Origin of the sequence: Streptomyces olivochromogenes (assembly GCF_001514115.1) — a bacterium.
GTDB classification, from domain to species: domain Bacteria; phylum Actinomycetota; class Actinomycetes; order Streptomycetales; family Streptomycetaceae; genus Streptomyces; species Streptomyces olivochromogenes.
In genome coordinates, this window is record NZ_KQ948454.1 from 477,096 (window position 1) to 533,249 (window position 56,154).

Annotated in this window: 52 protein-coding genes (2 of these 52 running past the window's edge); 20 read left to right on the plus strand and 32 right to left on the minus strand. The window is 70.0% G+C overall.

The genetic code is table 11. The features are described 5' to 3' along the window. The 3 genes in view from AQJ27_RS14615 to AQJ27_RS14625 are tightly spaced (at most 19 nt apart) and all read right to left on the minus strand, a layout consistent with a single transcriptional unit that may run on beyond the window. A protein-coding gene (locus AQJ27_RS14615; RefSeq protein WP_067367495.1) for an acyltransferase family protein crosses the window boundary here: on the minus strand, positions 1-1,069 show its 5' portion. It extends 344 nt beyond the left edge of the window; the window shows 1,069 of its 1,413 coding nt (coding positions 1-1,069); it begins with the start codon at positions 1,067-1,069; its stop codon lies off the left edge, out of view. A 1-nt stretch (position 1,070) separates the two neighbouring features. Continuing rightward, a complete protein-coding gene (locus AQJ27_RS14620) occupies positions 1,071-3,494 on the minus strand; it encodes a bifunctional polysaccharide deacetylase/glycosyltransferase family 2 protein (protein ID WP_067367498.1) in 2,424 nt (807 codons plus the stop codon). 19 nt (positions 3,495-3,513) lie between these two features. Continuing rightward, complete coding sequence (locus AQJ27_RS14625) at positions 3,514-3,834, minus strand: hypothetical protein (protein ID WP_341866075.1); 321 nt, start codon at positions 3,832-3,834, stop codon at positions 3,514-3,516. A gap of 391 nt (positions 3,835-4,225) precedes the next feature. Between AQJ27_RS14625 and AQJ27_RS14630 the strand changes: the two genes are divergently transcribed. Beyond that, a complete protein-coding gene (locus AQJ27_RS14630) occupies positions 4,226-5,278 on the plus strand; it encodes a chitinase (RefSeq protein WP_067367502.1) in 1,053 nt (350 codons plus the stop codon). 94 nt (positions 5,279-5,372) lie between these two features. Here the strand turns inward: AQJ27_RS14630 and AQJ27_RS14635 are convergent, their stop codons facing one another. The 5 genes from AQJ27_RS14635 to AQJ27_RS14655 all read right to left on the minus strand — a co-directional run bounded on the left by AQJ27_RS14635 (position 5,373) and on the right by AQJ27_RS14655 (position 10,772). Continuing rightward, complete coding sequence (locus tag AQJ27_RS14635) at positions 5,373-5,819, minus strand: imidazolonepropionase-like domain-containing protein (RefSeq protein WP_067367504.1); 447 nt, start codon at positions 5,817-5,819, stop codon at positions 5,373-5,375. A 7-nt stretch (positions 5,820-5,826) separates the two neighbouring features. Then, complete coding sequence (gene mqnC, locus AQJ27_RS14640; RefSeq protein ID WP_067367507.1) at positions 5,827-7,041, minus strand: cyclic dehypoxanthinyl futalosine synthase; 1,215 nt, start codon at positions 7,039-7,041, stop codon at positions 5,827-5,829. Between the two features lie 72 nt (positions 7,042-7,113). Then, the gene (locus tag AQJ27_RS14645; protein WP_235613592.1) at positions 7,114-8,013 is read right to left on the minus strand and encodes a prepilin peptidase; all 900 of its coding nucleotides are present in this window, start codon (positions 8,011-8,013) and stop codon (positions 7,114-7,116) included. A 2-nt stretch (positions 8,014-8,015) separates the two neighbouring features. Next, on the minus strand, positions 8,016-9,770 hold the full coding sequence (locus AQJ27_RS14650; RefSeq protein ID WP_067367510.1) for a serine/threonine-protein kinase: 1,755 nt from the start codon (positions 9,768-9,770) through the stop codon (positions 8,016-8,018). Between the two features lie 153 nt (positions 9,771-9,923). Beyond that, on the minus strand, positions 9,924-10,772 hold the full coding sequence (locus AQJ27_RS14655) for a menaquinone biosynthetic enzyme MqnA/MqnD family protein (protein ID WP_067367513.1): 849 nt from the start codon (positions 10,770-10,772) through the stop codon (positions 9,924-9,926). Between the two features lie 344 nt (positions 10,773-11,116). Between AQJ27_RS14655 and AQJ27_RS14660 the strand changes: the two genes are divergently transcribed. Continuing rightward, positions 11,117-11,320: a cold-shock protein gene (locus AQJ27_RS14660; RefSeq protein ID WP_028805073.1), complete on the plus strand. Its 204-nt coding sequence runs from the start codon at positions 11,117-11,119 to the stop codon at positions 11,318-11,320. A 115-nt stretch (positions 11,321-11,435) separates the two neighbouring features. Here AQJ27_RS14660 and AQJ27_RS14665 read toward each other — a convergent pair whose 3' ends face one another. Together AQJ27_RS14665 and AQJ27_RS14670 are read right to left on the minus strand one after the other, a co-directional pair. Then, complete coding sequence (locus AQJ27_RS14665; RefSeq protein WP_067367516.1) at positions 11,436-13,340, minus strand: AMP-dependent synthetase/ligase; 1,905 nt, start codon at positions 13,338-13,340, stop codon at positions 11,436-11,438. 192 nt (positions 13,341-13,532) lie between these two features. Beyond that, positions 13,533-13,955: an ATP-binding protein gene (locus tag AQJ27_RS14670; protein ID WP_067367519.1), complete on the minus strand. Its 423-nt coding sequence runs from the start codon at positions 13,953-13,955 to the stop codon at positions 13,533-13,535. A gap of 115 nt (positions 13,956-14,070) precedes the next feature. On the opposite strand from AQJ27_RS14670, the gene AQJ27_RS14675 reads away from it, so the two are divergent. From AQJ27_RS14675 to AQJ27_RS14685, 3 genes are all read left to right on the plus strand, one after another. Continuing rightward, positions 14,071-14,952, plus strand: a complete 882-nt coding sequence (locus AQJ27_RS14675; RefSeq protein ID WP_425275206.1) for a helix-turn-helix domain-containing protein — start codon at positions 14,071-14,073, stop codon at positions 14,950-14,952. Then, a complete protein-coding gene (locus AQJ27_RS14680) occupies positions 14,949-15,203 on the plus strand; it encodes a DUF397 domain-containing protein (protein WP_067367525.1) in 255 nt (84 codons plus the stop codon). Before AQJ27_RS14675 ends, AQJ27_RS14680 begins: the two co-directional genes overlap by 4 nt. Positions 15,204-15,340: 137 nt before the next feature. Then, complete coding sequence (locus AQJ27_RS14685; protein ID WP_067367528.1) at positions 15,341-16,195, plus strand: MaoC family dehydratase; 855 nt, start codon at positions 15,341-15,343, stop codon at positions 16,193-16,195. Positions 16,196-16,350: 155 nt separating this feature from the next. Here the strand turns inward: AQJ27_RS14685 and AQJ27_RS14690 are convergent, their stop codons facing one another. Beyond that, a complete protein-coding gene (locus AQJ27_RS14690) occupies positions 16,351-20,112 on the minus strand; it encodes a S8 family peptidase (protein WP_079064976.1) in 3,762 nt (1,253 codons plus the stop codon). A gap of 269 nt (positions 20,113-20,381) precedes the next feature. Here AQJ27_RS14690 and AQJ27_RS14695 point away from each other — a divergent pair, with 269 nt between their 5' ends. Next, a complete protein-coding gene (locus AQJ27_RS14695) occupies positions 20,382-21,350 on the plus strand; it encodes a winged helix-turn-helix transcriptional regulator (RefSeq protein ID WP_067367536.1) in 969 nt (322 codons plus the stop codon). 242 nt (positions 21,351-21,592) lie between these two features. Here the strand turns inward: AQJ27_RS14695 and AQJ27_RS14700 are convergent, their stop codons facing one another. From AQJ27_RS14700 to AQJ27_RS14735, 8 genes are all read right to left on the minus strand, one after another. After that, complete coding sequence (locus AQJ27_RS14700) at positions 21,593-22,237, minus strand: TetR/AcrR family transcriptional regulator (protein WP_067367539.1); 645 nt, start codon at positions 22,235-22,237, stop codon at positions 21,593-21,595. Between the two features lie 42 nt (positions 22,238-22,279). Continuing rightward, complete coding sequence (locus AQJ27_RS14705) at positions 22,280-22,585, minus strand: DUF4229 domain-containing protein (protein WP_054232132.1); 306 nt, start codon at positions 22,583-22,585, stop codon at positions 22,280-22,282. Between the two features lie 117 nt (positions 22,586-22,702). Further along, positions 22,703-23,242: a GNAT family N-acetyltransferase gene (locus AQJ27_RS14710; protein WP_067367917.1), complete on the minus strand. Its 540-nt coding sequence runs from the start codon at positions 23,240-23,242 to the stop codon at positions 22,703-22,705. A 181-nt stretch (positions 23,243-23,423) separates the two neighbouring features. Continuing rightward, positions 23,424-24,587, minus strand: a complete 1,164-nt coding sequence (gene mqnE / locus AQJ27_RS14715; RefSeq protein ID WP_067367542.1) for an aminofutalosine synthase MqnE — start codon at positions 24,585-24,587, stop codon at positions 23,424-23,426. Positions 24,588-24,673: 86 nt separating this feature from the next. Next, entirely contained in the window at positions 24,674-25,129 is a 456-nt protein-coding gene (locus AQJ27_RS14720) for an Lrp/AsnC family transcriptional regulator (RefSeq protein ID WP_067367546.1), read from the minus strand. Positions 25,130-25,259: 130 nt separating this feature from the next. Continuing rightward, positions 25,260-25,934 (minus strand): UbiX family flavin prenyltransferase, encoded by a 675-nt coding sequence (locus tag AQJ27_RS14725; RefSeq protein WP_067367548.1) that lies wholly within the window; start codon positions 25,932-25,934, stop codon positions 25,260-25,262. A gap of 31 nt (positions 25,935-25,965) precedes the next feature. Further along, entirely contained in the window at positions 25,966-26,871 is a 906-nt protein-coding gene (gene mqnP, locus AQJ27_RS14730) for a menaquinone biosynthesis prenyltransferase MqnP (protein WP_067367551.1), read from the minus strand. A 61-nt stretch (positions 26,872-26,932) separates the two neighbouring features. Next, entirely contained in the window at positions 26,933-28,390 is a 1,458-nt protein-coding gene (locus AQJ27_RS14735; protein ID WP_067367554.1) for a menaquinone biosynthesis decarboxylase, read from the minus strand. Between the two features lie 546 nt (positions 28,391-28,936). Here AQJ27_RS14735 and AQJ27_RS14740 point away from each other — a divergent pair. Together AQJ27_RS14740 and AQJ27_RS14745 are read left to right on the plus strand one after the other, a co-directional pair. Beyond that, positions 28,937-29,344 (plus strand): PLD nuclease N-terminal domain-containing protein, encoded by a 408-nt coding sequence (locus tag AQJ27_RS14740; protein WP_067367557.1) that lies wholly within the window; start codon positions 28,937-28,939, stop codon positions 29,342-29,344. 89 nt (positions 29,345-29,433) lie between these two features. After that, positions 29,434-30,825, plus strand: a complete 1,392-nt coding sequence (locus AQJ27_RS14745; protein WP_067367560.1) for a purine-cytosine permease family protein — start codon at positions 29,434-29,436, stop codon at positions 30,823-30,825. A 4-nt stretch (positions 30,826-30,829) separates the two neighbouring features. On the opposite strand, the gene AQJ27_RS14750 is transcribed toward AQJ27_RS14745, so the two are convergent. Both AQJ27_RS14750 and AQJ27_RS14755 read right to left on the minus strand, forming a co-directional pair. Beyond that, positions 30,830-31,402 carry a hypothetical protein gene (locus AQJ27_RS14750; RefSeq protein ID WP_235613593.1) on the minus strand — a complete coding sequence of 191 codons (573 nt, stop codon included), beginning with the start codon at positions 31,400-31,402 and terminating at the stop codon, positions 30,830-30,832. Positions 31,403-31,475: 73 nt separating this feature from the next. Then, on the minus strand, positions 31,476-31,811 hold the full coding sequence (locus tag AQJ27_RS14755; RefSeq protein ID WP_067367566.1) for an ArsR/SmtB family transcription factor: 336 nt from the start codon (positions 31,809-31,811) through the stop codon (positions 31,476-31,478). A 117-nt stretch (positions 31,812-31,928) separates the two neighbouring features. On the opposite strand from AQJ27_RS14755, the gene AQJ27_RS14760 reads away from it, so the two are divergent. The 5 genes from AQJ27_RS14760 to AQJ27_RS14780 all read left to right on the plus strand — a co-directional run bounded on the left by AQJ27_RS14760 (position 31,929) and on the right by AQJ27_RS14780 (position 36,073). Continuing rightward, the gene (locus AQJ27_RS14760; RefSeq protein WP_067367569.1) at positions 31,929-32,951 is read left to right on the plus strand and encodes a quinone oxidoreductase family protein; all 1,023 of its coding nucleotides are present in this window, start codon (positions 31,929-31,931) and stop codon (positions 32,949-32,951) included. A 47-nt stretch (positions 32,952-32,998) separates the two neighbouring features. Continuing rightward, a complete protein-coding gene (locus AQJ27_RS14765) occupies positions 32,999-33,679 on the plus strand; it encodes a class I SAM-dependent DNA methyltransferase (RefSeq protein WP_067367573.1) in 681 nt (226 codons plus the stop codon). Positions 33,680-33,853: 174 nt separating this feature from the next. Continuing rightward, positions 33,854-34,474: a DUF6232 family protein gene (locus AQJ27_RS14770; RefSeq protein ID WP_067367575.1), complete on the plus strand. Its 621-nt coding sequence runs from the start codon at positions 33,854-33,856 to the stop codon at positions 34,472-34,474. Next, on the plus strand, positions 34,471-34,830 hold the full coding sequence (locus tag AQJ27_RS14775; protein ID WP_067367578.1) for a hypothetical protein: 360 nt from the start codon (positions 34,471-34,473) through the stop codon (positions 34,828-34,830). Before AQJ27_RS14770 ends, AQJ27_RS14775 begins: the two co-directional genes overlap by 4 nt. Before the next feature lie 139 nt (positions 34,831-34,969). Then, a complete protein-coding gene (locus AQJ27_RS14780; protein ID WP_235613594.1) occupies positions 34,970-36,073 on the plus strand; it encodes an abortive phage infection protein in 1,104 nt (367 codons plus the stop codon). Positions 36,074-36,096: 23 nt separating this feature from the next. On the opposite strand, the gene AQJ27_RS14785 is transcribed toward AQJ27_RS14780, so the two are convergent. Continuing rightward, complete coding sequence (locus AQJ27_RS14785; RefSeq protein WP_067367584.1) at positions 36,097-37,377, minus strand: PucR family transcriptional regulator; 1,281 nt, start codon at positions 37,375-37,377, stop codon at positions 36,097-36,099. Positions 37,378-37,478: 101 nt separating this feature from the next. On the opposite strand from AQJ27_RS14785, the gene AQJ27_RS14790 reads away from it, so the two are divergent. The 4 genes from AQJ27_RS14790 (at position 37,479) to AQJ27_RS14805 (ending at position 42,720) form a co-directional block, all read left to right on the plus strand. Next, on the plus strand, positions 37,479-37,937 hold the full coding sequence (locus tag AQJ27_RS14790) for a nucleoside deaminase (RefSeq protein ID WP_067367592.1): 459 nt from the start codon (positions 37,479-37,481) through the stop codon (positions 37,935-37,937). Next, positions 37,930-38,925 (plus strand): isopenicillin N synthase family dioxygenase, encoded by a 996-nt coding sequence (locus AQJ27_RS14795; protein ID WP_079064978.1) that lies wholly within the window; start codon positions 37,930-37,932, stop codon positions 38,923-38,925. The genes AQJ27_RS14790 and AQJ27_RS14795 overlap by 8 nt, the downstream gene beginning before the upstream one ends. A gap of 142 nt (positions 38,926-39,067) precedes the next feature. After that, positions 39,068-41,176: a hypothetical protein gene (locus AQJ27_RS14800; RefSeq protein ID WP_067367594.1), complete on the plus strand. Its 2,109-nt coding sequence runs from the start codon at positions 39,068-39,070 to the stop codon at positions 41,174-41,176. Further along, a complete protein-coding gene (locus AQJ27_RS14805; RefSeq protein WP_067367602.1) occupies positions 41,176-42,720 on the plus strand; it encodes an ABC transporter substrate-binding protein in 1,545 nt (514 codons plus the stop codon). Before AQJ27_RS14800 ends, AQJ27_RS14805 begins: the two co-directional genes overlap by 1 nt. A 74-nt stretch (positions 42,721-42,794) precedes the next feature. On the opposite strand, the gene AQJ27_RS14810 is transcribed toward AQJ27_RS14805, so the two are convergent. The 8 genes from AQJ27_RS14810 to hemL all read right to left on the minus strand — a co-directional run bounded on the left by AQJ27_RS14810 (position 42,795) and on the right by hemL (position 51,170). Continuing rightward, positions 42,795-43,193, minus strand: coding sequence for an SRPBCC domain-containing protein (locus AQJ27_RS14810; RefSeq protein ID WP_096239974.1), 399 nt, complete (start codon positions 43,191-43,193; stop codon positions 42,795-42,797). 36 nt (positions 43,194-43,229) lie between these two features. Then, positions 43,230-44,342, minus strand: a complete 1,113-nt coding sequence (gene ccsB, locus AQJ27_RS14815; protein WP_201264339.1) for a c-type cytochrome biogenesis protein CcsB — start codon at positions 44,340-44,342, stop codon at positions 43,230-43,232. Further along, a complete protein-coding gene (resB, locus tag AQJ27_RS14820; RefSeq protein WP_079064979.1) occupies positions 44,339-46,156 on the minus strand; it encodes a cytochrome c biogenesis protein ResB in 1,818 nt (605 codons plus the stop codon). The genes ccsB and resB overlap by 4 nt, the downstream gene beginning before the upstream one ends. 3 nt (positions 46,157-46,159) lie before the next feature. Then, entirely contained in the window at positions 46,160-46,945 is a 786-nt protein-coding gene (locus AQJ27_RS14825; protein ID WP_067367607.1) for a cytochrome c biogenesis CcdA family protein, read from the minus strand. Beyond that, positions 46,942-47,565 (minus strand): TlpA family protein disulfide reductase, encoded by a 624-nt coding sequence (locus AQJ27_RS14830; protein ID WP_067367610.1) that lies wholly within the window; start codon positions 47,563-47,565, stop codon positions 46,942-46,944. Before AQJ27_RS14830 ends, AQJ27_RS14825 begins: the two co-directional genes overlap by 4 nt. A gap of 66 nt (positions 47,566-47,631) precedes the next feature. Beyond that, complete coding sequence (locus AQJ27_RS14835; RefSeq protein WP_067367623.1) at positions 47,632-48,969, minus strand: polysaccharide deacetylase family protein; 1,338 nt, start codon at positions 48,967-48,969, stop codon at positions 47,632-47,634. Between the two features lie 174 nt (positions 48,970-49,143). Then, the gene (locus AQJ27_RS14840; RefSeq protein ID WP_067367626.1) at positions 49,144-49,857 is read right to left on the minus strand and encodes a histidine phosphatase family protein; all 714 of its coding nucleotides are present in this window, start codon (positions 49,855-49,857) and stop codon (positions 49,144-49,146) included. Continuing rightward, the gene (gene hemL / locus AQJ27_RS14845; protein ID WP_067367629.1) at positions 49,854-51,170 is read right to left on the minus strand and encodes a glutamate-1-semialdehyde 2,1-aminomutase; all 1,317 of its coding nucleotides are present in this window, start codon (positions 51,168-51,170) and stop codon (positions 49,854-49,856) included. Before hemL ends, AQJ27_RS14840 begins: the two co-directional genes overlap by 4 nt. A 409-nt stretch (positions 51,171-51,579) precedes the next feature. Here hemL and AQJ27_RS14850 point away from each other — a divergent pair, with 409 nt between their 5' ends. Then, the gene (locus AQJ27_RS14850) at positions 51,580-52,017 is read left to right on the plus strand and encodes a hypothetical protein (RefSeq protein WP_003974483.1); all 438 of its coding nucleotides are present in this window, start codon (positions 51,580-51,582) and stop codon (positions 52,015-52,017) included. 119 nt (positions 52,018-52,136) lie between these two features. On the opposite strand, the gene AQJ27_RS14855 is transcribed toward AQJ27_RS14850, so the two are convergent. After that, positions 52,137-53,234 (minus strand): magnesium and cobalt transport protein CorA, encoded by a 1,098-nt coding sequence (locus tag AQJ27_RS14855; protein WP_067367632.1) that lies wholly within the window; start codon positions 53,232-53,234, stop codon positions 52,137-52,139. Between the two features lie 238 nt (positions 53,235-53,472). Between AQJ27_RS14855 and AQJ27_RS14860 the strand changes: the two genes are divergently transcribed. Further along, positions 53,473-54,012: a universal stress protein gene (locus AQJ27_RS14860; protein ID WP_067367635.1), complete on the plus strand. Its 540-nt coding sequence runs from the start codon at positions 53,473-53,475 to the stop codon at positions 54,010-54,012. Positions 54,013-54,170: 158 nt separating this feature from the next. Then, positions 54,171-54,587 (plus strand): SAV_915 family protein, encoded by a 417-nt coding sequence (locus AQJ27_RS14865; protein ID WP_067367638.1) that lies wholly within the window; start codon positions 54,171-54,173, stop codon positions 54,585-54,587. Positions 54,588-54,610: 23 nt separating this feature from the next. Here AQJ27_RS14865 and AQJ27_RS14870 read toward each other — a convergent pair whose 3' ends face one another. Continuing rightward, positions 54,611-56,154: the 3' portion of an APC family permease gene (locus AQJ27_RS14870; protein WP_067367640.1), read on the minus strand. It continues 271 nt past the right edge of the window; 1,544 of the gene's 1,815 nt are visible here — the last part of the coding sequence; its start codon lies beyond the right edge, outside the window; it ends in the stop codon at positions 54,611-54,613.

A 56,154-nucleotide genomic window follows, 5' to 3' on the forward strand; every position in this document is an offset into this window, starting at 1 on the left:
CGACGGGGACCTCGTCCAGGTCGTACGTACCGAACTCCGCCTGGTGCGCGAAGGCGTACCAGCCGCCGTACGCCAGGAGGGCGAGCGACGCCAGGATCACCAGGGCGGGCTTCAGCCGCTGGAGCACGCCCTCGCGGTGCGCGAAGCCGACCAGCCAGCAGAACAGGAAGGTGGCGAAGTCCGTCAGGCCGCTGCCGAAGCGGTTGTACGGAGGCTGCCAGGCGTACTGGAAGACCAGGATCGGGGCGAGGGAGAGGAGCAGGACGGGAAGGGGTGCCTTGCGGAAGACCTTGAGGAGCAGCGGGGACATCAGGACGAACCAGAGGTACGTCCGCAGGTACCAGAGGATCTCCCAGGCCTGGACGCCCCACTGGTTGCCCGGTGGGTCGCCGACCGGCACGATCCAGAAAACGATCTGCCAGCCCGGCATCCAGTCGTGGATCAGCATCGCCACGACGACGAAGAAGCCCCAGAACCAGAAGGGCGGCAGCAGCCGTCGCATCCGGCTCTTGACCACCTTGAGCGCGGGGCGTTCCAGGGACTTGGCCATGAGCGAGCCGGCGAGCGCGAACATCACGCCCATCGACGGGAAGACCAGGCCGGCCCAGGCCCAGCCGAAGGTGTGGTACGCCACGACACGGACCAGCGCGACGGCGCGCAGCGCGTCGAAGTAGCGGTCGCGTCCGGTGCCTTTGGCCTTCGGCTCCAGGTCGGCGGCGGGGCTTTCGGGCTCCCCGGCGTCAGGGCTGGGCTCGGTCCGGACGACGGCGTCCGCCGCGCGCTCCGGCTCGGGCTCCGGCTCGGTCACCGGCAGGGGTGCCGTCTCGGTGACGTACCCCTGACCGTGGTCGACGTACCCCTGGCCGTAGCCGTACTGCTGGGCGACCTGAGGCTGCGGGCCCTGGCCGTAGGGATCGGGCTGCTGCCCGTACCCATAGTCATATCCCTGCTGGCCCTGTTGGCCCTGCTGACCCTGCTGGACCTGCTGGACCTGCTGGCCTTGGTACTCCTGCTGGCCTTGGTACCCCTCATATCCCTGGTACCGCTGTTGTTCCGAGCCCCAGCTCATGTCAGCTCACTCCTGCCGGGGTCCCGACCTCACCCGTGCGCTTGAGCTTCTGCCAGCGGAGGCGGCCGCCGGTCAGGGCGGTCACGGAGGAGTGGATCAGGACGAGGTACATCATCTGGCGGTAGGCGAGCTGCTGCAGCGGCAGCATCGCGAGGTAGCGGTACTTCTCGCGGTCGAGGCGGAACGCGTAGGCCGCGCAGACGAGTTGGACGACCAGCACCGCCAGCCAGGCCAGCAGTGAGGCCCAGAAGTCCACGAAGATCATCGAGTAGATCGTGAACACGTCGATGAGCGGAGCGAGGACCGGCGTGATGATCTGGAAGATCACGACGAGCGGCATGCCGATGCGGCCGAAGCGGCCCGACGGGCCCTTGTCCGTCAGCGACTTGCGGTGTTTCCACAGCGCCTGCATGGTGCCGTACGACCAGCGGTAGCGCTGCGACCACAGCTGCTTCAGCGAACTCGGCGCCTCCGTCCAGGCCCTGGCGTGCTCCTGGTAGACGACCCGCCAGCCCGCGCGGTGCATCGCGATGGTGATGTCGGTGTCCTCGGCGAGCGTGTCCTCGCTCATGCCACCGACCTCGAGGACCGCGTCGCGGCGGAACGCGCCGATCGCGCCCGGGATGGTGGGCATGCAGCGCAGCAGGTCGTACATGCGGCGGTCGAGGTTGAAGCCCATCACGTACTCGATGTGCTGCCAGGCGCCGATGATGGTGTTGCGGTTGCCGACCTTGGCGTTGCCCGCGACCGCGCCGATGCCCGGGTCCGCGAAGGGCTGGACGAGCTGGTGCACGGCGTCCGGCTCGAAGACGGTGTCGCCGTCCATCATCACGACGATGTCGTAACTCGCGTTGCGGACGCCGTTGTTGAGGGCGGCCGGTTTGCCCGCGTTCTCCTGGCGGATGACCCGGACGTTGGGCAGGCCCAGCGCCTCGGCGATCTCCTTGGTGCCGTCGGTGGAGCCGTCGTCGACGACGATGATCTCGATCGGATGGGTGCTCTGCGCCAGCGAGTGAAGCGTGTTGGCGATGCACTCCTTCTCGTTGTACGCGGGCACGATCACCGTCACCGGCCTGGTGACCGTCGGCCCCCAGCTGAACTTGCCGCCCTTGCCGCGCTTCTTGTTGCGCTGTCTGTAGTGGCGGCGGGCGAGGATCAGCATCATCCCGAAGCGGCCCATGACGGAGATGCCGACGACCAGCAGCAGCCAGGAGAGCAGCGGCAGGACCCATTCGGCGACCGCGACCGCGTAGACGAGGGCCTTGCCCTCGTAGAGGGTCGAGCCGGTGGCCTTCTGCTGGCCGGACTGCTCGATGTTCACCTTGTTGGAGGAGTTGTTGGCGGAGTTGTCGGCGGAGCTCGAACCGGGCGCGGACTGCGCGCCGCCCGGCTGCTCGCCCAGCGCGCCGGCACCGGCCCCCGCACTCGCCCCGGCACCCGCACCCGCACCCGCACCCGCACCGGTGCCGGTCTGTCCGGCGCCGGCCTCGACGGCCTGTCCGGAACCGGTGGCGCCCGTGCGGCCTGCGCCGTTCGGCGCCCCGTTCAGCTTCGCCATCGCACCGCTGACGGTGGTGAAGGAGTACCCCTTCGCCTTCATCTTCTTGATGTACGTGTCGAGCGCCTTGACCGTCTCCGAGCGGTCGCCGCCCGCGTCGTGCATGAGGACGACGGCGCCCTTGTTGTTCTTCGGCGTGGCCCACTGGACGATCTTCGAGACGCCCGGCTTCTTCCAGTCGTCGCTGTCGGTGTCGACGAAGACGCTGGTGTAGCCGAGGTTGCCGATCTCCTTGTAGACGGGCCAGCTGTAGTTGTCGACCGCGTTGATCTCCGAGGAGTACGGGGCGCGGAACAGCGTCGTCGTGATCCCCGCCGCACCCGCGAGCGCGAGCTGGGTCTGCTTCAGCTCGCGCTGGAGCCGGCCCGTGCCCTGGTAGGAGAGGTCGACGTGGGTGAAGGTGTGGATGCCGACCTCGTTGCCCTGGTCCACGAGGTCCTTCACGACGCCCGGATAGCGGGAGACCATCGAGCCGACCATGAAGAAGGTGCCCTCGACGTTGTTGTCGTCGAGCACCTTGAGGATCTGGGGGGTCCAGGTCGGGGTCGGACCGTCGTCGAAGGTGAGCACGATGGTCTTCTTCGGAACGGACTGGGTCTTGGCCGTGCCGCCCGTGAACGTCAGGAGCGGACCGCCGTCGAGGATCTTCTGCGGCACCTTGTCGTAGGCCGCGCCGTCGCGCACCCGCGCGTCGTTGCCGATCTCGGAACGCAGATAGCCGTCGAGCAGCATCACGCTGGTGAGCCCCAGCAGGAGCAGCAGGGCGAGGATCACACGCGGTTTCTGCAGCGCCGCGGCCTTGCCGGCCGCCCGCTCCATCTTGGTGGGGGCGCGCCGGCGGCCGCGTGAAGGCGTCGTCGAAGTCATGGAGGTGGGTCCGTTCCGGTCAGTTGGCGCCGGTGGAAGCGGACGCGGATGCGGCCGGGGAAGCGGCCGAGGAGGGGGCCGTGCCCGTGCGCAGGCCCGACGGCGGGGTGCCGGTCGGCCTGCCGGTGGGGGCCACGCCGCCCTGCGGCCGAAGGTTGCCCCCGGGTGCGGAGCCGGCCTGGTCGCCGCTGAACGGGAAGAGCGAGGACGGGGTCAGCGAGGTGCCCCAGCCCATGAAGGCCATCCCGAGGACTACCGCGTAACCGAAGCAGACGGCGCCGAAGAGCATGCCGCACCTGCGCAGCAGACGTGCTCTGCGCCCGGAGTTGTCAACGAACACGGGACCGTCTTCGGACGCGTTGCCGCGTTTGCGGCGGCGGCCGCGCCCTTGACTGTGGTTTTCGATGGCTGACTCGGATTGCATTCCCCGGATATTAGGGCTCCTTTATGTGGCCAATTCTCTGGTTCTCATGTGAGGCGCCCATGAAACTTGGCCCAAGCTGTCCATTCCCTGAGAGAATCCTTGAACATCCGCGCAGCTCAGGGTCGATACATATTTACCTTGTGTACCGATTCGCGGCCCGGGTTGCCCGATTCGCGTACCGCTACTCATGGGTTACCCATGCGCTTCCTGTATTCGGGAATCGCCGTCGGATGTGCCACCTTGGAACTCCCGAATCCCACTTTGTTTCGGTCCTGAGACAGAAATCACGAGAGCGGGTGCATACGCAATGAGGGGTTATCTGAGGCCGGCTGCCGGGCTCACCTGCCTGTTTGCTCTGGCGGCGGCGGGGTGCTCTTCCGGTGGCACGGGCACCACGGACGCGGCGCCCCCGCGGACCGCCCAGGCCCCGCGGACGAGTGCGGCGCCCTCCGAGAGCGCGTCCTCCTCCGACACCTCGTCCAGCACCTCGTACGCGCCCTACGTGAGCGCCACGGAGGCTTCCGCGACGGACTCGACGGGGTCTCCGACCACGTACAACCTGGCCTTCGTGATCTCCGACGGCAGCAACTGCACGGCCAAGTGGAACGGCACGGACGCCATCGACAAGGCCGCCGTGAAGTCCCGGATCTCGGCGCTGAAGAAGTCAGGCGCGAGTGTGCGCGTCTCGTTCGGCGGGGCGTCCGGCAAGGAGCTGGCGGAGGTCTGCGGCAGCGCGAGCGCGCTCGCGGCGGCGTACGGGGCGGCGCTCGACGCCGCCGGGTCCACCCAGGCCGACTTCGACATCGAGGGGGACGCGCTGACCGACTCCGCGTCGGTGGCGCTGCGGTCCAAGGCGATCGCGCTGCTCCAGGAGGAGCGCGATGACCTGAAGATGTCCTTCACGCTGCCGGTCATGCCGTCCGGGCTGGATTCGGACAGTCTGGCGCTGCTGGAGTCCGCCAACGACAACTCCGTGACGGTCTCCACGGTCAACATCATGACGATGAATTACGGGAGTTCGTACTCGGGGGACATGGGCGACTACGCCGAGACGTCCGCCAAGGCGACCCACGATCAGCTGCAGGATGTGTTCGGGCTGTCGAGTGCGGGGGCCTGGCAGGGGCTCGCGTTGACGTCGATGATCGGGGACAACGACGTGGCCAACGAAACGTTCAGCCTCTCGGACGCGGCGCAGGTCCGTGCGTTTGCCGAGTCGAAGAAGATCGCTTGGGTGTCGATGTGGTCGACGTTCCGGGATCAGCAGTGTTCGAGTGATGACGCTTCTTCGGACAATGCGGCCACCAATTGCAGTGGAGTTTCGCAGAGTTCGGGGGCGTTTGCTCAGGCGTTCGCTGGGTGACGGCGCATATCTGATCTGCGGGCCGGTGGGGGCTGGTCGCGCAGTTCCCCGCGCCCCTGAAAACGGGGCGCTTCCCCGCCCGGGGGCAAGAAGTTCAGCGGCGTCTGTGTACCAGGCGACCCGCGCACACGGTCGCGACGCATGCCCCATCCACGTCGAACACCGCCAGGTCGGCCCGGCCGGGGGCCACGATCGCCGTAGGCCGGGTGCGGGCCAGGACCACGACGTCGTTTCGCTGGGCCGCGGCCCGGAGTTCCGGTGTGTCGACGTGCTCCTGAAGAACCGCCACCGCACCCGACTTCAGAATGGCGTGAACGCGTTCCCGTGGGGACGGCGCCTGCGGCAGTGGGCCCTCATGGACGAGTGCCGGGCCGAGGACCCCGGGCCAGCTGCGGACCCGTGCCCCCGGAAAGCGCTCCAGCAGCACGTCCAGCGGACCGGTGCCCGCGACCCGGTCGCCCTCCACGGCGACCGCGCCGTCCTTCAGCGGGTCCGCGTCCCAGCTGATGCGCAGCTCGTCGGCGGTGTGGATCGTCAGCACGGCGGCGCTAGTTGGAGGCGAGCAGCTTCAGCTCGGGGTGCGCCGTGCCGCCCTCGATCGCGGTGGACGAGATGTGGGACATGACGCGCTCGTCGACCGGGTCGTTCGCCGGGTCGTCGTGGACGACGATGTGCTCGTACGTCGTGGTCCGCTGGGCGGGCACGCGGCCGGCCTTGCGGATCAGGTCGATGATCTCCATGCGGTTGGAGCGGTGCTTGGCGCCGGCGGAGGAGACGACGTTCTCCTCCAGCATGATCGAGCCGAGGTCGTCCGCGCCGTAGTGCAGGGAGAGCTGGCCGACCTCCTTGCCGGTGGTGAGCCAGGAGCCCTGGATGTGGGCGATGTTGTCCATGAACAGCCGGGCGATCGCGATCATCCGCAGGTACTCGAAGAGCGTCGCCTGCGTGCGGCCCTTCAGGTGGTTGTTCTCGGGCTGGTAGGTGTACGGGATGAAGGCGCGGAAGCCGCCCGTGCGGTCCTGTACGTCACGGATCATCCGCAGGTGCTCGATGCGCTCGGCGTTGGTCTCGCCGGTGCCCATGAGCATGGTGGACGTCGACTCGACGCCCAGCCCGTGCGCGGTCTCCATGATCTCCAGCCAGCGCTCGCCGGACTCCTTGAGGGGGGCGATCGCCTTGCGGGGGCGGGCCGGGAGGAGTTCGGCGCCGGCGCCCGCGAAGGAGTCGAGGCCGGCGGTGTGGATCCGCTGGATGGCCTCCTCCACACTCACCTTGGAGATACGGGCCATGTGCTCGACCTCGGACGCGCCGAGGGAGTGGATGACCAGCTGCGGGTAGGCGGCCTTGATCGCGGCGAAGTGCTTCTCGTAGTACTCGACGCCGTAGTCCGGGTGGTGTCCGCCCTGGAACATGATCTGCGTACCACCGAGTTCGACGGTCTCCGCGCAGCGGCGCAGGATGTCGTCGAGGTCGCGCGTCCAGCCCTTGGCGGTGTCCTTGGGAGCCGCGTAGAAGGCGCAGAACTTGCACGCCGTGACGCACACGTTCGTGTAGTTGATGTTGCGCTCGATGATGTACGTGGCGATGTGCTCGGTCCCCGCGTACCGGCGGCGGCGTACCGCGTCCGCGGCGGCGCCCAGGGCGTGCAGCGGGGCGTCGCGGTAGAGGACGAGCGCCTCTTCGGGGGTGATCCGCCCACCCGCGGCAGCACGGTCGAGGACGGCTGTGACATCAAAAGACGTGAGGTCGGCCTTCTCGGTCACCGGGAGCGTCCCTTTCGTAAGGGTTCTGGACGGACCCGGCCAGCCTACGCCAGCCCCACGCGCGGCCCGACGTCAGGCCGCGTACGCCCCGATCAGCAGCCCGACGTACGCCCCCGCGATCAGGAACGGCCCGAAGGGGATGGACGTCTTGCGCCCCGCGCGTCGCATCAGCACCAGCCCCAACCCGTACAGGCCGCCGAACAGGAACCCGGCGAAGGTACCGAGCACCACGGTCCCCCATCCGTACCAGCCGAGCACGGCCCCGATTCCCAGCGCGAGCTTCACATCCCCGAAGCCCATGCCGTTCGGGTTGACGAGGAAGAGGAGGAAGTACGCGCCGCCCAGCACGAGCGACCCGAACAGCGCGGTCGGCCACTCCCCCGCGTGCTCCGGTACGAGGGCCATCACGCCCAGCAGTACGAGCGCCAGGCCCGCGAGCGGAAGGGTCAGGACGTCCGGCAGGCGCTGCACCCGGAAGTCCACGACCGCGAGCAGCACGCCGAGCGGCGCGAGCAGCAGCCAGACGGCCAGTTCGGGGCGGGCGCCGGTGGCGAGGGCGAGACCGGCGCAGGCCCCCGCGGTGGTGAGGGTGACGAGCGGGGTGCCGGGGCCGTAGCGGTACGCCGCCGGGGCGTCGCCCGGCACCCACCCCGCACCGCCCGTCACCCGCCCGGCATCACCGGGCACGCGGCCCTCGTCTCCAGGCACACGCCCCGCATCTCCGGGCGCCGACCTCGACGTACGGCGGTCAGGAAGGTCCTGGGCGCAGTCGGGGCAGCGGGCGAGGCCGAGCCAGCCGCCCGCGGCGCCGGTGAGGACGTGTCCGTCGGGGCACCGGGTCCGCCACGCCTCGTCCGGCTCCACCGCGAACCGGTAGGCGGCCCGCGGCACCAGCAGTCCCGCCGCCGCGCCCCAGAGGGCGGCGAGGACGGTCAGCCACAGCGGCCGGACGGACCAGAGTTCGAGGTCCACGGCTACTCGGCCTTCGACATGCGCGCCACCGGATCGCCCGCGTCCGCGTTGTCCGTCTCGTACTTGAGGTCGCCACCGGCGGGAATCAGCCGCACCTCGTGGCTGCCCGTCGTGCAGGTCCCGGAGTTGGACGCCTTGGCGATGCTCGTCGCGGTGAGCTGTTTGTCCGTGACCTTCTTCAGGACGAGTACGTCGTCACAGATGCCGCCGATCAGATCGGTCGACCGGAACGTGCCCAACTCCTTTCCCACGGCGGCCTGGTGGAGGGTGACCCGGAACGTGCCCGCGGGCAGCTTCCCGCTCAGCGCGTAGGCGTCGCCCGACCAGGTGCCGAGGTAGTGCGCGGGCACGGAGGCGAGCGTCGCGTCGGCCGAGCCGGCGGCGCTCGGTGTCGCCGCCGGAGGGGTGGCCGCGGAATCGGGGCCTCTGGAGGCCGTGTTGTCGTCACCGCCGCCCGGGAGCAGATGGAACATGAACACCGAGCCCACGGTCACCGCGGCCAGCGCTCCCGCCACGGCCAGCGCGAGCGTGCAACTCACCCTGCGGCCACGACCGTTCGCACCGGGGGCCGAGGTCGCGGCCATGCTGACGGAGAGCTTGCCCGGGTGGTCCTCCCGGTGCTCTCGCCGGTCCTCGCGGCCCTGGTGGCCGGGGCCGGCCGCGGGCGTGCTCGGGTGGACCGTCGGCGCGGCGACCGCGTCCTGGACATCGCGCTGCCCCGGAACGTACGTCGGCATGGCGTACGGCGGCATGGTCGGCGGCGGACCGAACACCCCGTCGGGCGGCGGCGCCCCGGCCCCGGAGTCCGTGCCCACCGAAGGGCTGCTGAACCCCACCGGCCCGGACGGCGTCACCTCCGCCGCCTCCAGGTTCAGCAGCTGCACCGCGCTGCGGCTGACCTGCTCCACCAGGGGCCCCGGCAGCCAGCCGGCGGTCACCAGCCGGGCCGCTCCCTCGGGGGCCAGCCGTCCGGCCACCTCGCCCGGGGTCGGCCTGCCGGCCGGGTCCTTGGCGAGGCAGGCGGCCACGAGTTCCCGTAGCTCCCCCTCCAGGGAGCCGAGCCGGGGTTCCTCGTGCACCACCTTGTAGAGGAGGGCGGCCGAGGAGTCACCGGGGAACGGGGACTCGCCCGTCGCCGCGTACACCAGCACCGCGCCCAGGGAGAAGACGTCCGCCGCGCCCGTGACCCCCTTGCCGAGGATCTGCTCGGGGGACATGTAGCCGGGGGAGCCGACGGAGACGCCCGTCGAGGTGAGCGAGGCGGTGCCGTCGGTGGCCCGGGCGATGCCGAAGTCGATGAGGAGGGGGCCGTCGAGGGTGAGCAGGACGTTGGAGGGCTTGACGTCACGGTGGACGAGGCCCAGTGCGTGGACCGCCGTGAGCGCCTCGGCCAGGCCCGCGCCCAGCACCCGTACCGAATGCGCCGGGAGCGGACCGCCCGCGTCCGCGACCGCCGCGGCGAGCGAGGGACCGGCCGCGTAGCCGGTCGCGACCCACGGCACGGACGCCTCCGGATCCGCGTCGAGGACCGGGGCCGTCCACGCGCCGCCCACCCGCCGCGCGGCCTCGACCTCGCGGCGGAAGCGGGCGCGGAACTCCTCGTCGAGCGCGAAGTGCGGGTGCACGATCTTGACCGCGACCGTCCGCCCGCCCGCGCTGCGGCCCAGGTACACCCGTCCCATGCCGCCGGACCCCAGCCGGCCGAGCAACCGGTAGGGCCCCACGACCGTGGGTTCATCCACTCCGAGCGGCTGCATGGCGCTCCCACCTCCCCCGTACGCACGGACGCACTGCCCAGCAGGGTAGTTCCGTACGCCCCCGCGGGGTCCCCAACGCCCCCGCGGGTTCAGAACATCCCCCGCGATCCCGGGGAGACGTCCGCGCGATCCCAGCGAGATGTCCGCGCGATCTCAGGGAGTCAGCAGTTCGACCTTCACGTCCGTCGGGAAGCCGGTGGTCGAGCCGACCCGCCGGGCGAACTCCTGTACGGCCGCGAGCTGCGGGCCGCCGAAGCGGAAGTCGAGCGTGGTGAAGTACCGCTCCAGGACCTGCTCGTCGAAGGCCTCCCAGCGGGCCGCCTGCTCGGCGACCTTGGAGACCTCGTCCAGCGAGAGGTCCCGGGAGGCGAGGAAGGCCTCGTGCACCTTGCGGGTGACGACGGGCTCGCGCTCCAGGTAGTCGCGGCGGGCCGCCCACACGGCGAAGACGAACGGCAGGCCCGTCCACTCCTTCCACAGCGTGCCTAGGTCGTGCACCTCCAGACCGAACTTCGGCCCGTCGAGGAGGTTGGCCCGCAGCGCAGCGTCACCGATGAGGACGGCGGCGTCGGCCTCCTGCATCATCAGGCTGAGGTCGGGCGGGCATGTGTAGTAGGACGGCTGGACGCCCACGCTCTCGGCCAGCAGCAGCTGCGCGAGCCGAACGGACGTGCGGGAGGTGGAGCCGAGGGCGACCCGGGCGCCGTCCAGCTGGTCCAGCGGGACCTGCGAGACGATCACACAGGACATCACCGGACCGTCGCAGCCGACCGCGATGTCCGGGAAGGCGACCAGCTCGTCGGCGTGCTTGAGGAACTCGACGAGCGTGATGGGCCCGATGTCGAGGTCGCCCTGCACCAGCTTCTCGCTGAGCTTCTCCGGGGTGTCCTTGGTGAGCTCGAAGTCGAGGAGCGTGCCCGTTCTCGCGAGCCCCCAGTAGAGGGGCAGGCAGTTCAGGAACTGGATGTGGCCGACGCGCGGCCGGGTGCGGTAATTGTCCACATCGCGAGGCTAGACCCCATGGAGTACGGTGCAGTCTCCAGGGTCCCCGCGTGGTTTCCGAAACCCTTCCGCCCTCTCGTGTCAACCCTTGCGACAGCCAGTCGACACCACCTTCGTCAACCCATCCGCCATGCGGGTCAAACATCCGGGTGACGTGATCTTGCCCCCTATTGCTTTCGGCTGCCTGCGTGCTAGGCTCGCCGCAAGTTGCAGTTTGGTTTCCCTTGCAGTACAGAGCCTGCGGAGCATGTGACCGCGGGCTCTCGTCGTTTTCAGACGAATGCAGTTGTTTACACAATCGCAGGTTCTGGAGCAGGGCAACCCTTTGGGCCCAAGGAGGGCTTATGGCTACCGGAACCGTGAAGTGGTTCAACGCCGAAAAGGGCTTTGGTTTCATCGCCCAGGAAGGCGGCGGCCCGGACGTCTTCGTCCACTACTCCGCGATCAACGCGAGCGGATTCCGCTCTCTCGAAGAGAACCAGTCGGTTTCCTTCGACGTCACGCAGGGTCCGAAGGGCCCGCAGGCGGAGAACGTCACCCCGATCTAAGTCTGCGGGCTTCATGAGCCCAATGCTTTGATCCGGAACGGATCGCATTACCCAAGGAGCCCCGCGCCAGCCGGTCGCGGGGCTCCTGCCTTGTCCGGATCGCCCCTGAGCGGCCCTACCGCACGTACAGCTCCTCGATCTCCTTGCTGAAGTCACGTTCGATCGCCGCCCGCTTCAGCTTCATGGTGGGGGTCACGTGGCCCGCCAGTTCCGTGAAGTCTCCCGGGAGAACGGCGAAGCGGCGGATGGACTCGGGGCGGGAGACGAGTTTGTTGGCCTCGTCGATCGCGCGCTGGAGGATGACGTTCAGCTCCGGGTCGTCCATGAGGAGCTCCGGCGGGACGGGGTGCTTGCCGATCATCTGGCGCCAGTGGGTGACGCCGTCCTGGTCCAGGGTGATGAGCGCGGTGACGTAAGGGCGGCGGTCGCCGAGAACGATGCACTGGGCGATCAGCGGATGCGAGCGGAGCCAGTTCTCCAGAGGCGCGGGAGCCACGCTCTTGCCGCCCGCGGTGATCAGGATCTCCTTCTTGCGGCCCGTGATGGTGAGGTAGCCCCCGTCGTCCAGTTCGCCGATGTCACCGGTCGCGAACCAGCCGTCCGGCGCCGCGTCGACGACGCCGCCCGCGTTCGGGTCCCAGTAGCCGCGGAAGATCTGTTCGCCGCCCAGCAGGATCTCGCCGTCCCCGGCTATCCGTACCCGGGTGCCCGGCAGCGGCCAGCCCACCGTGCCCAGTCGGGGTTTGAGCGGGGGCGTGACGGTCGCGGCGGCGGTGGTCTCCGTCAGGCCGTACCCCTCGAAGATCTCGATGCCGGCACCGGCGTAGAACGCGGCGAGACGGCGGCCCAGCGGGGAGCCGCCGCAGATCGTGTAGCGGACCTTGCCGCCCAGCGCGTTGCGGATCCGGCGGTAGACCAGGGGGTCGTAGAGGGCACGGGCGGCGCGCAGGGAGCGCGAAGGGCCCGGCCCGGTGCCGTGCTGCTTGGCCTCGACCGCCTCGCCGTAGCTGCACGCGATGCGCGCGGCGCGGTCGAAGGAGGACCCGCGGCCCATCTTCTCGGCCGTGGCCCGGCCGGTGTTGAACACCTTCTCCATGACATAAGGGATGGCCAGCAGGAAGGTGGGCCGGAAGCTCGCCAGGTCCGCGAGCAGGTCCTCGGTACTCAGGCTCGGCGCATGGCCCAGGCGCACCCGGGCGCGCAGACAGGCGACCGCGACCATCCGCCCGAAGACATGGGAGAGGGGGAGGAAGAGGAGCATCGACGCGGCGTCCGAGGTCTTCGCCTTGAAGATCGGGTAGAGCAGTTCGATCGCGTTGTCGATCTCGGCGAAGAAGTTGCCGTGGGTGAGTACGCAGCCCTTGGGGCGGCCGGTGGTACCCGAGGTGTAGATGAGGGTGGCGAGCGTGTCGGGGCCGAGCACCCCACGGCGCACGGCGACCTCCTGGTCCGGGATGTCCCGGCCCAGTTCGGCCAGCCGCTCCAGGTGGCCCTTCTCGAAGACCCACATGTGCCGCAGGTCGGGGATCCGGTCGCGTTCCGGGCCGAGCGCGGACGCCTGCGCCACCGTCTCCGTGGCGAGGGCGACGGCTCCCGAGTCCTGGAGGATCCAGCGGACCTGGAAAACGGAGGAGGTGGGGTAGACGGGGACGGTGACCAGGCCCGCCGCCCAGGCCGCGAAGTCCAGGAGCGTCCACTCGTACGTCGTCCGCGCCATGATCGCGATGCGGTCGCCGGGCGCCAGGCCCTCGGCGATCAGGCCCTTCGCCACCGCCAGCACCTGCGCGGCGAACTCGGTGGCGGTCACGTCCTCCCAGGCGCCGTCGGCGTTCTTCCTGCTGAGGACCGCCGTGTTCGGGGCCACGGTCGCGTTGTCGAACGGGATGTCCGCGAGCGAGCCGTGGGTCACCTGACCGACGAGGGGTGGCACGGACACCTCGCGCACCACTCCGTCCAGCCGCCTGATCTCGGGCTCCACGAGGGAGGGTGGGGAGTCGTACGGGCTGGGCTGGGTGGACATGGAGTGGCTCCTTGGCTACCAGGACCCGGTCGGTATGAGGTGGGTTGGGGGCGCAAAGTCTCATACGTGCCTGGGGCGTGGGGGGTTCATGCGAGTTTCAACAAGGCAGGGGTGACCGGGATCGTACGGGGCGGGAGTGTGGGGTTTGTGGGTGTTCAAGGCGGGCGAAGTGCGAGTTACCCGGGGTAAATCTTAATTCTTCAGACGAAGTTCGGCCCATACCGTCTTGCCGACCAGGCGGTGCGCGACGCCCCATACGGTGGCGAGCACGGCCACGACGACCAGACCCCGCCCTCCCTCACCGTCCACCTCTCTCGCGCCGAACCGCAGATGCCGGTCACCGCGCGTGTCACTCACCTCGATACGCAGCGTGCCCTCCGGGAGGCGCAGCAGGCGGAGTTCGAAGTCGCGTCCGGGTACGCGGCCGTGGGTGACCGCGTTGGCGGCGAGTTCGGCCACGACGTGCTGTGCGGTGTCGTTCACGTCGCTGTCGTGCGGATATCCCCACTCGGCGAGTTGGTGTGCGGTGAGGTGACGGGCCAGGCGGGCGCCGCGCGGGGTGGAGCTGAGGCGCTGGCTCAGTTCGTCGGTGGGGGTGGAGATTCGAGAGTTCACATCACCGAGCGTGGTCGGCTCGCCCTACGCTGACCAGGGGCGACCCGGCGACGCTGCGTAGCCGTACGGGTGCGGTGCGCGGGGTGTGCGGGTTGTCGGCCGTGGCGGTGAGCGTGTGAAGGCGGTGGCGTACGTGACGGAAGAGACTGACCGGAGGCCGGAGACACCGGCGGAGGCCGAGGGAACGACGGGCTTGTTCACCGCGCTCGGCAAGATGCTGAAGCTGCTGCGTGAGCGGGCGGGGCTGACGCAGAAGGAGTTCGGGCAGTCGGTGGGGTACGGCCCCGACGCGATCTCCGCCATGGAGCGGGGCGTACGGGTGACTCGCCCCGAGCTGCTGGAGAAGGCGGACGAACTCCTCGATGCCGGGGGCCTGTTGAAGCAGGCGATCCCCGAGGTCAGGGAGGCGATGAAGAAGGCGCGGACTCGTCATCCGGAGTGGTATCGGAGTTACGCCGGGTTGGAGGCGGAGGCGGTCGAGCTGCATTTCTACGCCAACCAGGGGGTGCCGGGGCTGTTACAGACGGAGGATTATGCGCGAGCCGTGTTCGGCCAACGGCGCCCGTTTCTGAGCGAGGACACCATTGAGAAACGGGTCGCCGACAGGCTCTCCAGGCAGCAGGTCTTCGATCGCTGGCCACCGCCCGCCGTAAGTTACGTACTCGAAGAGGTCATGCTGGACCGACCGATCGGCGGGCAGGCCGTCTTCAAGGACCAGCTACTCAACCTGTTACGTGTCGGCAGCATGCGCAATGTCGAGATCCAGGTGATGCCGACCCGCCGCGAGGAACACCCCAACCTGGACAGCGCGTTCAACCTGCTGTCTCCCAAGAGGTACGGGCAGGTTGCGTACACGGAGGCGCAGGGCTTCCCTCGCCTGATCACCGACCCGGAGGAGGTCCGGAAGATCGCCGACCGCTATGGGATCATGCGCGCACTGGCACTCAACCCCATGGAGTCCCGGGCCTTGATCGAGAAGAAGCTGGGGGAGCTATGAGCACCGAGAAACTCAACTGGTTCAAGTCCAGCTACAGCAGCGGCGAAGGCGGCCAATGCCTCGAAGTCGCCTACATCTGGCGGAAGTCGAGCTACAGCAGCGGTGAGGGCGGTGAATGCGTGGAGGTCGCTGCCTGCCCCCACACCATCCACATCCGCGACTCCAAGAACCCCACCGGCCCCCGCCTCACCCTCTCCCCCACCACCTGGTCCGCCTTCCTCACCGCCGGGCCCGGGATCGCGGGCCCCTGACGCGGACCACGCGACGAACGCGGCCGTACTCGGCGCGGCAGGCCGTTCTCGGACACCGAGCGAGGGAAGGCATCGACGTGGCCTTACCCTGGGTAACCTGACTCCGGAGTAAATACACCCGAGCCGGGAGTTGGACCATGGCCGACCGCTACCTGACCCCTGTCCTCGCCCGAGGCGCACTCCTCTCCCCCTTCAAACGACCCCGCCCGGACGCCCACGTCCCGCCGACCCCTCTCGTTCTCCCGGACGTCCGTATCGACCTCGCCCGGCTCGCCGCGTACGAGCGGGTCTGTGGGTTCGCGACGGGGGCGGACGCGCTGCCGGTGACGTACCCGCACGTTCTCGGGTTTCCGCTCGCCATGCGGATCATGGCGAGCCGCTCGTTCCCCCTGCCGCTGCTCGGGCTCGTCCACACCTCGATCGAGATCACCCAGCGACAGTCGCTGGCCGCCACGGAGGCGTACGAACTCGGCGTGTGTGTCACCGGGTTGGCGCCCCATCGTCGCGGGACGCAAGCCGTCGTCGCGACCGAGGCCAGGGTCGACGGCGAGCCGGTCTGGGAGTCGAGGAGTACTTATCTCGCCCGGCACCGGACGACCGAGGAGCCGACGTCCACGCCCCCGCGGGAGTCGGACGACGCCAAGCCCCTCCCCGTCCGCGCCGAATGGCGTCTCGGCGCGGACGTCGGGCGGCGGTACGGTGCGGCCTCGGGGGACCGCAACCCCATCCACCTGCACCCCCTCACCGCCCGCCTGTTCGGCTTCCCCCGCGCCATCGCGCACGGCATGTGGACGGTGGCCCGCTGCCTCGCGGAACAGGGCCCCCAGGACGCGGTGCGCGTACGTGCCGACTTCAAGGCACCGGTTCTGCTGCCGGGCACCGTCACTTACGCCGCCGACGGCCCCGCGTTCGAGCTGCGCGGCGGCGGCACGGACCTGCTGCATCTGGTGGGTGAGGTACGGCCCCTGCCCCGGCCCGCGGCACCCGAGTGAGGGAGGGGTATCGGCCTCGGAACGGTGGGAAATCCGCGGGTCCGTACGGTCCGGATCCTCGCGCGCGGAGGCACGCCTGTGCGGCGGGCCACCCCGGGGGGGGCGACCCGCCGCACAAGTGATTCAGGTCCAGCGTGTGAGCGGCCGGCTCCTGGTCAGCGGAGACCGAAGGCCCGGATCACGGTCTGTGCGACCGCGTTGCCGGCACTGTCGTGGGCGTGAGCCCGCAGCGAGACGAACCGGGCCTGCTTCGGAGCGGACAGCCCGAACCGGCCGTCGTGTCCGCAGGTGATCTTCCGCCAGGTGTGTCCGTCGTCGTAGGACACCTCCAAGGTGACCGCCGACAGGGTGCCGGCGCCCGCGGCGTGGGCGAGGTGGGCGACGGACGCCGTCAGTGTCGCGTTCTTCGCGGCCTTGCCGGCCGCGTTGGTGTCGACGCCGTAGTTGATCTGCATGAGCGGCAGGACCGCCTTCTCGTCCCCCGCCGGGGCCTGGGAGGTGAAGTCCCATTCGGTGTGCGTGGTGGAGGAGTACGGACTCACCGTGCTGTCCCGGTTGGCGTCCAGGACGAGACGGTAGGGCAGTGTGCCGGCGCCGGGTGCGTCGGCCTGCACCTCGGTGTTGTCCGAGTTCTGGGCCAGCTGGGTGTCACCCTGGTAGAGCGTGAGGGTGTGATGCATGCGCTGGTAGTCCAAGGACATGCCGACGTGGTCCGAGCCGCCCCAGGCGGGAACGTCGAGGACCAGGTGGCTCCCGCTGCGCGTGGGCGGCTTGTAGTTGTCGTTCAGGTACGGGCGCTCGATGGGCTTGAACCACTCCTGCGTCTGTGTGCTGCCCGCCCGGTACGTGGTGCGCGGCTCGATCTCGTAGATCAGGTCGTCGACGTAGGCCTCCTGGCCCCAGGAGTATCCGGGCCCGGTGGAGACCCAGTCGACCCGCTGCGAGTTCACCGGCTCCCGCATGTATGGCCAACCGATCGCCCAGTCCGCGTTGTAGACCGGATGGTCGTAGCGGAACTCACCACCGCCCAGGGTCGTATCGGGGCTGTCGAAGGTGACGTTCACCCGCGCGAGGTTGTTCGGGCCGCCCTGGACGACCATGTGGTCCGGGATCTCGTTGTGCCACGTCTTCATCAGGTCGTACACGTAAGGGCTGACCGGCTGCGAGTCCACCGAGAGCATCGCCCCGCGATCGGAGGCCTGGCCGAAGAGCTTCTCGCCCTCGTCCGTGCTCAACAGCGTGACGTCGATTCCGGCGGGGGTGTTGGCGCCCCACGGGGAGGCCTTGCTGTAGCTCCGGAATCGGCGCCCGGGTTCGTTGTTCACGACCAGCAGGAGCTTGGCGCCCGCCGCGACCGCCGCGGCGGCCTGGTCGGAGTCGCTGATCGTGTCGTTGCGGCGGACGACGACCGCCTTGCCCTGCGCGTCCAGACCGGCGTAGTCCGCGCTCGTGCCGTCCCCGGCGGCCACGAGCGGGAGCCTGTAGTGACCCTGGGGCAGCGGGGTGACGCCGTCTTGCCGGAGTGCGTCGGTGAACTCGGTGGTCTTGGTGGCGACGGCCAGTGCCGGCTGCTCCTTGCGCCAGCGGGCGCCGAGGTAGAAATCGCCGTGGGTCACCTTGTGCGTGGTGGGCTGGGCCCACAGGCTGTCGTAGTTGGTCTGGGTCAGCAGGAAGTCGCGCCAGTTCTGGCCGCCCATCGAGCGGTCGTACTCCAGGCGCTGGAAGGTCGTCTCGGTCCGCTGCGGTGTGGTCATGTCCACCCGCTCGATCTTCGCGGCGTCCAGGGTGACCGTGACGTCGTGGTGGTCGATCACGACCTCGGGGTCACCGAGCAGCGCCATCCCCATCGAGTGCGGGCCGTGCACGCCCTGCACCTCCTCGAAGGACATCACCGAGTAGACGTCGTTCTGGAGGTACGTCTGGAACGTGCCGGTTTCGTCGACGTAGTAGAACACGGGCGCGTCGTCGCCGGACCGCAGCACCTCGACGACACCTGGCATCGGATTTCCGTGTGCGTCCTTGAGGACCACGGTCAGCTTGCGGGTGACGTCGCCCAGCGACACAGCCGTGTGGGTGACGACCTTCCCCGCCGTGTCGGCCGCGACGACCTGACCGGTCCAGCGGCCGCCCCCTGTCGCCGTGGAGCCGTCGATGGTGACCGTGACCTCGGCGGTGCCGTGCGCCGGCACGACGACCTGGGGGGCGGACAACTGGAACATTCCCGCGGGGGCGTTCGGGGCCTTCACGGAGAGGTCGAGGGTGACGGGCGAGTCACCCATGTTGGTGTACGTGACCGGGCGTTTCACCGCGCCGGACCCGCCCGTCGTCACCTCGGTGGCGAACGCCGTCGAGGAGGCGAAGACACCGGCGCTCAGCGCCGACGCGACGTCCACCCGGCCGCTGCCCGCCTGGAAGGCGTTCCACGCGGGCAGCTGCTTCGAGCTGCTCACCAGCAGGTCCTTCAACTGGGAGCCGGTCAGCTCGGGGTGCGCGGCGGCCAGCAGCGCGGCGGCTCCCGCGACGTGCGGGGTGGCCATCGAGGTCCCGCTCATTGGCTTGTAGCTGCCCTGGCAGCCCTCCGCGTATTGCGAGCATGCCGCCAGCACGTTGACGCCGGGCGCGCTGATCTCCGGCTTGAGCGCGCCGTCGATGCGCGGGCCCTGGCTCGAGAAGTTGGCGACGTCGTCCGAGGAGTCGACGGCCCCCACCGTCAGGGCGGAGTCAGCCGCGCCCGGGCCGCCGATGCCGCCGGGCGTACCGGTGTTGCCTGCCGCGATCACGAACAAGGCCCCGGTCTCGGCACTGAGGCGGTCGACCGCCGTGCTGAGGGGGTCGGTGCCGTCGGACGGAGTCGGGTCGCCCAGGCTCATGCTGATGATGTCCGCGTGCTGGTCCACCGCGGCCCACTCCATGCCGGCCAGCACCCAGGATTCCTCGCCGGAACCCGTGTTGGAGAGCACCTTGCCGATGTGCAGGTCCGCGCCGGGTGCGACGCCCTTCTCCTTGCCGTCCGACGCGGCCCCCGTGCCGGCGATGGTGGACGCGACGTGGGTGCCGTGCCCGTCGAGGCCGCGGTCCGTCACGTCCTCGTCCGGGACGAAGCTCTGCGAGGCCGCTATTCGGCCGACCAGGTCGGGGTGTTCGGCGTCGACACCGGTGTCCAGGACGGCGACGTCCACGCCCTTCCCGGTGTCACCGGCCTCCCACGCCTGCGGCGCGCCGATCTGGGAGGTGGACTCGGCGAGATCCGCCTTCACGACCCCGTCGAGCCAGATGCGGGCGATACCCACGCCGAAGGCCGGTTTGCCGGACGCGGCTGCCGCGGTCCTCGAGCCCGACGCCGGCGCGGAGGTGACAGCCCGCCAGAAGTCCGCCGACCGGTCCCGGTCCTCGGCCAGCGCGGCACCCCGGACACTGCCGAGGGCCCTGACCCGGGTGGCGCCCTTGGGGGTTGCGGAACGCAGCCCTGAGGAGGCTTTGCTGTCGTACGAGACGATCAGCGGCAACTGGTCGCGATGTGCGTCGTCGTAGCCGTCCGCGACGAGCCGGCTGATGTTGAACAGGCGCTTGTCCAGCGTGCCCGACGCCACATAGGGGAGAACGGAGCCGGGATACACGTACAGGTCGCCGTTCGACTCCATGATGTGCGCGTCGACCGGTGCCCCGGTGGCGCTGCGCACATCGACGGTGCCTCCGGCCTTGCTGCCGGTCTGACGGGTGGTGACGACGTCCCCCGTGACCAGGGTGACGGTGTGGGCGCCCGGCGGCACGTTCTGCGGCGTCGTCGGGGCAGGGTCGGCGGGTACGGGCGCGGGTGATGCCGCATGAGCGGCGGACAGGGCGGCGGGTTGTGCCAACGACAGGAAGGCGGCGCCGGCGACGGCGCACACGCTCCAGCGTCTCAGTGATGATCTCAAGGAATTCCCTGAATGTTCCGTGGGGCCGGGTCGGCCCACAAGCGGGTCATGACTGAAGTGACGGATCGGCGGGGGGATCGGATGGCCGACGCTGTGGACCGATCGTGGGGGTTCTGGGATCGCGCGGCAGGCCGGCGTGGACGAGCACAGTTAAGGCTTGTGGCTGGGAGATGTATAGATCAGACTCGTGTCTGATATCGCCAGCTGGCGAATCGCGCCAATACCGGTCCGACGGCTCGCCGAGCCGAGACGGCCGAGGAGGAGGCCCGGTGCTCGATGCCCTAGGGATCAGCGAGTTCGACGAGCGGGTCTACCGCGCCTATCTGACCAAGCCGGACCGGACAGCGCTGGAGATCGCCGAACACCTGGGCACCACACCCGGCCAGATACGGCACGCGGTGGCCCGGTTGGTGGAACTGGGCGTGCTGCGAAGAGAAACGCACGGCCAGTACCGGCCGGTCAGCCCGCGGACCGCGTTGAGCGCACTGCTCGCCAAGCGCCGAGCCGATTCCGAGGCGGCGTTCGCCGCGGTGTTGGACGTGGTCGATGACCTGGCAAGTGAGTACCGCGCCAGCCGGCTGCAGAGGGATCCGACCGAGCTGGTGGAGGTGATCACTGGTGAGGCGGCGGTCACCCTACGGGTGGCCGAGCTGACCCAATCGATGCGCACCCACTTCTGGGTTCTTGACATGCCCCCGTACATCGGCCCGTACAGCAACGAGTTGGAGGAGACCTTCACGAAGGAGCTGCTGGGCCGCGGCCTCGACATACGGTCCGTCTACACCCCGGAGGCGCTGGAGCAGCCCGGCCGATTCGAGCTGATCACCCGCCTGGCCCAACTCGGCGAGCAGGCCCGGATCCTGCCGACCCTGCCGTTCAGGCTGCGGATCATGGACCGTCGTGTCGCGCTGGTCGCACTGATCGGAGGGCAGTACGACAAAATCATCGTCGTCCATCAGTCCGGTCTGCTCGACGCAATCCTCGAGCTGTTCGACACCTACTGGCAGCGGGCACAACCCATCGCCTCGACGGCCCCGGAGACCCCCGACAAGCCGAGCACGGATGATCTCTTGCTGTTGAAAATGTTGCAAACGGGCTATAAGGACCAGGCGATCGCCCGGCAACTGGGCACGAGCGCGCGCACCGTGACCCGCCGGATCGCCGCGATGGCGTCCCGGCTCGGCCTCGAGACCCGCTTCCAGCTGGGCACCGAAGCCGCCAAGCGAGGCTGGATCTGAGGAGGGTCGGGGACTGGCGCGGTGGCTGTTGCTCCGTTTCCAGTCGCCGCCGCTTCAAACCGGGCACGCAGCCGCCGGCTCTTTCCCTGCCGTCAGCCCGGGCAGCCGATGGACCCCGTCAGCCTCCAGGACCACCTGCGCGAGATCGGCGTCCGACCACACACGGTGAAGCGTAGGTACTCACGCCGGGTCTGCTGAACCTCGCCCGTCCCTGGTACCCGAGCTGGGATTCCGAGGTCGTATCAGTCCTGCGGGGGCGTCCACGGGCGGTTCTCCATCAGGTCGCCCAGGCCCGCCCAGGCGAAGTTCATCAGGGTCGCCGCGGCCTGCTTCGCGGAGACGCCCGCCGTGGCGTTGGCCCAGGCGGCGAGGGACTCGGCGGCGCCAACGAGGGCCTCGGCGAGTCCGGCGACCTCCCGTTCGGCCAGGGACGGGTCACGGTGAGCCTCACGCGCGGCGACCACGATCAGCTGGGTGACGAACGCGACGAGTTCCTCGCGCATCGCCGCGACCTCGACCGCGAACGGCTCGCCGTGCGTACGCGCCTGGCGGTGAAGGACCGCCCAGCCGTCCGGATTCTCCGCGGTGTGCGTGAAGAACGCCCGCAGGCCCGCCCAGAGTTGACGATCGGCGGGCAGTCCGGGCTGGACGCCCGCGCGTACCGCCGTGGTCAGTGCGGCCGCCTCACGGCGGATGCAGGCGGTGAAGAGGTCTTCCTTGGAGTTCAGGTACAGATACACCAACGGCTTGGACACGCCCGCCAGATCGGCGATCTCGTCCATCGAAGCGGCTCGGTACCCCCGCTGCCCGAAGGTCCGCACGGCGGCGTCCAGCATCTGCTGTTCGCGTACCGCGCGCGGCATCCGCTTGTTCTTCACAGCACCCATACAGGCAAGCGTACGATCGGCCGCCGTCGGCCAGGCACAGCGTTACGAGGTCTGGCCCTGCACGCCGCCGCGGGTGGCGTCGTCCACGCCGTCCTCCTGGCTGCGGTTCTGCTCCAGGTTGGTCTTCATGCGATCCACGCGCGCGACGACCTGGGCGGAGGCGCGGTCGCGCTCCTTGCGCAGCACGACGAAACTGATGGGCGCGGAGATCACCAGCGCGAGCAGGACGATCCACATGTAGTTGGAGTCACCCAGGCCGCGCGGGGCGATACCCAGGTAGACAAGGCCCCAGACGACCACGAGGCAGCCGGCGAAGACGCCGAGGCGCATCAGTGTGTAGCGGCCCATGTCAATCCACTCTTCCGTTCCGAACCGTTTCGAACGTTCCCAAAGGGCACCGTCCAGTGAAGCACGCCCGGCGATCCCGTCGCGCAGGGGGGCCTCAGTCGGCCGCGCTGGGGGGCCTCAGTCGACTCGCGGGAGAGGCAGCAACATCGTGATCTCGTCGCGGTCGTCGCCCGGCGCGACACGCAGTGCGTCGGGCGCCCGGCCGATCTCCTTGTAGCCGCAGGACGCGTAGAAGCGTTCCAGTCCCTGCCCGCCCCGGCAGGTGAGGCGGAGCCCCTCCAGGCCGAGCGCGCGGGCCCGGTCCTCGGCCTCGCGGAGCAGGTCGGCGCCGTAGCCGCGGCCCTGGAGGGCCGGGTCGACCATGACGGTGTACAGCCAGGCCCAGTGGCGCATGAGGGGGTGGTCGTTGTGGGCGAGGAACGCGGTGGCGGCGAGCCGGCCGTCGGCGGTGAATCCGGCGAGGAGCCGGGTGCGGCCCTCGGCCATCGCGGTGAGGTGGGCCTCGGCGCGGGGACGTATGTCGACGGCGGTCACCGGCGGCACGAAGCCGACCGCACCGCCCGCGTTGGTGACATCCGTCCAGAGGGTGAGCAACTGGTCGGGCAGGGGGCGGGGCGGCTTCGCGTCACGGGTGAACAGGGTGAAGGTCAGTGGCACGGCCACCGAGCGTAGAACACCGAGGTCAGAGTGGACCAACTGCAGATGTCACCCGCCCACGCCGGGTTGAACTTCAGGAACACGACGGCGGAGTCGTCGGACGAAGCGACATGCCGGCCCCCTCCGCGAGGAGGGAACCGGCACAGGGGCCGTCACGGGCGTACGACCGGACCGCGGAGCGTCAGACGCGCATCGGCTGCGGCGACTCGCGGCGCGCCGGGTCCGGGCCGTCGTACTCGCGGATGATCTCGTAGCGGGTGTTGCGCTCGACCGGCCGGAAGCCCGCGTCGCGGATCAGGTCGAGCAGGTCCTCGCGGGTCAGCTTGTTCGGCGTGCCGTAGTTGTCCGCGTCGTGCGTGATCTTGTACTCGACGACCGAGCCGTCCATGTCGTCGGCGCCGTGCTGGAGGGCGAGCTGCGCGGTCTGCACGCCGTGCATCACCCAGAAGACCTTGACGTGCGGCACGTTGTCGAAGAGGAGACGGGAGACCGCGAAGGTCTTCAGGGCCTCGGCGCCGGTCGCCATCTGGGTGCGCGCCTGGAGCCGGTTGCGGACCTTGCCGTCCTTCATGTCCACGAAGTCGTGCTGGTAGCGCAGCGGGATGAAGACCTGGAAGCCGCCGGTCTCGTCCTGGAGCTCACGGAGCCTGAGGACGTGGTCGACGCGGTGGCGGGGCTCCTCGATGTGCCCGTACAGCATCGTGCACGGGGTCTTCAGACCCTTCTCGTGCGCGAGCCGGTGGATGCGCGACCAGTCCTCCCAGTGCGTGCGGTGGTCCACGATGTGCTGGCGGACCTCCCAGTCGAAGATCTCCGCGCCGCCACCGGTGAGGGACTCGAGGCCCGCCTCGATCAGCTCGTCGAGGATCTCCGACGCCGACAGCCCCGAGATCGTCTCGAAGTGGTGGATCTCCGTCGCCGTGAAGGCCTTCAGGGAGACGTTCGGGAGGGCCTTCTTCAGCTCGCTCAGCGACCGCGGGTAGTAGCGCCACGGCAGGTTCGGGTGCAGGCCGTTGACGATGTGCAGCTCGGTGAGGTTGTCGTTCTCCATCGCCTTGGCGAGGCGGACGGCCTCCTCGATGCGCATCGTGTACGCGTCCTTCTCGCCCGGCTTGCGCTGGAACGAGCAGTACGCGCAGGACGCGGTGCACACGTTCGTCATGTTGAGGTGGCGGTTGACGTTGAAGTGGACGACGTCGCCGTTCTTGCGCGTGCGCACCTCGTGGGCGAGCCCACCCAGCCAGGCCAGGTCGTCCGACTCGTACAGCGCGATGCCGTCCTCGCGGGTCAGCCGCTCACCGGCTCGAACCTTCTGCTCCAGCTCGCGCTTGAGCCCGACATCCATGCCTCTACCTCTTCCTCAGACAGCCTTCGCAAACCGTACTCCCCCACCCTCCGGGCGGGAGGGGCCCCCATCAGGCACGTCGTGCCCTAGTCCTCTTCGGGCAGCTCGCCGACCCGGTTCTCCCACTTCGTGGAGAGCACGATCGTCGTACGGGTCCGGGAGACACCCTTCGTCCCCGAGAGCCGTCGGATGGTCTTCTCCAGCCCGTCGACATCGCTCGCCCGCACCTTGAGCATGAACGAGTCGTCGCCCGCGATGAACCAGCAGTCCTCGATCTCACCGAGGTCCCGCATCCGCCGGGCCACGTCCTCGTGGTCCGCGGCGTCGGAGAGCGAGATGCCGATCAGGGCGGTGACGCCGAGACCGAGCGAGGCGGAGTCGACGGTGGCGCGGTAGCCGGTGATGACCCCGGCCGCCTCCAGCCGGTTGATGCGGTCGGTGACGCTGGGTCCCGACAGACCGACGAGGCGCCCCAGCTCCGCGTAGGAGGCCCGGCCGTTCTCTCTCAGGGCCTGGATGAGCTGCCTGTCCACCGCGTCCATGCGATCGCTAGCCTTCCGCTGAAGTGTGTGAGTCGTGGGTCGTGAGTGGTGCGATGTTGCTCAGTGGTGCTCGGGTCGTGCGTGCTCGGGTCGTGCGTGCTTCGCTTCACGGGTGCTCGGTCGTGGCCGCTCAGGTGGCTCGGGAGCCGCCGCCGAGTTCGCCCTCCCACCGGCGGTACAGCCCGTGTTCGACGCCCGCCGCGTCCAACACCCGCCCGGCGACGAAGTCCACCAGGTCCTGGATGTGGGTGGCCCCCGCGTAGAACGCCGGCGAGGCGGGCAGCACGGTGGCGCCCGCGTCGTCCAGGGAGACCAGGTGACGCAGCGTCTGCCCGCTCAACGGGGTCTCGCGGACGGCGACGACGAGCTTGCGCCCCTCCTTGAGCGTCACACTCGCCGCGCGCTGCAGCAGATCCTTCGACAGCCCCAGGGCGACTCCGGCCACGCAGGCCGTCGAGGCCGGCACGATCAGCATGCCCTTCGAGGGGTACGACCCCGAGGACGGCCCCGCCGCCAGGTCACCGGCGCTCCAGTGCCGTACGTCCTCGATGCGCACGTCGAAGGTGCCGGGCTTGCCGTCCGCGCCGCGCGCCAGCCATTCCCGCAGGTCGTCCTGCCAGTGGGCGTCGCGGAAGGGGAGGCCGGTCTCGTCGAGCAGCGTGAGCCGGGAGGCCCGCGAGACCACCAGGTCGACGCTCTCCCCCGCCGCCAGGAGCGCCCGCAGCACGGAGGCGGCGTAGGGCGTACCGGAGGCACCCGACACCCCCACGATCCAAGGCCGGCGCTGCGTCTGTCCTGGCTTCATGATGTCGAGGGTATCCGGCGGCTGTCGGGATTCAGACCGTGAGCCCGCGGACCAGCAGATCGAGCAGGGCACACACGAACAGGGCGATGCCGATGAATCCGTTGACTTGGAAGAACGCGCGGTTCAGACGGGACAGATCGTGCGGCTTCACGATGGAGTGCTCGTAGAGGAACGCGCCCGCGACGATCAGCAGGCCGAACCAGAAGAAGGCGCCCGCGTCGGTGGCGACGGCGTACCAGGCGAACAGGGCGGTGGTGACGGCGTGGCAGCCGCGCGCGCCCCAGATCGCGGCGGGGATACCGAAGCGCGCCGGTACCGACATGACCCCGATCTCGCGGTCCGTGTCGACGTCCTGGCAGGCGTAGATCAGGTCGAAGCCGCCGATCCAGATCCCGACCGCGAGCCCCAGGATGACGGCGTCCCACGACCACTCGCCGGAGATCGCCAGCCAGCCGCCGATCGGGCCCATCGCCTGGGCCAGACCCAGGATGGCCTGCGGGAAGTTCGTGAACCGCTTGCCGTACGGGTACACCACCATCGGGATCACCGCGATGGGGGCGAGGGCCAGGCACAGGGGGTTCAGGAGGGCCGCGGCGCCCAGGAAGAAGACCAGCGCGACCAGCGCGCCCGTCCACGCGTGCTTCACGCTCATCGCGCCGGTGACCAGCTCACGGTGGGCCGTGCGCGGGTTGCGGGCGTCGATCTCGCGGTCGATGATCCGGTTCGCCGCCATCGCGAACGTGCGCAGCCCGACCATCGCGATCGTGACGAGCAGCAGCCTGCCCCAGTGGATGTTCTTGTCCCACTCGAACATCGCGGTCAGCGCGGCGATGTAGGCGAAGGGCAGCGCGAAGACGGAGTGCTCGATCATGACGAGCCGGAGGAAGGCCTTGGTGCGCCCCGGCTGCTGCGGGAGCGCGGCGGATGCGCTGGTCACCGGCCGGCCGCCCGTCCGCTGTCGATCCGTCCGCCGTCGATCCGTCCGCTGTCGATGGACCTCACAGGCCGTACTCCTTCCAGCGGCGGTCGACCGTCGCCGCCGTCTCCGGGTCGGAGAGAACCATTTCCGGCCATCCCCCGTCCCTGGTGTAGCCCTCCTCGGGCCACTTCCTCGTCGCGTCGATGCCCGCCTTGCCGCCCCAGAACTGCTGGTAGGAGGCGTGGTCGAGATGATCGACGGGGCCTTCGACAACGGTGAGGTCGCGGCCGTAGTCGGTGTTGCCGAGGGCCCGCCACGCGACCTCGTGCAGATCGTGGACGTCACAGTCCGAGTCCACGACCACGATGAGCTTGGTGAGGGACATCATGTGCGCCCCCCAGACGGCGTGCATCACCTTTTGGGCGTGCTTGGGGTACTTCTTGTCGATCGCGACGATCGCGCAGTTGTGGAAACCGCCGGCCTCGGGGAGGTGGTAGTCCACGATGTCCGGCACGATGATCTTCAGCAGGGGGAGGAAGAAGCGCTCGGTCGCCCGCCCGAGGGGACCATCCTCCGTCGGGGGCCGCCCCACGACGATCGACTGGAGCAGCGGCCGCTTGCGCATGGTGACGCAGTCGATGGTCAGCGCCGGGAAGGGCTCCTGGGGCGTGTAGAACCCGGTGTGGTCGCCGAAGGGCCCCTCCGGGAGCATCTCCCCCGGCTCCAGCCACCCTTCGAGCACGACCTCCGCGTTCGCGGGCACCTGCAGCGGGACGGTCTTGCAGTCCACCATCTCGATCCGCTTGCCCTGGATGAACCCGGCGAAGAGGTACTCGTCGATGTCACCGGGCAGGGGGGCGGTGGAGGCGTATGTCACGGCGGGGGGGCACCCGAAGGCGATCGCGACCGGCAGTCGCTCTCCCCTCCTCGCCGCCACCTGGTAGTGGTTGCGGCTGTCCTTGTGGATCTGCCAGTGCATGCCGATGGTGCGCTTGTCGTGGCGCTGGAGGCGGTAGAGCCCGAGGTTGCGGATTCCGCTCTCCGGGTCCTTGGTGTGGGTGAGCCCGAGGTTGAAGAAGGAGCCGCCGTCCTGGGGCCAGGTGAAGAGTGCGGGGAGGGCGTCCAGGTCGACGTCCTCACCGTGCAGCACGACCTCCTGCACGGGCGCGTTGTCGGACTTCACCTTCTTCGGCGGTACGTGGGTCATCGCGCCGAGCTTGCCGAAGGCCTCGCGTACGCCGACGAAGCCGTGCGGGAGTTCGGGCCTGAGCAGGCCGCCGATCTTCTCGCTGATCTCGCCGTACGACTTCAGGCCGAGGGCCTTCAGCAGCCGCCGGTCGGTGCCGAAGACATTCATGGCGAGCGGCATGGCGGAGCCGCGCACGTTCTCGAAGAGCAGCGCCGGGCCACCCGCCTTCTGCACCCGGTCGACGATCTCCCCGACCTCCAGATACGGGTCCACCTCGGCCTTGATGCGCTTGAGGTCGCCCTCGCGCTCCAGCGCCCTCAGCAGGGATCGAAGATCGTCGTAAGCCATGCGTCCAAGTATCGCTGAGGCCCACCCGACACCGACGTGCGCCCCACCGCCACGGCCAGGCCCACCCCTCTCGCCCCCGCCGCCCCTACCCGTCCCATCCCCGGGGGCTGCCGCCCCCGGACCCCCGCTTCGGCCTGAACGGCCTCGTCCTCAAACGCCGGACGGGCTGAAGAGTGCGGACCGGGGTGGGTGGGTGGACGGGGGTGGGTGGGTGGACGGGGTGGGTGGGTGGACGGGGTGGGTGGGGCATCGGCCTCCGGCCTCGTCCTCGAACGCCGGGCGATCCGAAGCTTTTAGGGGCGCGGGGAACTGCGCGACCAGCCCCCACCGGCCCGCGGCCGACAAACCCCGAGGGGCAGCGCCCCTTCAGGGGCGCGGGGAACTGCGCGACCAGCCCCCGCCCACCCGCAGCCGACGAACCCACCCGGGGGCCGGGGCGGTGGGGGCGGGGAAAGTGTCATACCCCCGTTGAAGTCAGCCGCTACCCTGTGCCCGTCACCGGGGCCCGCACCGCCCCGCCACCGTCCACTGGGGGACCGTTCCGCCATGCTCAGGTATCTGCCGTTCCTGCTGGTCCTGGCGCTGTGGATCTACGCGTTCATCGACTGCCTGAACACGCCGGAGGAAGAGGTCCGCGGCCTGCCCAAGGTGGTGTGGGTGATCGTCATCCTGCTCTTCGGAGAAGTCCTCGTCGGCCCGGTCGCCTGGCTCGTCGCGGGCAAGGTCGGCCGGGGCCCGACCCGAGGCGTCACGCCCTCCGAGTGGCACCGCGACCAGCGCCCGCAGTACGTCGCCCCCGACGACAACCCCGAGTTCCTGAACTCCCTCAGCGCGGAGCCCGCCCCCTCCAAGAACGTCAAGGACGAGGCACTCCTGAAGGACTGGGAGGCCGACCTGCGCCGCCGTGAGGAGGAGCTGCGCCGGCGCGAGGCCGGCGAGGAGTCCGAGAGCTGACGCCCGTACAAGGTGTACGCCGACGAGCCTCCCGGAACGGACAGTGCGCCTCTGTCCGGGGGTGACGGGGCCCCGGACACTTACGGTGCATGACGACCGCTCCCGCCGGCACCACCGCACCGATCACGCCCGAGTACGGCGACCGAGTCATCGCCGTCGAGACGGCGGGCTCGGAACCGATCCCCGACGCCGAACGCCACGGCAGCCCGCTCCAGTTGCTGTGGACCTGGGCCTCCCCGAACATCGAGTTCGCGACCGTGTACATCGGCGTGATCTCGGTCCTCTTCTTCGGGCTGAACTTCTGGCAGGCGGCCGCGGCACTGCTGCTGGGCACGGCGCTGGGCGCGCTGACGCAAGGCGTCCTGTCCCTCGACGGACCCCGGTTCGGCGTCCCGCAGATGGTGATCGGCCGCCTCTCCTTCGGCTACCGGGGCAATCTGCTGCCGGCCGGGGTGAACGCCCTGGTGGCGGGCGTGGGCTGGTTCGCCGTGAACAGCGTGAGCGCCGCGTTCGCGCTGAACACGCTGACAGGCCTGCGCCCTCTGCCCTCCCTGCTGCTGGTGGTGGCGGTCGAGATCGTGATCGGCTTCATCGGCCACAACTTCGTGCACGCCTTCGAGAAGTACGCGTTCCCGGCGCTGGCGGTGGTGTTCCTGGTGGCGGGCGTGTGGACGTTCGACCACGCGGACCTGGGCACCTCGGGCGGGGGCGGCGGCATCGGCGGCTTCCTGCTGGCGTTCAGCACGGCGTGGGGATACGCGGCGGGCTGGAACCCGTACGCCACGGACTACTCGCGCTACCTCCCCCGTACGGCGAACAGGTTCAGGACCGCCCTCTACCCGGCCGTCGGACTCTTCCTCTCCGTCGCGGTCGTCTCCCTCATCGGTGCGGCGTCGGCGACGATCGCGGCTCCCGACAGCGCGACCCCGACGGCCGCCTTCACCGGTCATCTCCCGTCCTGGCTCGGCGACCTGGTGCTGCTGTCCATCATCCTGGGCGGCATCTCGGCGAACGCGCTGAACGTCTACTCCTCCGCCATGTCCATCACCTCGCTCGGCCTGCGGCTGCCGGCCTGGCTGGGGCGCGGCGCGCTGGTGGTGCTCTCGGGCGTGGCGGGTACGGCGGCGGCTTGGGCGTCGCTGTCGGATGCCGGGCATGCGTACGAGGCGTTCCTGCTGGTCATCGCGTACTGGATCGGACCGTGGCTGGGAGTGGTGCTGGTGGAGCGGTGGCTGCGGACCCGTACGCCGGACGACGAGCCGGCCCGGCGTCTGGGCGACCGCGCGTTCAGCAACTGGCCGGGGATCACCGCCCTGTTGGTCGGCGTGGCGGTCTCGGTCCCGCTCTTCTCCAACCAGGAGAAGTACGTGGGCTGGGTGCCGAAGCACTGGGCGTCCTTCGGCGACATCACCTGCCTGGTGGGCTTCGCGGTGAGCGCGGCGCTGTACGCGCTGCTGCGGCGGGCGCCCCGCACGGGCTGAGCGGTCAGCCGGTGGTGCTCAGCAGCGAGGCCTGTTCGGCGTACCCCACCTCGATGTGCCGTGCGCCGAAGGCCTTCTTGAGGAGGGGCGCGGCGGTGATGGGGTCGTCGACGCCCACGAGCACGAACCCGGCCTCGTCCACGCCGACTTCGCGCAGGTCGAAGGTGCCGTTCCAGCGGTTCATGTCCTCGGCGATCCGGTCGGCGAGGGCCTCCAGGTCGGTCCGGTTGGCATCGGTGTCGTGCAGCCGCACCGTGACGCCCTTCTCGGCGGCGCCGCAGAGGTCGGCGTCGAAGGAGGCGGACGGCATGCGGTACACGTCCATGGCCCGGTCCTCCTCGTCGACCGACATGCCCGTGTAGACGGCGGCGTAGCGGGCGGACTCCGCCATCCTGTCCACGTGGGCCAGGGTGCGGTCCAGCGGGGTGAAGTCGTCGGCTCCGCGGGCGGGAAGGCTCCTGGCCGGCCGTGTTCCGACGCAGGTGGCGGTGACGGGCGCGGCATGCGCGGGCTCGGCCTGCGCGACGGCGCTCGATCCCTGGAGCAGCGCTCCCAGCAGCACGACGGCACCGGTCACGGTGGCACCGGTGGCCCCCCGACCCCTCACACGCTTCTTCATGCCCCTTCGACGCGGGAGGCGGCGAATCGGTTCAGTGCGCCCGGTCCGCACGCAGAACCAGGTCGAGGAGTCCGGGGAAGCGGGCCTCGAACTCCTCGCGTCGCAGGCGGTTGACGCGCTTGGGACCCTCGTCGCGCTGCTCCACCAGACCCGCCCCGCGCAGCACCGCGAAGTGGTGGCTGAGGGCCGCCTTGCCGACGGGCACGTCGAAGCTGCCGCAACTCCGCGTCCACTCCGCCGAGTCGGCCAGCTCCCGTACGAGGGTGACGCGTACGGGATCGGCGAGAGCGGCGAGGGCGGTCTGGACCGGAACGTCGTCGGGATGGGTGTGTTCCGGGGCGACCCGGTGACTCGCTCGTTCCGCCACGCCCGACTCCCCTCAGATCTCCGACACCTTGCCGAGTGTTCGATGAAAATCATACACTCCCGAGTGTTCGGTTTTCATTGAACAGTCGAGCGGACGAGTTCTCGTGAGAGGTGTGCCATGCGCGCGATCGAGATCCAGGAGTACGGCGGTCCCGAGGTGCTGAGGGTCGTTGAGGCGGGGGTGCCCGCGCCGGGTGCGGGGCAGGTGAGCATCGACGTGGCGTACGCCGGCGTGAACTTCGCCGACCTCAAGGCGCGGGCCGACGGCTACCGGGTGCCCGCCCTGCCCTTCGTCCCCGGTCTGGAGGTCTCGGGCCGCGTCCGGGCCCTCGGCGCGGGCGTCACCGGCCTCGCCGTGGGGCAGGAGGTGGCGGCCCTGACGCAGGGCGGCGCATACGCGGACGTCGCCGTGGCCGACGCGGTGACCGTCTTCCCGCTGCCGCCCGGCGTGGACCTGCGCACCGGCGCGACCCTGCCCACCGTGCTGCCCACCGCGTACGCCCTGATCCACACCGTGGGCCGGCTCCAGCCCGGCGAGACGGTGCTCGTGCAGGGTGCGGCGGGCGGGGTGGGCACGGTGCTGGGGCAGTTGGCGAGCGCCGCGGGGGCCGGGGCGGTCTACGGGGTGGTGTCGAGCGCGGCGAAGGCCGAGTACGCGCGGGAGCACGGTTACGACGAGGTCTTCGTCACCTCCTCCACCGCCACCCCCTCCGCCTCCTTCGCCAAGGAGGTGCGCGGGGCGACGGACGGTCGCGGGGTCGACCTGGCCCTCGACCCGGTCGGCGGCGAAACCCTCCGGGCCTCCCTCGACTCCCTCGCCCCCTTCGGCCGCCTGGTCTCCTTCGGCAACGCGAGCGGGGCGCAGCCGTGGCAGGTGGGCCAACCGGACCTCTACCCCCTGGCCCTCTCGGTCTCCGGCTTCTCCATCCTCACCCTGGCCCAGACGTCCCCGGCCGCACTGCGCACCCTCACCGAACGCGCCTTCCGCACAGTGGTCGACGGGGTGGTGTCCCTGCCTGTGACGGCGGAGTTCGCCCTGCCGGACGCGGCAGAGGCACACCGTCTGATGGGGACACGGACGAGCACGGGAAAGCTGCTGCTGCGCACCCACGGCGCGGACGGGGCCACCGACCTCGCGTGACGACGACGCGCCGGGCGTGTCAGTCCCCCCGGCTAGTCTCCCGCGCCATGACCTCTCACCCCGCGACCTCTCACCCCGTGACCTCCCGCCCGGACGCCACGAGGGCGTCGTACGACACCGTCGCCGTCGACTACGACGAGCTCCTCAAGGCCGAGTTGGAGCACAAGCCCTTCGACCGGGCCATGCTCGCCGTCTTCGCGGAGAAGGTGCGGGACGGCGGGGGCGGCCAGGTCGCGGACCTCGGGTGCGGGCCGGGGCGGGTGACGATCCACCTGGAGGGTCTCGGGCTGGACGCGTACGGGGTCGATCTGTCGCCGCGGATGGTCGCCGTGGCCCGACGCAGCCATCCGCACCTCCGCTTCGAGGTGGGCACGATGACCGACCTCGACATCGAGGACGCGTCACTCGCCGGGGCCCTCGTCTGGTACTCCACCGTGCACACGCCGCTGGACGAACTACCGCTGTTCTTCCGGGAGTTCCACCGGATCCTGGCACCGGGCGGTCATCTGCTGATCGCCTTCAAGGTGGGCGACGAGCGCGTGCACCTCGATCACGCGTACGGCCATGACCTGGACCTCGACGTCTACCGCTTCCCGCCCGAGCGCGTCGCCGAGCTGCTGCGCGAGGCGGGGCTGGTGGAGGTCGCCCGCCTCGTCCGCGAGGCCGACGCCCACGAGAAGACCCCGCAGGCGTTCGTGCTGGCCCGCAGGCCGGAACCGCCGGTGTGACGGTGACGTTCCCTTTCGAGGGACACCAGGGGCACCGCCCGCGCCCCTGTCGAAGGTGAACTCTCCACAACAGCAACACACTTGACGGCTGTTACTGCCTTGCAGCCACCACACGCCCGGTGGTTAATGTTCCTCACTCAGTGATCGGACACCACAACAGCCTCAGGGGGACGCATGGAGACGACAGGACCGGAAGAACGGCCGTGGAACACCCCGCCGAACACCCCGCCCCCGCCGCCGGTGCCACCGCTCCTACGAGGCGCCGAAGTCGACCTGCGGGTCAGCAAGCGACTGCTGTGGGTGGGCGGGGCCGCCTATCCGCTGCAGAACATCGCGCGGGTCTACACGTTCACCCTGCACCCCAGGCGCATGGACGCCACCGTGCGCTTCTTCAAGAACGTCGCGATCACGCTCTCGGTCGCGTTCGCCCTGACCATCATCGGTACCGTGACAGCGCTCGGGAGTGAGAACGCGGCCGGCGGGATCCTCACCTTCGTCTGGCTCTCCACCGTGGCCGCCCTGATCTACTTCATCGGGGAGCTGATCTCCGTGCTGTCGGCACAGTCGCACTACGTCCTGGCCGTCGAAACAGCCGGCCCGTCCACGGCGGTGGTGACGAGCCCGAACCCGCAGCACCTGAACCAGCTCGTCGGCTACATCACCCACGCGATCGACAACCCCGAGGCCGAGTTCCAGGTCAAGGTGGAGAGCATCACGATCAGTCCCAAGAACTACTACTTCGGGGACAACGTCAACATGTACGGCGGCACCGGCAACGTGGGGATGGCGGCATGAGCGGCGACAACTTCTACTTCGGCGACAACGTGAACATGCACGGCGGGGTCGGCAACACCGGCATGGTCAAGAACCAGGTGGTCGCCCCCGACTCAGCGGCTGCGTCTCCCGAGCTGGAGGCTGCGGTGGGGGAACTCCTGCGGCTGGTCGAGCAGCTCCGCGGCCACGTCGCGCCCGTCAGCGCCCAGGCCATCGACGACTCCCTCCCCGCCATCAGCTCCGACGGCAGCACCCCGCCACAGGAACGGCACCGCGCGCTGCTGGCCGTCGCCGGCATCGCGACGACGGTGGGCGCCGTCGGTCGGCCGGTCATCGAGGCGGTCAACAAGATCCTCGAACTGCTGGGCGGACGATAGCGGCACCCGTCCGCCCCGTCCGCATTCCTTCGTCGGGTCTCCGCATACCTTCGGCGGGCGGCCGTAGACCTTCGACGGACGGCCGAGCGGCCTGCCGCTTCCCAGACTGGAGCCACGGCGACGGATCTGGGGAGGCGCGATGCGGGGGATCACTCGGGCTCGGTTCATGGGGATGGCCGCGGGGGCCGGGGGCGCGGTGGTGCTGCCGGCCGGGCGGGCCGGGGCGACGGGCCGTCGGCCGGGGCTGACGTACCGGGGTGTGGTGTACGAGGTGACGGACGGGGAGACGCCGAGCACCGGGTGGAACCCCGGGCGCATGCGCCGCGACCTGCGCGCCGTCGCGCACGACCTGCACGCCGACTCCGTCAAGATCACCGGCAACGGAGTCGAACGGCTCACCGCCACCGCGGCCGAGGCGGCGGAGCTCGGTCTGAACGTCTGGCTGGAGCCGACCCTGGGCGACGTACCGGAACGCGAGATCCTCGACCACCTCGCGCAGACGGGCCGGTTCGCCGAGCGGCTGCGGCGACGGGGCGCGGGAGTGCATCTCAGTGTCGGCTGCGAGTTCGTGCTCTACGTGCCCGGGATCGTGCCCGGCGCCAACGCCCAGGAGCGCGTCGAGCATCTGCTGAGGGACGACTTCGATCCCGTGCTGATGGCACGGCGCCTGCACCGGTTCACGGCCAAGGCGGCGTCCGTGGGCAGGTCCGTCTTCCACGGGCGGCTCACGTACGCCGCCGCCCAGGACGAGGACGTCGACTGGGGCCTCTTCGACCTCGTCGGTGTCGACTACTACGGCTGGTTCCGGGACCGGAACGCCTACGTCCGCGATCTCGCCGCGCTGCGGCGCTTCGGGAAGCCCGTCGCCGTCATGGAGTTCGGCTGCTGCACCTTCGAGGGCGCGCCGGAGAAGGGCGGCATGGGCTGGGACGTCGTCGACTACGGAAAGGAGCCGCCGGAGATCGAGGCGGGTCTCGTCCGCAGTGAGCGCACCCAGGCCGCGTATCTGACGGACGTGCTGTCGGTGTTCGAGTCGATGGGCCTGTACTCGGCGATGGCGTACACCTTCGTCACCCCCGACGCCCCGCACCGCCCCCGCGACCCGCGCCACGACCTCGACATGGCGAGCTACGGCATCGTGAAGACGATCGAGGACCGCCACGGCGGATGGCACTGGGAGCCGAAGGAGTCCTTCCGCGCGCTGGCCCGGCAGTACGCACGGGCCCGCGCACACACCTGCTGACGGACGGGTCGGACCGGGGCAGGTCAGGCCACCGTCCGCAGGCCGCCGTCCGCGGTCGCCTGCACCCCCCGCACGATCCGGTGCGCGCACAGGGCCGCGAGCAGCTCTCCCAGCAGGTCCGGGTCGTCGATCTCCAGGCCCAGGAGGGATTCGATGCGTTCCAGGCGCTGGTAGAGGGACTGGCGGCCGATGTGGAGCAGGGCCGCCGTGCGGGTGGGTGAGCAGCCGTGGCGAAGGTGGATCTCCAGGGTGCGGACGAGGTCGCTGGGGTGGGCGGCCTCCCAGGCCAGCAGGGGGCCCAGGGTGTGCTGGACCAGGCGGGCGAGGCGGTCGCGGTTGGCGTCCACGCCGCCTCGGGTCAGCTCGCGTTCCAGGGTGAGGGCGCGGGAGGAGGTGACGACCGGGCCACCGGTCGGGCCGGGTTCGGCGGACGGCACGGTGAGCGCCAGTTCCAGGGTCGTCCGGGCCGCCCGCAGTGTCTCGCTCCAGCGCAGCCAGCCGCCGCCCGCGAGGACCGCGTGTCCGACCGCCACGGTCACCCCGGCCTCGGCGACCGTCCGGAATGCCTCCTGCACGGCCCGTACGACATCCCGCCGCGCCGTCACCGCCCGTACGGCGTCGTCCGGCATCGCCACCAGCGCCAGTACGTCCCCCGGGAACGCCGCCCGCAGCACCGCGACCCCGCCCAGGGAGCGCGCCGCCCGGTCGACCACGCCCAGCTCGCGCGCCCCGTGCGCCGACACCCCGACCAGCCGCGCGCCCGGCCCCGGATGGAACCCGGCGAGCGCCGCGCGTGCCTCCACCTCGGGCTGGTTGAGGGCCTGCCCGTCGGCGAGGTCGGCGAGCAGGGCGGCGGTGTGGTCGCCGCCCCAGGGCCGTACGGACGCCGCCCGACCCGACAGGCCGCGCGCCACGATCGCCCGGTTGGCGGCCTCGGTGATGCGGACGAAGGGCACCACCCGGTGCAGGGCGAGCAGCGGCAGCCCGAGCCGCCGGGCCTCGTCGACGACCTCCTCCGGCATCCGCACCAGCGACCGTCCGACCTCCACCGCGAGCCCCGCCGCTCCGCGCGCGGTCAGCTCGCGCACGTAGCGCCGCCGGGTGTCCTCGTCCGCGTCGGTCAGCCCGAAGCCGTTGGTCAGGAGCAGTTCGCCGCCGTCGAGGAAGTTCGCCCCCTCGTACACCTCGCTCGAATGCACCCAGCGGACCGGGCGGTCCAGGGCGCCTTCGCCGGCGAGGAGTTCGGGCTCGCTGCCGCGGACGGGGTCGAGGGCCAGGATGTCGCGGAGGGTGAGTGCGGGCACGGGTACCTCCTTCAGGCGCTGACAGTCCGTCCGGGTGCGGCTTGCCGGGAGAGTACTTTCCGCACGTTGCCCTCGTGTTTCGGCCACAGGAGAGTGGAGTCATGGAGCGCATCGATCAGGCACGGGCACGGATGTGGTTGTCGACCGCCGTCGCGGAGGCCCGCGCCGGGCTGGCGGAGGGCGGCATCCCCATCGGCGCCGCGCTGTACGGCGCGGACGGCACGCTTCTGGGCCGCGGACACAACCGTCGGGTCCAGGACGGCGACCCGTCCATGCACGCGGAGACGTCGGCGTTCCGCGCTGCGGGACGGCAGCGTTCGTACCGCGGTACGACCATGGTGACGACCCTGTCGCCGTGCTGGTACTGCTCCGGCCTGGTGCGCCAGTTCGGCATCTCGCGGGTCGTGGTGGGCGAGGCGCAGACCTTCCACGGCGGCCACGACTGGCTGGCCGAGCACGGCGTGGAGATCGTGCTCCTGGACGACCCCGAGTGCGCCGCGCTGATGCGCGACTTCATCAAGGACCACCCGGCTCTGTGGAACGAGGACATTGGTGAGTAGCCGCCCGAGCAGCCCCCGTACCCCCGGTATCCCGCGCATCCCGACCATCGACCTGCGGCCCTGGCTGGACGGCGATCCCGACGCCCGTACCGTCATCGCCCGCACGGTCGACGAAGCCCTTCAGAGCGCCGGTTTCCTCCTCGTCACCGGACACGGTGTGGACCCGGCCCTGCGCACCCGCATCCGCGAGGCCGCCCGCGCCTTCTTCACCCTCCCGACGGAGGTCAAGCAGCCCTACGCCGTCCAGGTCGGCGGGCGCGGCTGGCTCGGCCCGGGTGCCGAGGCCAACGGTTACTCGGAGGGTACGCAGACGCCCCCCGACCTCAAGGAGTCGCTGACCTTCGCGACGCACGAGCCCTTCGAGGACCCGGCGACCGACGCGGAGTGGTCCGCGCCGAACGTGTGGCCCGCCGAGGCCCCGGAGCTGCGGAAGCTCTGCGAGGAGTACCTGGCGGGGATGGGCGAGCTGGAGAACCACCTGCTGGCCCTCCTGGGTGAGGCCCTCGGTCTGAAGGCGGACTTCTTCACCCGGCACATGGACCACCCGACGTACGGCTTCAACATCAACTGGTACCCGGGGACGGAGGTCGTCGGCGAGCCCGAGCCCGGTCAGTTCCGTATCGGCCCCCACACCGACTTCGGCACCGTCACCATTCTCGACCGCCAGGCGGGCAAGGGCGGGCTGCAGGTCTACACGGACGAGGGCGGCTGGGAGGACGCGCCCTTCGACCCGGCGGCGTTCACGATCAACATCGGTGACCTGATGGCCCGTTGGACGGGCGACCGGTGGCGCTCGGGCCGGCACCGTGTGCTGCCTCCGCCCGCCGACGCGCCGGCCGAGGAGCTGATGTCGCTGGTCTACTTCGGCGAGTGCACGCCGGGGACGGTGGTGGAGTCGGTCCCCGCGCCGGTGGGCCGCGTCGCGTATCCGCCCGTCGACTCCCATGTTTATCTGCGCGAAAAGCTGGATTCGATCACCGTGGGATAGACGGGCGAAAGGGCGCGAATAATTTTCGTAACCAAACGGACATCACGTGCCCTAGTCCGAATCAACTCCCCCTTTTTACACTGGTGTTGATAGACCTCACAGCAGCACAGAGCAGGACCGGACCGCGCCAGGGGGAGATGCGGTGCACAGAGGGCTGCACGGACGCGGAGCGTTGTTCGACACGGATCCGCCCGGTCTTGCACTACGGCTCGTCGGCCTGCGCCCGTACCAGCTGCGCTCGTCCCCGTACGAACACCCGAAGGAACTGCCCTTCGTGGTGTTCGCGGGCGGACGGGGCCTCGGCAAGAGCGCCGTACTGCGGGAGCTGCGCGACGCCTACCGCGGGCACACACCGGTCGCGCTGATCGACGGCGAGGAACGGCAGTTCGCGGGGCCGCCCGCCGAGCGGCCCGCGGAGTCCTGGTCGCCGGTGGGACAGGCGCTCACCACCATCGCCGAGCAGCTCGCGGAGCCGGTCACCGGCGCCGGAAGGATCGGCTTTCCACGCCTGACGTCCGGGCTGCTGGCCGTCGCGGCGGGCGGCTGGAGCGACCGTGACGTGCCCCGCATCCGGCAGGAGGCGGAGCGGATCCTGCTGCTGAACGAGACCGGCTCATGGCTCTCGGGGTTCGCGGGCCGCTGGGTGAGCAAGGTCGTCTCCAAGCTCATCGCCTCGCTCAGCGGGACGGGTCCCGTGATCGCGCCGATCATCGAAGCCACCCTGGAGGCGTTCGCCGAGGGGATCGGCCCCGCTCCCCGCCGGCTGCGCAGGGCCGCCACCTGGTACCGCGACTATCCGAACGCGGGCGGCAATCCCAAGCTCGGCCTGATCCTGCTCTCCTCGCACTTCCGGGCCGGCGGCGACTCCCGCACCCACGCCGAGCGCTATCTCGTACGGGCCCTGCTGGCCGACCTCGACGACGCGTACGCGGGGGTCATGCAGCGCTCGCACCGGCTGGGCCGCCCGGTCGTACTGATCGACAACGTGCAGGAACGGGCGGGCCTCGGCCTGATGGAACCGGTGCTGCGCGACCGCGCCGACGGCATCGCCGACCATGTCGTCTTCTTCGCCGCCCTGCGCGGATACACCCATGGAGCGCTGCGCAACGCGAGCCGCCGCACCCTCCCCGAGGTCGCCCGGCACACCGGCTGGGAGCCGGGCACCTCACCGTCCTCGCGGGCGCTGCTCGTCGCGCTGCCGCCGCTGACCCCGGACGACACCCTGCACCTCGTGGGCGGCGTCTCGCAGGGCCTCGCCGTCCCCCCTCAACTCCCGCACGCCACCCATCGGCTGTCCGGCGGCAGCCCGCTCGGCGTCACCCTCCTCGCGGAGTCCGCCCGCCAGAACCTCCCCCAAGGAGCCAAGTCCCTGGGCGAGTTGCTCACCTCCGACGTCGCCGTCCACGAGGACAACGACGGCCGGCCCACCTATCAGGAGCTGCTCGACCGGCTCGTGCCCGGTGGCCGGCTCGACGAGCTGACCGTGCTCGCCGCGGCCCACGACCGCGACTCAGCCTGCGTACTCGCGGAGGTCCAGCTCTCCGACGACTTCGGCGCGTCGGGGGTCCTCGCACTGGAGGAACGGCTCACGGAGGAGGGCTGGACGAGCGCCGCCGGGCAGTTCGTGGGCGATCCGTTCCTGCGCGCGCTGCTCCTGCTGCGGCTGCACCACGACGACCCCGACCACGCACGCTGGCGGTCCGTGCACCGCACCCTCATCGACCACTACGGCGACGGGGACCAGCCGGACAGCGCGCGCTATCGGCTGCACCACGAACTCGCGCTCGGCAAGCCCGACCTCGCGGTGGCGCACCTGCGCGACACCTTCCCGCGCACCGACACCGGGTCCTGGCTGTCCTCGCTCGTCTTCATCGCGTCCGCGCCCTACTACCACGCACACGACCCGGACGGCCGCGACTTCGGCGGCCACGGCGGTCACGACGACCGGGCGGCCGTCGCGCTCGGCCGCACCGACGCCGCCCAGCAGCCCCCGGACAGCGTGGACGCCGTACTGCACTTACGGGTACGACGGCTGCTGCACGCGGTCTGGCAGCTCACCGATCCGCTGGTGCTGCCGGACCCGAAGGTGTCCGACCGGCTCCGTTTCGAGCTGGAGCAGCTGTCGAACCTGCGGCCCGCGGGCAACCCGCTGCTGTGGCGGGCCTCGCGGGAGTGGCCGTCGGACGCGCTCGCCGGCCACCCCCTGCGCATCCCTGGTGACGACGACGACAACGCGAACGGGGACCTGTGATGGCGCGCTTGTGGACCTGGCTGCGCGAGGACGTCTGGGAGATTCGATTCCGCAGGTATGTCGCGCTGACCCTCGCGGCGGTGCTCGCGGGCCTCGGCGTCTGGGGCGGTATGACGGCCACCAAGGAGAATCGCTCCTGCGCGCCCGGCGTCGTCCAGCCGAAGGGCAGCGACGAGTGCGTGGGCGTCTCGTGGACGACGTACGCCTTCGGGCGTGCGCAGTTCGCCGACACCGTACGGGCCATCCACCGCGAGAACGCCCGTCTGGCGCCCGGCAGTTACGTCACCGTCGCGCTCCTGGAACCCTTCACCGCCACCGACGCCGACAACCTGGCCGATGTGCTGCACGAGCTGCAGGGCGCCTATCTGGCCCAGTACCAGGCCAACCACGACACCACCGGCCTGAAGCCGAAGATCCGCCTGGTGCTGGCCAACCCCGGCTCCACCGGCACGTACTGGCAGCACACGGTCGACCAGCTGGCGGGCATGACGGGCGGCTCCGACCGGCTGCGCGCGGTGACCGGGGTCGGCCTGAGCACCGACAACAACAAGAAGGCCGTCAAGGAGCTGACCAGCCGGGGCATCCCGGTGATAGGGAGTTCGATCACCGCCGACGACCTGGCCAACGGGCAGAACGGCAAGGACCCGTTCCCCGGGCTCGCGCCGGTCTCCCCCACCAACACCGACGAGGCCCGCGCCCTCGCCTCCTTCGCCAAGGTCTCCGCCGCCAACGCCTTCCTCGTCTACGACCGCACCGGCGACCCGTACACGCGCACGCTCCAGGCCTCCTTCGAGAAGATGCTCACGGGCTCGCGCTACGAGGCCCAGCCGTTCACGCCGCCCGCCGACCGCAGCAAGGAGGGCAGCACCTCCAACGTCTTCATGCAGATCACCAACATCCTCTGCAACACGCCGACCACCACGAACACCATCCTCTTCGCGGGGCGGCACACGCAGCTGCGGCAGTTCATCAACATGCTGGGCCAGCGCGGCTGCCACGACCGCCGGTTCACCGTGCTCACCGGCGACGAGGGCTCCTACCTCGCCGGGGACAAGGACCTCGACCCGGCCGCCCTCAAGGACCCGCTGCTGACCGTCCGCTACACGTCCCTGGCCCACCCGGACGCCTGGCTGAAGGACACCGCGAAGACGGGCGGCAGCGCGGCCGACGCGAAGGTGCTGCAGTCGCTTCTGGGGAGTGCCGGGAAGGAGCCGGTCGGGCCCCTCGGGCCGATCGCCCTGGACGACGGCCAGCTGATCATCGCGTACGACGCCATGCGGCTCGCCGTGCGCGGCATCCGCGGGGCGTCGCCGACGGGGAGGATCCCGGCCCTCGCGGACGTCGGGCTCCAGTGGCCGCAGGTCAAGGGCAAGGAGCTGCGGGTGAACGGGGCGAGCGGGTGGATCTGTCTGGACGCCCACGGCAATCCGTACGACAAGGCGGTGCCGATCGTGCAGCTGACGCCCGAGTCGCGGGCTCGCTTTGTGAAGATCGCGTGGCCTGAGGGGAAGCCCCCCGCTACGGCGTGTCTGCCGCCGGCTTGACGGGGGCGCCGTTGGGGGATCGGTGGTTCGTATGTGCGGGCCGTATGTGGCTGGTCGCGCAGTTCCCCGCGCCCCTACGGGGCGCTGATCAGTTGCTCAAAGCGTCGGCGCCAGCCCGGGTCCTCGCCCTCGGTGCTCTCGTGGGTGAAGCGGACCGTCGTGCCTGACGGGCGGGTCGGTTCCAGGTGGAAGCGGATGCGGCCCCGGCCCTCGACCGTGTACTCGGCGATCCGCTCGACGTCCCACGCCGTGATCCGGCCGCTGCCGATCCCGCGCAGCGTGACCTCGCCGCCGAGTCGCGGCTCGAAGACCTCGGCCTCGGCCAGCCACGCCCGCAGGCCCTCGGGGGTGGCCACCGCCTTCCAGACGTTCTCCACAGGCTGGGGAAAACGCAGCAGGTAGTGCAGGACGCGGGTACCGTCCTCCCGCGTCTCGGGGACGCCCTCTTCGAAGCCTCGGGTCACTCCGGTCATGACACCAGCGTGGCCCGAGGCGGGCCGTTCCGCTGGCTAGACGCCCGCGTAGGAGTGCTTGCCGGAGACGAAGATGTTGACTCCGTAGTAGTTGAAGAGGAAGCAGGCGAAGGCGATCAGGGCGATGTACGCGGCCTTGCGGCCCTTCCAGCCGGCCGTGGCGCGGGCGTGGAGGTAGCAGGCGTAGGCGACCCAGGTGATGAACGCCCACGTCTCCTTCGGGTCCCAGCCCCAGTAGCGGCCCCACGCGTCGCCCGCCCAGATGGCGCCCGCGATGATCGTGAAGGTCCACAGCGGGAAGACGGCGGCGTTGACGCGGTAGGAGAACTTGTCGAGGGAGGCCGAGGAGGGCAGCCGCTCCATGACGGAGGTGGCGAAACGGCCCGGCTGACCGCCGGTGGCGAGCTTGTTCTCGTACGAGTCCTTGAAGAGGTACATCAGGGTGCCGACCGCGCCCACGTAGAAGACGGCGCCGCAGAGGATCGCGGTCGAGACGTGGATGTACAGCCAGTACGAGTGAAGGGCGGGCACCAGCTGGTCGCTCGCGGTGTAGAGCACGGTGACCGCGAGGCCGAGGTCGAGGAGGACCGTGGTGACCAGGGGCAGGCCCAGCCAGCGGATGTTCTTCTTCAGCGCGAGCATCACCAGGTACACGGTGACGGCGACCGTGGAGAAGGTGACGCTGAACTCGTACATGTTGCCCCACGGCGCCCGCTGCACCGACAGTGCGCGGGCGACGACACCGGCCGCCTCGACGGCCCAGGCCAGCACGGTGAGGGACACCGCGATCCGGCCGTAGAGGTCGCCCTGCTCGTCACCGCCGTGTGCGCCGGGCCCGTCGGGCACGTCACGGGCGCCCGCCGCCGACCGGGTGACGACCTTCGGCCGCTCCAGGACGGCCGTACCGCCCGCCGACTGCACGGTGACCGCGGGGGCCTGCGCCTTCTCGGTGGTGGTGAGCGCGGCGGCCGTACGGGCGACCTTGCTGCGGCTGCCGAAGATCCACTCGGCGATGTACGCGAAGAAGGCCAGGGTGTAGACGGCCATCGAGGAGTAGATCAGCGTGTTGCTGATGTTGGCGAGGTGTTCGTTGGTGGCCGTGGCCAGATCGGTCACGGCGCCCAGGTCGGTTGCGGTGGCGAGAGTCACTTCTCAGCCCCTTCGGCGGCAGGTACGGAGGGTTCGGCGTCAGGGTCGGTTTCGACTGCGGCTTCGTCTGTGTCGGGCTTGGTGGGCGCCTGTTCGTGGACGAGTGCGGCCAGGTCCCCCAGTTCTTCGGGGAGCTTCGCGGACTCGCTGCGGCCGAGGCCCGCCATCTCGACGACGGTGACGCCGTCTGTCCCGGTGGTCGCCCGCACCCACACGCGGCGGCGCTGGATGAAGAGCGAACCGGCGAGACCGAAGATCGCGGTGAAGGCACCGACCAGCGCCCAGTCACTGCCGGGCTGCTGGGTGACCTGGAAGTTCGCCCATTCCTTGATGCCCTTGTCGAAGGTGATGGAGCCGGCGCCGTTCGGCAGTTTCATCGTCTCGCCGGGCAGCAGGCGCGCCGTGACGATGTTGCCCTTGGCGTCCTTGAACTGCTTCATCTTCGAGGTGTCGAGCTGGTACACGTTCTGCGGGATGCCCGCGTCCACGCCGAGACTGCCGTGGTACCCGGTCAGCGCGAGCACGGGGAAGTCGAGCGCGGGGAACTGGGAGAACATGTCGCCCTTGCCCGCGCCCGCGAAGGTCGGCACGAAGATGCCGATGAAACCGAGCTGTTCGGTCGCCCCCTGCGCGTTCTTGTAGCCGTCCATCACCTTGATCGCGCCCTTGGAGGTGACGTTCGAGTCGAGCGGCAGCATCGGCACGGCGTCGTGGTAGACGACGTTGCCCTTGCCGTCCCGGACGGTGACGACGGGCGCGTAGCCGTGCGCGGTGAGATAGACCTTCGAGTCGCCGATCTCCAGCGGCTCGTTGACCTTGACGGTGGTCTTCTTCTCCTTGCCGTACGCGCCGATGCTGTAGGTGATGTCCGCCTGGTACGTGCGAGGGGTGCCCTTGTTGGGGCCGGTCCGCTCGTAGGTGCCGGTGAACTTCTTGAGGTTGAAGCTGAACGGCGTGAGGTCGTCGGTGCTGAAGAGGTTGCCGGACTTGAAGTCGTCGTACTGCGAGATCGTGTTGGAGAACCCGTCGCCCTCGACGATCAGCTTGTTGCCCTCGGACTTGAAGAGCTGGCCCCAGGCGAAGGCGACCAGCATCACGATCAGCGCGATGTGGAAGAGCAGGTTGCCGGTCTCGCGGAGGTAGCCCTTCTCGGCGGCGACGGCGTCCTTCTCGATGTGCGCCCTGAACCGCCGCTGCTTGAGGATCTTGAGGGCGGCCTCACGGACCTGCTCGGGCTCGGCCCCGGTGCGCCAGGTCGCGTACGCGGGCAGCCGGTTCAGCCGCTTGGGGGCGCCCGGCGGACGGCCGCGCAGCTGCCCGACGAACTGCCAGGTGCGCGGGATGATGCAGCCGATGAGCGAGACGAACAGCAGGATGTAGATCGCGGAGAACCACACCGAGCTGTAGACGTGGAACAGGCCGAGCTTGTCGTAGACCGGCCCGAGGATGCTGTGCGCGTCCTTGAAGTCCGCCACCTTCTGGGCGTCGGTCCCGGACTGCGGGATCAGCGAGCCGGGGATCGCCCCGAGCGACAGCAGGAAGAGCAGGATCAGGGCGACCCGCATCGACGTCAGCTGCCGCCAGAACCAGCGGGCCCAGCCGACGACCTCACGGCCGGTCCAGGTCAGCCAGCCCAGGGCGCCGGGGGCGCGGGACCCGCCGAAGGAGCCGGGCACGGCCGTGTCGACCGGCGCGGTGGACAGCTGGGATCCGGCTTCGCCGAGTTCGCCGTCGGCGCTCACCCCGATGTGCCGCTTGGCGGCCGCCGGGTCCTTCGTCCTGCCCGTGCCGGTGTCGGTGTCGGTCGTGCTCATCGATCAGATCCCTACCGTGAAGCCGTTGGACCAGGTCTGCATCTGCTGCACGATGCTGTCCCAGGCGCCGGTGAGCAGGAGCAGGCCGGTCACGATCATCATGCCGCCGCCGATCCGCATCACCCATGCGTAGTGCCGCTTGACCCAGGCGAAGGCACCGAGCGCCTTGCGGAAGGCGACGGCGGCGAGGACGAAGGGCACCCCCAGACCGACGCAGTACGCGACGGTCAGTATGGCGCCGCGGCCCGCACTCGCCTGGTTCATGGAAAGAAAATTGATGGAGGAGAGCGTCGGTCCCAGGCAGGGCGTCCAGCCGATGCCGAAGAGCGCACCGAGTATCGGAGCGCCCAGCAGGCCGGTCACCGGCCGCTTGTGGAAGCGGAACTCGCGCTGCGTGAGCCAGGGCATCATCCCCATGAAGAACACGCCCATCGCGATCATCAGCACGCCGAGGATCTTGCTGAGCGTGCTCTGGTACTCCTGGAGGGTCGATCCGAAGTAGCCGAACAGTGCCCCGCCGGAGACGAACACGGCGGTGAACCCCACCACGAACAGGCTGGCGCCCGCGACCATCCGCCCCCGCCTGGCCTCCGCCAGATCCGTGCCGGTGACACCGGTCACGTACGACAGATAGCCGGGGACGAGCGGCAGCACGCACGGCGAGAAGAAGGAGACGAGCCCGCCGAGGACAGCGATCGGCAGGGCGAGCACCAGGGCACCGCTGACGACGGTGTCGGACGACGACGCGGCGAGGTTCGTGGACGCGGCGAGAAGGGACACGTCGGTCACTTCTCCGCGACAACGGGGTCGAGCATCTCGCGGAGCTTGTCCTCGCTGAGGGCCTGCAGCGTACGGGCCGCGATCTTCCCGTCCCGGTCGATGACGATCGTGGAGGGGATCGTCTGCAGGTTCAGCGTGCCCTTCTTGAAGCGGAGCAGCAGCTTGCCCGTGGGGTCGTAGAGGCTGGGGAAGGTGACGTCGTGCTGCTTCTCGAACGCCTGGGCAAGACTGACGTTGGCGTCACGGGTGTTGATGCCGACGAACTGCACGCCCTTCGCCGCGGTGTCCTTGGCGACCTTGACGAAGTTCGGCGCCTCGGCGCGGCACGGCGGGCACCAGGAGCCCCACACGTTCAGGACGACGACCTTGCCCTTGTAGTCCTTGACGTCGAGCTGCTTGCCGTCCACGGTCGGGCCGGAGAGGTCGGGGGCCTCGACCCGGGAACCCTTGGCGACGGTCGAGATGCCGTCCTTGCCCGCCACGAAGTTGCTGTCGCCCGAGCCCCCGGACGTCCCTCCCGAACCGCACGCGGACAGGACAAGCGCGGCGACGGCGGCCCCGGTGGTGAGCAGGGCGGCGCGGCTACGGGTGCGGTTCGAGCGCTGTTCGGCGCGGCAGGCGGCACTCATGTGAAAAGTTTCGCATGCCCGTTTCGAGGATCTTCCGCACCCCCCTTGCGGGCGGAAAACACCATTTCAGGCGGCGTTCCCGGACCCCTTGGAAGTGGCCGTCCCGGTGCCGGTGCCGGTGCCCGAACTGGTACCAGTCCCCTTGCCGGTGTCGCCGAGGAACGTCTTCCAGCCACCCGCGGGCCGCTGTCCCACGTCCAACGTCCGCAGCTTGGCCAGGACCTCGGGCTTCTGTACGTCCATCCAGTCCACGTACTGCCGGAAGGAGACGAGGCGGACGTCCTCGCCCTTCTCCTTCTCCCGGGCGATGTGCTTGAAGGCGTACTCGACGGCGTCCATGTAGATGCCGCCGTTCCAGTGCTCGAAGTGGTTGCCGATGAAGAACGGCGCCCGGTTGCTCTCGTAGGCCCGTCGGAATCCGGCGACGTACGCCTCGCCCGCCTGCTGCCGCCACGCCGGGTAGTTGTGCGCGGGCGCCTTCGTCGAGTTGATCGACTGGTTGGCCAGCATGTTGTAGTCCATGGACAGCACTTCGAAGCTGCGCCCCGGGAAGGGGATCGCCTGGAGGGGCAGGTCCCACAGTCCGTGCCGCTTCTGCGGCCAGACCTGGCGGCCGCCGGGCGAGGAGGCGTCGTAGCGCCAGCCGAGCTCCTTGGCGGTGGGCAGCAGGTTGTCCTGGCCGAGCAGACAGGGGGTGCGCGCGCCGACGAGTTCCTTCTCGTAGTCGAAGGGCAGCGGGGGCAGATCGGTCCAGCCCGTGTTGGTCCGCCACTCCTTGACGAAGGACTTGGCCTGGTCGATCTCGCTGCGCCACTGCGCCGGCGTCCAGTTGCCGACGGTGCCGTGGCCGGAGCAGAAGTGGCCGTTGAAGTGCGTGCCTATCTCGTGGCCGTCGAGCCAGGCCTGCCGGACGAGCCCGAGCGTCGACTTGACGTGGTCGTCGGCGAGGTAGCCGATGTCGGAGGCGCCCCGGGGGTTGTTCGGCGGCAGGTACTTGCGCTTCTTCGACTCGGGCAGGAGGTACAGCCCGGAGAGGAAGAACGTCATGTGCGCCTCGTGCTCGCGGGCGAGCCGGAGGAAGCGGGAGAAGAGTCCGGTCCCGACCTCACCCGCGCCGTCCCAGGAGAAGACCACGAACTGCGGAGGGGTCTGGCCGGGCTCCAGCGGAACCGGCTTCGCGGGCTGGTTCGGCTGCTTGCCCGTGAAGGAGGTGGAGCCGTCGCCTATCAGGCGGGCGGGGTGTGCGGAGGCGCTGGGCTTGCCGGACGGACCGGGCTTGCCCGACCGGGAACCACCGCCCCCGCCATGACCGTCCTGTTGGTCGGTGCCGCACGCCGCGAGTCCCATCGCCGCCGCGGCACCCGCCCCGAGGCCGATCATTCCCCTGCGGCTGATGTCCCGCATTCGGTCCCCATCTCATCGTGCCCTCTCAGCTGGCTCCCAGCTGACACACAATGAGAGGGCACGACAAGCGGATAGGTTCCTTCGAACGCGCAACATTGATCGTATTTTACGAAGAACAGTTCGGGTAGCGACGCATACGAACACTTTGCGCCAACATGTACGGGAATGGGCGCTCTACGCCCCGAACGCCTTGCCCTTCCCCTTCACCGGCTTGGCGCCCGCGAGGAGATGGGCGGGAACGAGATCCCGGGCGGGCTCGCTGTACCCCACGGACACGATCTTGTCGCCCCGGTAGGTGAAGGACGTCAGGGACGCCAGCGTGCACTGCCGCTTGCGCGGGTCGTGCCACAACCGCCGCTTCTCCACGAAGGACCGCACGATCCAGATCGGCAACTGGTGGCTGACCAGCACCGCTTCATGCCCACGGGCCGCGTCCTTGGCGGCGTCCAGCGCCCCCATCATCCGTACGACCTGATCGACGTACGGCTCGCCCCAGGACGGCTTGAACGGGTTGACGAGGTGCTTCCAGTTCTCGGGCCGCCGCAGCGCCCCGTCCCCCACGCCGAAGGTCTTCCCCTGGAAGACGTTCTCGGCCTCGATCAACCGCCCGTCGGTGTCGAGGTCGAGACCGTGCGCCTTCGCGATGGGCGTCGCGGTCTCCTGCGCCCGCTCCAGCGGCGAGGCGACGACATACGTGACGTCCCGCGGGGCCAGGTGCTCGGCGACCCGCTCGGCCATCTGCCGCCCGAGCTCCGACAGGTGGTAGCCGGGCAGCCGCCCGTACAGCACCCCGTCCGGGTTGGCGACCTCGCCGTGCCGCATGAGATGCACGACGGTGATGTCCTGATCCCGGCCCCGCGTCTGATCCTGCGTCTGATCCTGGCTCATGCCGTGGCCTCCGCCGCTGCCCGAGCCGCCGCCGGAAGGGCGTCGGCGATCCGCTGAATGGCCCGCTCGTCGTGGGCCGTGGACACGAACCACGACTCGAAGGACGACGGGGGCAGATAGACGCCCCTCGCCAGCATCGAGTGGAAGAACGCGCTGAACCGGAAGGACTCCTGCGCCTTCGCGCCCTCGTAGTCGCGCACCTCACGCCCGGTGAAGAAGACCGAGAACATGTTGGAGGCGGTCTGCAGCCGGTGCGCCACGCCCTCCTTGCTCAGCGCCTCCGTGACCAGAGCGCGGATCTGCTCGGAGACGGCGTCGACCTTGTCGTACGCGGCGTCGTCGAGCAGCCGCAGCTGGGCGAGCCCGGCGGCGGTCGCGACGGGGTTACCGGAGAGCGTGCCGGCCTGGTAGACGGGCCCCGCGGGAGCCAGGTGCTCCATGACGTCCTTGCGGCCACCGAAGGCGGCGGCGGGGAATCCTCCGCCCATGACCTTGCCGAAGGTCATGAGATCGGGACGTACCCCGTCGATCCCGTACCAACCGGCCTTACTGGTCCGGAATCCGGTCATGACCTCGTCGGAGATGAACAGGGCGCCGTTGCGCGCGCAGGCGTCCTTGAGTCCCTGGTTGAACCCGGGCCGGGGCGGTACGACGCCCATGTTGCCCGGCGAGGCCTCGGTGATCACACAGGCGATCTCACCGGGGTGCGCGTGGAAGGCCTCGTTCACGGCTTCGAGGTCGTTGTAGGGCAGGACGATCGTGTCGGCGGCCTGGGCGCCGGTGACACCGGGGGTGTCGGGCAGCGCGAAGGTCGCCACCCCGCTCCCCGCCGACGCCAGCAGCGAGTCGACATGCCCGTGATAGCACCCGGCGAACTTGATCACCTTCGACCGCCGGGTGAACCCGCGGGCGAGCCGGATGGCGGACATGGTCGCCTCGGTCCCGCTGGAGACGAGCCGGACCTGCTCGACGGGCTCGACGCGGGCGACGATCTCCTCGGCGAGCGCGACCTCGCCCTCACCGGGAGTGCCGAAGGAGGTGCCGCGCGCGACGGCCTCCTGGACGGCGCCGATGACGTCGGGATGCGCGTGACCGAGGATCATCGGCCCCCACGAGCACACGAGGTCGACGTATTCCCTCCCGTCGGCATCGGTCAGGTATGGACCGTTTCCGGACACCATGAAGCGGGGCGTACCGCCCACGGCACGGAACGCGCGCACCGGAGAGTTCACGCCGCCGGGCGTGACGGCAGCCGCACGGTCGAAAAGAGTCTGCGAAACTGGGGCTTCGTACGGATAGCTCACACGAGCCATGGTGTCAGAGGCTGCGAAGATCCTGCGGACAGGTGTTTCAGCGTACGTTTCGGCGTGCGGCCGTGGGGGAGGTCACTGTCACGATGATCGGGTTGCGTGGCGGGGGTCGCGCGCCTTAGAAAAGCAGTCGGGTGGAGATATGCATCGCGGTGGCGGACTGGGCGAGGGGACCGATGACCTCGGTCCTCGGCGTGCCCGGCGGGGAAGGCGCCGGCGCGAGGCGGAGGAAGCGGCCGAGGCACGACAGACGCAGGGGTCGCCGGGCTCTCCCGGATCACCCGGAGCACCCGGGTCGCAAGGAACACAGAACGATCCTGAGCGGATCGACTCGTCGGGCCGTATGGACGGTATGGACTACACGGACCGCGGGGCAGACCGGCTCAGGGCAGGAAGCGGGAATGGTGGCCGGGTGGGGGTGACCTACAAATACTTCGGCGCGCCGGACGGCGCGACGGCGGCCCGCGTGCCGATCTCGATGCGCCCCGAGGAACTCGGCGGCGACGAGCTCGGCATGAACGGCATGTTCACCAAGATCAAGCCGGAGACCATGGCCGCGATGGTCCTCACCGGCATCGAGGGCGTCCCTCTCCACAAGGTCCCGCCCCTGGAGCTGGTCGTCCTCCACCCCGACTACGCCGTCGTGAAGCTCCCCATGACCGTCGTCGACCCCCTGCGGGGCATCGGCGAGGAGGCGGTCGGCGCGGCGGCCTTCATCTGGTCGACGGTCCCGGACCGCGGGGGCCCGCGGGACGCCTTCAACGTGTACCAGCTCCTCCACGAATGGCAGGATTTCAGCCACCGTCTGCACGAGGCGGGGCATCAGCCGTACTGCCTCGTCTGGCCCTGATTTCCCGCTTTCCGGGATGCGGGCGGGGCTGACGGCCATGTCGGTCGCCGCGTGAACACGCGGCGATCAGATTCCACAAGCTGAGACGCTCATGGCCGCGCACCGCACCCGGCTCCAGCTCACAGCCAGCCGTTGCGCTTGAACCCCCGGTGGATGACGAAGCACGACACGGCGATCACCGTGAGGGCCAAGGGGTAGCCGAAGCGCCAGTGGAGTTCGGGCATGTGGTCGAAGTTCATGCCGTAGACGCCGCACACCATCGTCGGTACGGCGATGATCGCGGCCCAGGCCGTGATCTTGCGCATGTCCTCGTTCTGGGCGACGGAGACCTGGGCGAGGTGGGCCTGGAGGATGGAGTCGAGGAGACCGTCGAAGGCGGTGATCTGTTCGGTGACCCGGGACAGGTGGTCGGCGACGTCACGGAAGTACGCCTGTATCTCGGGGGCGATGAAACGCATCGGCTCGGTCGCCAGGATGTGGAGAGGGCGGCCGAGGGGGACCACCGCGCGTTTGAGTTCGAGGAGTTCGCGCTTGAGCTGGTACATGCGGCCGGCGTCGGCGCCCCGGGCACCGCGAGGTGAGAAGACGGACGTCTCCACCTGGTCGATGTCGTTCTGGACGGCGTCCGTGACGGTCAGGTAGTCGTCCACGACGTGGTCGGCGATGGCGTGCAGCACCACGGCCGGCCCCTTGGCCAGCTGCTCCGGCTCGGCTTCCAGATCCTCGCGCAGGGGGCCGAGGGAGCCGTGCCGTCCGTGCCGCACGGTCACCACGAAGTCGGGGCCCGCGAAGACCATGATCTCGCCGGTGTTCACGACCTCGCTGGTGGCGGTCAGCTCGGCGTGTTCGACGTAGGAGACCGTCTTGAAGATGGCGAACAGGACGTCGCCGTACTGCTCGACCTTGGGGCGCTGGTGGGCGTGGACCGCGTCCTCGACGGCGAGCGGGTGCAGGCCGAACAGTTCGGCGACCCGGGCGAACTCCGGCTCGGTCGGCTCGTGCAGCCCCAGCCAGACGAAGCCGTGGCCGCCGCGTTTGCGGACCCGGGCGACGGACTCCTCGACGCTGGGCGCGGCCTCCTGGCGGACGCCGTCGCGGTAGATGACGCAGTTGACGACAGCGGAGCCGAGCGGGGAGCGGGCGGGGTGGCTCAGGTCCACCCGGCGTCCGCCGCGTGCCAGACGGGCGACTTTGCGCAGGTTGCCGACCATCGACATGCGGTACTCCTTCCCCGGATTTCCCGGAACGGACGGCCAGTGTGCCAGCAAGGGGTAAGACCGACGTCAGAGCCCGGTTCGAGCGTGCGCCCGCGCCCGGCCCCGCGGTGTCAGGAGAGCGTCATAAATCACGTCCTCGCCGTCAGGCCCACGCCAACGCGGCGGTCCGCCGCCGTCCTCCGGCCCTTCGATGGCCGATGGGTATGTGTGTGGACCGACATCGAGGAGTGCGCGAGCGATGAGCGAGGAAGAGCGGGGACCGCGTGTGGTGGCGGGAGTCAGCGGTTCGCCGGGGAGCCTGGCGGCCCTGCGCCGGGCCGCCGCGGAGGCCCGGCGCGGGGGAGCCGAGCTGCTGGTCGTGATCGCCTGGGAGCCGCCCGGTGGTGACTTCGCCCACCGCAGTGCGCTGAGTCCACTGCCGACGGCCACGCTCCGGCTGGACGCGGGCCGGCGGCTGCTCGCCGCGCTGGACACCGCCTTCGGCGACGCGGGGCCCGGGATCCCGTACCAGGGTCTTGTCGTACGCGGCACACCGGGGCGGGCGCTGGTCGAGACCGCCGACCGGGCCGACGACCTGCTGGTGGTCGGCCCGGGGTGCCGAGGAAGGCTGAACCGGTGGCTGTTCCCGTCCGTCACCCGGTACTGCCTCGCGCACGCCGCATGCCCCGTGCTGGCCCTGCCGCCCTCGCCCCTGTCCCGCGAGCTCGCCTCGGTGCACCGCCGCATCCGGCTGCGGCTGCCGCTCGACGCACGGGAGCTGACCGAGAAGAGGTCCTGAGCGACCGAGCCGCCCAAGTCAGGGGCGCGTTACGGGTCCGGGCCGGCGCGTCAAGCCTCCGTCAGCGAGCGGCCCCGTTCCCGGCCCGGCGGGCATAGCCTCACAGAGGCGCACGGCCGAACCGGCCGGCGCCCATCTCTTCCGCGAGGAGCCACACCATGTCTCCAGTCGAGTATTCCGAGGACCCGGAGCCTTCCGAACGCTTCCCGGCCGGACTTCTCTTCGTTCCCGTCCGGTCGGGGCCCACGGGCTGCACGGCCCGGTTCTTCCGCACCCCGCTGGGCGGCCGTACGGCCGTCGGCTTCACCTCGGCGGCCGAGCTCACCGCCACACTCGGCACGGACCAGGCCTTCATCCGGCTCTCCGAATCCGCACTGCGCGCCCTCGCCGCGCCCCTGGGCGTCACCGCCCTCACCATCGACCCGCAGTTCTCCGCCCCCTCGGCCGACCGCACCGCGGCCACCGCCCGCGAGCGCGAGAACTCCTGGCGCCGCTGGCACCCCCAGCACGTCGGCGCCCTGCGGGTGACCGGCGCCGCCGCCGTCGTCGCGTGCCTGAACCTGCTGATCGGCTGATCAGACGCCTCCCGGCGGCCGGTTCAGAGGCTGAGCCGGTAGGGCACCACGCAGACGACCACGTCCGTGCGGGCCCGCAGCGCGGCGGCGAGGAGCAGACCGCGCTGGTTCTGGAGGATCTGATAGCGGCGGTGGAGGGGCTCCACCTCGGGGATGAGGACGGCGATCTGCCGTCCTCCCTCCTCCGCCCTCTGGACGTACTCGACGATCGGTTCCACGAGCGAGCGCTGCGGGCTGTCGACGACGTCCAGACGTACGCCCGGGTTCCAGCGGTCCCAACTCTCCCTGAGCGCACGGACTTTGGCCGGGTCGGAGTGCACGGCGACGGCGACCACCTCGTGGCCGAGGGCGCGGGCGGCGGACAGCGCGTGCTGGGTGAGTCTGCTGACCTCGCCGACCGGCACGATGACGAGGGAGTCGCCGACGCGCACGGGCGGCGGGACCTCGCCGAGTCCGAGTTCCCGGCCGACGGTCGTGTAGTAGCGCTGGATGCGGTCGAACAGCAGCATCAGCAGCGGGATGGCGACGACCACCACCCAGGCTCCTGCCAGGAACTTGGTGGTGAGCAGGACGACGCCCGCCACGGCGGTCAGTACCGCGCCGACCCCGTTGAGGACCGCGCGTCGCAGCCAGCCGTGCGGACGTCGCACCGCCCAGTGCCGCACGAGACCGATCTGACTGATCGTGAAGCCGATGAACACGCCGATCGCGAAGAGCGGGATCATGCGGTGGGTGTCGGCGTTCACGGCGATCAGGAGAACGGCCGCGAGCAGGGCGAGGGTCACCACGCCCCAGCGGTACACCGGCCGTTCCGTGCGCAGCCCGAAGAGGTGCGGCAGCCGGTGGTCCTTGGCGAGCAGGCTCATCAGGACGGGCAGACCGCCGAAGCTGGTGTTCGCGGCGAAGGCGAGGGCCAGGGTGACGATGAGATTGGTCGCGTAGTACGGCCATCCCGTCCCGTAGGCGCCCGCCGTCAGCTGCGCGAGTACGGTCACGCCGCCGCGCGGGGCGACATGGTCCCGGCGGATCAGCAGGGCCATACCGATGAGCATCAGACCGAGGAGTGCGCCGAGCATCAGCTCCGTGTGCTGGGCGCGTTTGACGCGTGGCTCGCGGAAGGAGGGCACTCCGTTGGCGATGGCCTCGACTCCGGTGAGCGCGGAGCAGCCGGAGGAGAACGCCTTGAGGAGCAGCAGGACGCTCAACGCCTCGGTGGCGTGCACGGGCTGGTCGGTGCCGACGACCGCCACGGGATGACCTCGCACCAGACTGAGCACGACGATGCCGAGGATGCTCACGATGAACAGCGCGGTGGGCAGCATCAGCACCCGCGCGCTCTCGGCCACACCGCGCAGGTTCACGGCCGTGAGCAGGGCGAGCCCGATCAGGCAGACCGCGAGCAGGTGCGAGCCGAGCACCGGGAACGCGGAGGCGAGGCTGGCCGCGCCCGCCGCCAGACTGACCGTCACGGTCAGCACGTAGTCCACGACCAGGCTGGCCGCCGCGAGCAGGCTGACGGTCGGTCCGAGGTCCTTCTTCCCCACCGCGTACGCGCCGCCGCCGTCCG

Excerpts from the sequence above, each read along its gene's own strand:
- AQJ27_RS14620 (WP_067367498.1), bottom strand. The coding sequence starts at position 3,494 with ATGACTTCGACGACGCCTTCACGCGGCCGCCGGCGCGCCCCCACCAAG.
- AQJ27_RS14630 (WP_067367502.1), top strand. The coding sequence starts at position 4,226 with ATGAGGGGTTATCTGAGGCCGGCTGCCGGGCTCACCTGCCTGTTTGCT.
- AQJ27_RS14650 (WP_067367510.1), bottom strand. The coding sequence starts at position 9,770 with ATGCAGCCGCTCGGAGTGGATGAACCCACGGTCGTGGGGCCCTACCGG.
- AQJ27_RS14660 (WP_028805073.1), top strand. The coding sequence starts at position 11,117 with ATGGCTACCGGAACCGTGAAGTGGTTCAACGCCGAAAAGGGCTTTGGT.
- AQJ27_RS14665 (WP_067367516.1), bottom strand. The coding sequence starts at position 13,340 with ATGTCCACCCAGCCCAGCCCGTACGACTCCCCACCCTCCCTCGTGGAG.
- AQJ27_RS14680 (WP_067367525.1), top strand. The coding sequence starts at position 14,949 with ATGAGCACCGAGAAACTCAACTGGTTCAAGTCCAGCTACAGCAGCGGC.
- AQJ27_RS14685 (WP_067367528.1), top strand. The coding sequence starts at position 15,341 with ATGGCCGACCGCTACCTGACCCCTGTCCTCGCCCGAGGCGCACTCCTC.
- AQJ27_RS14700 (WP_067367539.1), bottom strand. The coding sequence starts at position 22,237 with ATGGGTGCTGTGAAGAACAAGCGGATGCCGCGCGCGGTACGCGAACAG.
- AQJ27_RS14705 (WP_054232132.1), bottom strand. The coding sequence starts at position 22,585 with ATGGGCCGCTACACACTGATGCGCCTCGGCGTCTTCGCCGGCTGCCTC.
- mqnE (WP_067367542.1), bottom strand. The coding sequence starts at position 24,587 with ATGGATGTCGGGCTCAAGCGCGAGCTGGAGCAGAAGGTTCGAGCCGGT.
- AQJ27_RS14720 (WP_067367546.1), bottom strand. The coding sequence starts at position 25,129 with ATGGACGCGGTGGACAGGCAGCTCATCCAGGCCCTGAGAGAGAACGGC.
- AQJ27_RS14725 (WP_067367548.1), bottom strand. The coding sequence starts at position 25,934 with ATGAAGCCAGGACAGACGCAGCGCCGGCCTTGGATCGTGGGGGTGTCG.
- AQJ27_RS14735 (WP_067367554.1), bottom strand. The coding sequence starts at position 28,390 with ATGGCTTACGACGATCTTCGATCCCTGCTGAGGGCGCTGGAGCGCGAG.
- AQJ27_RS14740 (WP_067367557.1), top strand. The coding sequence starts at position 28,937 with ATGCTCAGGTATCTGCCGTTCCTGCTGGTCCTGGCGCTGTGGATCTAC.
- AQJ27_RS14745 (WP_067367560.1), top strand. The coding sequence starts at position 29,434 with ATGACGACCGCTCCCGCCGGCACCACCGCACCGATCACGCCCGAGTAC.
- AQJ27_RS14760 (WP_067367569.1), top strand. The coding sequence starts at position 31,929 with ATGCGCGCGATCGAGATCCAGGAGTACGGCGGTCCCGAGGTGCTGAGG.
- AQJ27_RS14765 (WP_067367573.1), top strand. The coding sequence starts at position 32,999 with ATGACCTCTCACCCCGCGACCTCTCACCCCGTGACCTCCCGCCCGGAC.
- AQJ27_RS14770 (WP_067367575.1), top strand. The coding sequence starts at position 33,854 with ATGGAGACGACAGGACCGGAAGAACGGCCGTGGAACACCCCGCCGAAC.
- AQJ27_RS14775 (WP_067367578.1), top strand. The coding sequence starts at position 34,471 with ATGAGCGGCGACAACTTCTACTTCGGCGACAACGTGAACATGCACGGC.
- AQJ27_RS14780 (WP_235613594.1), top strand. The coding sequence starts at position 34,970 with ATGCGGGGGATCACTCGGGCTCGGTTCATGGGGATGGCCGCGGGGGCC.
- AQJ27_RS14790 (WP_067367592.1), top strand. The coding sequence starts at position 37,479 with ATGGAGCGCATCGATCAGGCACGGGCACGGATGTGGTTGTCGACCGCC.
- AQJ27_RS14805 (WP_067367602.1), top strand. The coding sequence starts at position 41,176 with ATGGCGCGCTTGTGGACCTGGCTGCGCGAGGACGTCTGGGAGATTCGA.
- AQJ27_RS14810 (WP_096239974.1), bottom strand. The coding sequence starts at position 43,193 with ATGACCGGAGTGACCCGAGGCTTCGAAGAGGGCGTCCCCGAGACGCGG.
- resB (WP_079064979.1), bottom strand. The coding sequence starts at position 46,156 with ATGAGCACGACCGACACCGACACCGGCACGGGCAGGACGAAGGACCCG.
- AQJ27_RS14830 (WP_067367610.1), bottom strand. The coding sequence starts at position 47,565 with ATGAGTGCCGCCTGCCGCGCCGAACAGCGCTCGAACCGCACCCGTAGC.
- AQJ27_RS14835 (WP_067367623.1), bottom strand. The coding sequence starts at position 48,969 with ATGCGGGACATCAGCCGCAGGGGAATGATCGGCCTCGGGGCGGGTGCC.
- AQJ27_RS14840 (WP_067367626.1), bottom strand. The coding sequence starts at position 49,857 with ATGAGCCAGGATCAGACGCAGGATCAGACGCGGGGCCGGGATCAGGAC.
- hemL (WP_067367629.1), bottom strand. The coding sequence starts at position 51,170 with ATGGCTCGTGTGAGCTATCCGTACGAAGCCCCAGTTTCGCAGACTCTT.
- AQJ27_RS14855 (WP_067367632.1), bottom strand. The coding sequence starts at position 53,234 with ATGTCGATGGTCGGCAACCTGCGCAAAGTCGCCCGTCTGGCACGCGGC.
- AQJ27_RS14860 (WP_067367635.1), top strand. The coding sequence starts at position 53,473 with ATGAGCGAGGAAGAGCGGGGACCGCGTGTGGTGGCGGGAGTCAGCGGT.
- AQJ27_RS14865 (WP_067367638.1), top strand. The coding sequence starts at position 54,171 with ATGTCTCCAGTCGAGTATTCCGAGGACCCGGAGCCTTCCGAACGCTTC.